The organism is Roseovarius sp. ZX-A-9 (assembly GCF_028369135.1).
Lineage (GTDB): Bacteria > Pseudomonadota > Alphaproteobacteria > Rhodobacterales > Rhodobacteraceae > Roseovarius.
In genome coordinates, this window is the sequence record NZ_JAPWHW010000024.1 from 1 (window position 1) to 51,295 (window position 51,295).

Consider the following 51,295-nt stretch of genomic DNA (forward strand, 5'->3'; position numbering starts at 1 on the left):
AGGCTCTTGCGACGGCGAAGTGCCATCGAGCCGATGATCGGGCACATGAAAAATGACGGTCGCCTGACGCGAAGCACTTTGAAAGGGACAGAAGGCGACGCGCTCTTCGCCGTGCTTTGCGGTTGCGGCCACAACATCCGCATGATCCTCCGGCACCTGAGGGTCTTTTTGCGCCAACTGATTTGGCTGGTCTGCCAAACTTGCATGACAGCTGACGCGGAAATGGCACGCGATCGAAGAGTTCAGGTCGATATGCTGACGACCTGACAGCGATGTTCAGGACGGACTACATGGTGTCGGCCTGAGCATCGGTGGTGAAGGCCCGCTGGATGCCAATCACCTGGCGCGGCTGAAAGAGTTATGCGACTGGCTGAACCCGGCCAGCTTTTCCGAGCATCTGGCATGGTCGACCCATGACAGCGATTATCTGAACGATCTGCTGCCACTGCCCTATACCGCCGCCACCGTCACACGCGTGGCCGACCACATTGACGAGGTACAGCAGGTTCTGGGGCGCCAGATGCTGCTGGAGAACCCGTCGAGCTACCTAGCCTTTGCCGAAAGCACGATGACCGAGACCGAGTTCCTGTCCGAGATTACCCGCCGCACCGGCTGTGGATTGCTGCTGGATGTGAACAACGTGTTTGTTTCGGCCACCAACCTGGGCACCAGTGCCGAGGCGTATCTGGATGCCTTTCCCCTGTCCCATGTGGGTGAAATCCACCTTGGCGGGCATCACGAGGATGCCGACGACCACGGTGATCCGCTGTTGATCGACAGCCACGACCATGACATCGCCGAGCCGGTCTGGACCTTGCTGGAGCGCACGTTGGCGCATACCGGCCCGCTGCCGGTGCTGATCGAGCGCGACGACGATATTCCCCCATGGCCCGAGTTGGAGCGTGAAGCCGCCCGCGCAGGGCGCGCTCTGAGCCAGTTGCACAAGGTTGCAGCCGAATGACCGTCAATCAGACCCAATTCCGTGAGGCGGTTTTCGACGCCTCCCTAGCAGCTCCCGGCGGCCTGACCGACGGGCGGGGCCGAGCGGCGGGCGCGCGCTTCGACGTTTACCGCAACAACGTGGCGGTCGGCCTGACCGAAGTGTTGCAGACCGGCTTTCCGGTGATCCGCAAGCTGCTGGGCGAAGAGAATTTTGCCGCCATAAGCGGGGTCTTCCTGCGCCGGCACCCGCCGGTTTCGCCCGTGCTGTTCCTCTACGGCGAAGCATTTCCCGCCTTCCTGCGGGATTTCGAACCGCTGGCGCATCTGGGCTACCTGCATGACGTGGCCGCACTGGAGATGGCGATCCGTCGCTCCTACCACGCCGCCGACGCCACGCCGATCGCTGCCGAGCGGCTGGCGGATATTCCGCCCGAACAGCTGGGCGAGCTGCGCCTGACTCTGGCACCGGCCCTGCGCCTGCTGCGGTCCCCTTGGCCGCTCTACGATATATGGGCGTACAACACCCATGAGGGTTACCCCAAACCTGCCGCCAAGGCGCAGGATGTGCTGGTGACACGACCCGAATTCGATCCCGAACCACAGGTGCTGCCCGTGGGTGGCGCAGAGTTCATTACCGCCTTGCAGGCCGGCCAAACGCTGGGTGCGGCGGTTGAAACAGCGCAGGTGCAGGCGCCGGAGTTCGACCTGTCGGCAGTGCTTGCCCTGCTGCTGTCGGGTCGCGCAATCATCTCGGCTGAACTTTAGGATATTCACATGACACAACTTCTCTCGCTTTATCATTCTCTTACCGCGAGGCTTGAACGTCTGGGCTGGCTGACTCCCACATTGGCGCGGCTGATCTTTGCCGGAGTGCTGTTCTACTACTTCTGGCAATCGGGTGTTTCGAAAATCGCCTTCGATCAGGGCCTGACCGGGCTGTTTACCCCCACCGACGGCGCATTTGCGCAGATTTTCCCCAAGGCTGCCGAGGCCGCGCTTTATGACGTGAGCCAGATGACAGCCCTGCAAAAGCTGATCGCCGTCGCCGGTGGCTGGGCCGAGATCGTGCTGCCGCTGCTGATCGTGCTGGGCCTGTTCACACGGCTGACGGCTCTTGGCATGATCGGGTTTGTCATCGTGCAGTCGCTGACCGATATCTTCGGCCACGGGGTCAAGCTGGGCCTGGCGGCGAATGACACCTGGTTCGACCGCTATTCCGACGGGCTGCTGCTGGATCAGCGCGCCTTCTGGGTGTTTGTGCTGGTCGTTCTGGTGATCCGGGGGGGCGGGCCGCTGGCGCTGGACCGTGTGCTGGAGCGCAAGAGCGGCATCGGCGGGCTGGCACCCCTGCCCAACTGAGGCCGCTGCAAAACAGGTTCAGCCCGCCAGCGCGGTCTGAACATCCTTGCCCCACCCAAGATAGAGCGTGTCGCCAGCGACGATCAGCGGCCGCTTCATCAGGGTGGGATGCCGGGCAAGCAACTCCAGCGGGTCAGAGGCGCGCTCATCGGCGTCCAGCCCGCGCCACGTTGTCGAGCGGGTATTGAGCAACGCATCGCCGAACCGGGCATGAGCCGCTTTCAACACATCTTCGGGCACGCCGTCGGCGCGAACATCTACGAATTCCACAGGCTCTATAGATTTCAATGCCTTGCGGCAGGTATCACACGTCTTCAGCCCGTAAAGTTTCATGTCGGCTCCGCTGGATTTTCCTCTTCCCTACCTTGGGTCAGGCGAAAGTTCACGCTGTTTTACTTGCATTTTACGAATCCCGTGCAATCATCAAAAGTGTAGCGGGGGCAGAATTGTCCGCGCGCACCGACTGCGCTCGAACCCCTTCTACATGGCCCGGCATTGTTTCCGGGACGAAGAGCAGAAGGAGAAGCGGAATGCCGACTGGCACCGTGAAATGGTTCAATACCACCAAAGGTTACGGGTTCATTGCACCCGATGATGGCGGCAAGGATGTGTTCGTGCATATCTCGGCCGTGGAACGATCTGGCCTGACTGGCCTGTCAGATGACCAGAAGGTCTCATTCGATCTTGAGGAAGGTCGTGACGGCCGGCAGATGGCGGCGAATATTTCACTGCTCTGACGTCAGCCCCCAAAACCTGATCCAAAGCGTTTCGCGTCTTTCGAATGCGAAACGCCCAACGCCCGTGAGGAATGCGGGTGTCAGGGGGTGAACGCGTGCCTCGGGCCTGTTCCGAAGCACCGTTACGAAACACCGTGATGGGATCGCTATATCCGGTTCCGTCCCCGGCGCGGCATGTGCGCCGGGCAAGACTGCATCAAGCTGACAGAACCCTCACCGAAGCCCCCAAGACCCAGAAGTCGACAACCCGAAGGCGCGACCACGAACAGCAAGGGGCGCGCCCGCAAGCACGCCCCTTGTGATCCACGTCATCCACGCCGATGTAGCTGCCGGGCGGGAGGACGGGCGGTAAAACGATGGGTTACGAACAGCCCTTGGTGCCCACCGGGCAATGGTTGACGCGTGCCGAATAATGCCGCTTTTTCGCGGGGCGGGGATGTTTCATCACCTGCTGGTAGGTCACGTTCGTGGTCGGCTGGCCGCAGCAGATCACGCCATTCAGTGCGATGGGCTGCAGGCCCGCCGGGCAGTAATTCTCTTTGGCCGCGTAAGGGTACAGGGTCGGCCCGTCAGCGGCCGCGGGCGACGCCGCGAGAAAAGCCAGGGCAAGGCCTGTGGAGAGTGTTGGCAGGAGGCGCATCGGATCCCTCATCATATTGTTAGCATGGCGCATGTATTCACTATGCATGGTATACGAGCCTGCCCGCCTGTCAATTTCTTTGCACGGCAGCAACGGGTTCGTCCGGGAGTTTCCCCCGGACACAACGGCCACGCGCGCAAGCTCACTTTCGCCGCGAAATCTTCCGGGCCACGAGCCATGTCGCCGGCACTGACAGCACGAATCCCGCTGCCGCCGCGGTCAGTACGCCCCGGAGCGTGTCATAGCCCAATACCAGCGCCACGATCACGCCGACCCCGGCCAGCGTGGCCCCGACCAAGAGATGAACGACAAATGTCAGCCAAGCCATTGGCGCCTCCTTTGATGTGTTCACGGGAGCCTAGCGTCAGGCGGGCGGTGCGGCCTTGATCTGGGTCAGAATGCCAGCAGCCTACCGCTTTTTCACGAACTCGGTCAGGATGATGATCTGCTGGCCTTCGACGCGGCCCTGGATCTGCCCCGCGTTGTCGGGCACCAGCGAGATGCGATGCACCGCCGTGCCGCGCTTGGCGGTGAAATTGGCACCCTTCACCGGCAGATCCTTGATCAGAACGACGGTATCGCCCTGCGCCAGAAGCACGCCGTTGCTGTCGCGGTGCTCGGTCTGTTCGGGCTGGTTGTCGACCCAGGCGCGGGTGTCATCGTCCAGCCAGAGCTGCGCCGTCAGGTCACGCGCCCAGTCGTGCTCGTCCAGCACGGCCAGCAGCCGCACCGCGAGAACCTGAGCCGCCTTATCCTCCGACCACATCGCGGTCGAGAGGCAGCGCCAATGGTCAGGGTTGGTGGTGTCGGCAATCTGGCTGGCGCAGGTTTCGCAGATCTGGGCGCTTGCGCCGTCCGGGCCACCGGGGACCGGGTGCTCCACAAGGGGTGTATCGGCGGAACAAAGGGCGCAAGTCATGTTGGTTCTCCGTAGGATAGGCGCGCAGCAGGGCGGCGGGGATTGGGTATATTCATCGCTTACTCCCAAGCGCGCGAGATGGAAAGCCGGTGAGCGCAAAGAGCATCGATCTGGCCTACACCGCCCGCCCCGGACGCCAGCGCCCGAACCGAGGGGTGGGCGAGAAGCGCCCGCCCCGTGGGGGCGGTTCGGGCGCTGCCAAATCGGAGATTTGGCAATGGAAAGCACAAACTGCCACGATGGCATAGCCCGACATGTTCCGGCGGCCGAAGCGCTCATAAAACCTTTATAATTGTGCATGAAACTGGGGATAACCCATTGACAGACACGACATGCTGGGTGTAGTAGTGGTATAAATAGCTAAATATTGTGCAATATCACGATATTTAGCGCCCTAAGCATTGACACCCATAGGTGTTTGCGCAAACATTCCCAAGACAACCGGACGAATCAATGACGCCGCCAAGGGTTGTGACCAAGGCGGCGTCGGCTGTCCGGCACTGCGTAGACCCGAAGGTCGCTGCAGTCGTTCGGATCGCAATTGGGACAATTTCAGCCCACGAACATTGAGTCAAGCGGCCTTCATTGAAGCTAACTAAGGAGCTCAAATGATGGCTTATCATTACGTGAATAAGAACGCTCAGCCAAACGGAGACCATGAGGTTCATAAAACTGGTTGCAATTGGATGCCGCAGCCGGAAAATCGAATTTTCCTCGGCGATTTCTCTACGTGTAGTCCTGCGGTAACCGCCGCAAAGATCCACTACAATCAGGTCAACGGATGCTACTACTGTTCACCCGCTTGCCACACACAATAGGGTGAAAAAAATGGCTACCAATCCTCCCACCGGTGACGGACGGCGTAATGGCATGGTCAAAGGAAGGTCTCAGACAAAGACGCCCTCTGGCAACTATGTAAAACGTGACACTTCGACTGGAAGATTCATGGACGTGAAGACGTCAAGCAAAACACCTTTCAAAGGCGTTCGTAAAGAAAAGTAGTAAAGGTGAGCGCCTGAGATGGCGCTCATCCACTCATCTTAGGCGAACCCGCTCACACACTCGCCGGGGTGCGGCCGCAATTGGCTGCGCCAATCGCTTACCCGCACTGCGCGCAAAAAATGGACAGCTTTAGCTGTCCATTTTTAGCGCGCTTATGAAAGCTTCCTGCGGAATATCCACCTTGCCGAACTGGCGCATCTTCTTCTTGCCGGCCTTCTGCTTTTCCAGCAGCTTCTTCTTCCGCGTGGCGTCGCCGCCATAGCATTTGGCGGTCACGTCCTTGCGCATGGCAGACAGGGTTTCGCGCGCGATCACCTTGCCGCCGATGGCGGCCTGGATCGGGATCTTGAACATGTGGCGGGGGATCAGGTCCTTGAGCTTTTCGACCATGGCGCGGCCGCGCGTCTCGGCCCGGTCGCGGTGGACCATCATCGACAGCGCATCGACGGGTTCGTCATTCACCAGGATCGACATTTTCACCAGGTTGTCTTCCCGGTAGCCGATCATCTGGTAATCGAAGGATGCATAGCCCTTGGTCACCGATTTCAGCCGGTCGTAGAAATCGAACACCACCTCGTTGAGCGGCAGGTCGTAGACCACCAGCGCGCGGGAGCCTGCATAGGTCAGGTCCATCTGGATGCCGCGCCGGTCCTGACAGAGTTTCAGCACATCGCCCAGGTAATCGTCCGGCACGAGGATCGTCGCCTTGATCCGCGGCTCTTCCAGGTGGTCGACGGTGCTCATGTCGGGCATGTCGGCGGGGTTGTGCAGCGGCTGCATCGTCCCGTCCTTCATGAAGATGTTGTAGATCACCGACGGCGCGGTGGTGATCAGGTCGATGTCATATTCCCGATCGATCCGGTCGCGGATCACTTCGAGGTGCAACAGCCCGAGGAAGCCGCAGCGAAAGCCGAAGCCAAGGGCGGCTGATGTTTCCATCTCGTAGCTGAAGCTGGCATCGTTCAGCGCCAGTTTCTCGATCGCGTCGCGCAGATCCTCGAATTCGTTGCTGTCCACCGGGAAGAGCCCACAGAACACCACCGGCACAGAGGGTTTGAACCCCGGCAGCGGCGTGGCGCAGGGCGCCTTGTCCAGCGTGATCGTGTCACCCACCTTGGTGTCGCGCACCTGCTTGATCGAAGCGGTGATGAACCCGATCTCGCCCGGTCCAAGCTCCTCGACCACAGTCATCGCCGGGCGGAACACGCCGATGCGGTCGACCTGGTGCACGCTGCCGTTCTGCATCATGCGCACCCGGTCGCCCTTTTTCAGGGTGCCGTCCATGATCCGCACCAGAACGATCACGCCCAGGTAGGAGTCATACCAGCTATCGACCAGCATCGCCTTGAGCGGCGCGTCCCTGTCGCCCTTGGGCGCGGGCAGGTGTTCGATGATCGCTTCGAGCGTCTCGGTGATGCCCTCGCCGGTCTTGGCGCTGACGCGGATGGCGCCGCTGGCGTCGATGCCGATGACATCCTCGATCTGTTCGGCGACGCGGTCACATTCGCTGGCCGGCAGGTCGATCTTGTTCAGGATCGGCACGATTTCATGATCCGCATCCAGCGCGTGATAGACATTGGCCAGTGTCTGCGCCTCGACCCCCTGGGTGCTGTCGACCACCAGCAGCGAGCCTTCGACCGCGCGCATCGAGCGGCTGACCTCGTAGGCAAAGTCGACATGGCCGGGTGTGTCGATCAGGTTCAACACATAATCTTCGCCGTTCTTGGCGGTATAGTTGATCCGCACCGTCTGGGCCTTGATCGTGATACCGCGTTCGCGCTCGATATCCATGCTGTCGAGCATCTGGGCCTTCATGTCCCGCTCCGCGACCGTGTTGGTCTGCTGGATCAGGCGATCAGCAAGCGTGGATTTCCCGTGGTCGATATGGGCCACGATCGAGAAATTTCGGATATGGGAAAGCGGTGTCATGACAGAGGGATATGGTGGGGTTTTGGCACTTGGTCAAGATGGCATGGAGGCCGCGCGGCAATCCGTGCGTACATGCGCCGCAATTGCCCATTTCCGCCCCGCGTTCTGGCAATCGCGCGGTGCGGTGCGAGGCAGTCTGACCGCACCCGGCCACCGAATTGCCATCCGGCCGATGTTGTTAATTGAAAAATCCGGCCGGTTCAGGCAAAGATCGTCGCGACGCGCACCAACACCGGGGGCCAGCCCCGGGGGCGAGCAGGCAAACGAGGCAAAGGCGATGAAAAACATCCTGATCATGGGATTGATATTGGCGTTGGCCGGATGCGGCGGCGTGCACAGATTCGAGTCCAAATCGAAGCGCGCGCCCAGTCGTGCCACACAACCCGCCCAAACGGTGCTGCCCACCCGCAAGCCGCGCGCCACAGGTCCGCTCAGCAAGGCCTGTCTGACATCCGACCGCAAGGCGCGTTCGCCGGAACTGTGCGGCTGCATTCAGGCAGTCGCCGACCAGACGCTTTCCGGCGCGCAGCAGCGCCGCGCCGTGACCTTCTACAGCGACCCGCAAAAGGCGCAGGACACCCGCATGTCCGACCGTGCCAGCAACGAAGTGTTCTGGGACGCCTATGTGGAATACAGCAAGCAGGCCCAGAGGATCTGCGGCTAAGCGCGCATGGCTCGGGCGCTCTTGAGCGCCCCGAACCGCTATTGTGCTGCGCTGTCGCCTTGGGCAAAGGCCGTGATCGCCCGCACCAGACAATCGAGCGTATCTGTCACCGGGCCGTGTTCGCCGAGCGCATCGGTCATCAGGGACAGTTCGGTGCAGGCCACCAGCAGATGATCGGCCCCCTGCGCCCGCAACGCTGCACCGCAGGCGGCCAGCCGGGGGCGCAGCGTATCCGCCCCCTCGCCCGCCTTGACCGCGCGAATGATCGCCAGCAGCGCCGCCTCGTCCTGCAGCCACACAGGTGTCAGCCTGTGCGCGGCGAATGGTGCATCGAAAACGCCCGTGAGGCGCGTCGCCGGTGAGGCAAGCATGCCGATGCGCGTGGCACCTGCCGCCTGCAACGTCTCTGCCGACAGCGCCAGCATATCCAGAAAGGGCAGCGTGCTGGCCGCCCGCACGGTGTCTGCGTAGTGATGCGCGGTGTTGCACGGCATCGCCAGCGCAGCGGCTCCTGCGGCCTGCAGATCGCGCGCCATCTGGGCCAGAGCCGGGCCGGGGTCTGCCCCCTGCCCCTCGATCAGTGCGGCGATGCGGCTGGGCACCTGCGGATTCTGATGCACGATGAGGGGGATGTGATCGGCGTCATCGCGCGCCTGCACCGCCCCCAGCACCTTTTGCATCAGCAGGATGGTGGCCTCTGGCCCCATCCCGCCCAAGATGCCGACCGGTCTCACTTTGGCACGTCAAAGCAGTGGGTGTAGCCGGTCAGCCCGATGGCGCCGCCGGTATGCACGAAGACGATGTTCTCGCCCTTCTTGAAATGCCCCTTGCGGATCAGGTCAATCAGGCCCGCGCCCCCCTTGGCAGAATAGACCGGGTCGAGCAGGATCGCCTCGGTGCGGGCGAATATGTCGATGGCCTCCAGCGTGTCATCGCCGGGCATGCCGTAGCCGGGGCCGACATAATCGGTATTGGCCACAACGTCCTCGCGCGCGACCACGCCGGGGCAACCCAGTTTCTCGGCGGTTTTGACGGCCAGATTATAGACGTTCTCTTCCTGCTTGGCCTTGGGCGCGCGCACGCCGATGCCCAGCAGCGGGATGTTGGCATTCATCGCTTTCAAACCTGTGATCAGCCCGGCCTGCGTGCCGGCACTGCCGGTGGCATGCACGATATGATCGACATTGAGGCCGGTGGTCACGAACTGGTTGAGCATTTCGAGCGCGCAGTTGACATAACCCAGTGCGCCCGTCGGGTTCGAGCCGCCACCGGGGATGGTATAGACCTTCTTGCCATCTGCCCGCATCTTGTCGGCTACGGCTTCCATCTCGGCGTTCATGTCCAGATCCGGGCCGCGATGCTCAATCGTGGCGCCGTGCAGATGGTCCAGCAGGACGTTGCCGTTATATTTGTAGTTCTCGTGGTTATAGCCGGTCCGATCCTCCAGCAGGATGTGACAGGCAAGACCCAGCTTGGCCGCCGCCGCCGCCGTCTGGCGGGCGTGATTGGATTGGGTCGCGCCTTGGGTCATGACCATTTCCGCGCCCTGTGCCAGCGCCTCGGCCATCAGCCACTCCAGCTTGCGGGTCTTGTTGCCGCCGGTGCTGAGCCCCGTGCAATCATCGCGTTTGATCCATATCTCAGGCCCGCCCAACGCGGCGCTGAGGCGCGGCATATGCTCCAGCGGTGTGGGCAAATGCGCAAGGGAAACACGGGGAAATTTGGCGAGGTTCATATGGTCATCCTTTCAAAGTCATTGTTCTTGGCACTTCCACACCCGCGCCGCGCCGCAGATCGGCAGAGCGGGCATGCCCCTCCATTCGTTCCGCGCGGCTGATACTGGCCGTGACCCGCGCCAGATCGTCCAGAACCGGGCCGGTGACGCGCTGCCAGGTGACCGTCTTGAGAAACTTGTGCACCGACAGGCCCCCCGTATAACGCGCCGCGCCGCTGGTGGGTAGAACGTGGTTTGGCCCGGCCGCCTTGTCACCGAATGCGACCGTAGTACCCGCGCCCAGAAAGAGCGACCCATAAGCCAGCAACCGCGCCCGCCACCAGTCAGGATCGGCGGCCTGCACATGCAGATGCTCGGGCGCGCGGCTGTCGGCATGGCGTGCCATCTCTTCGCGGTCGGAGCACAGAACCACCTCGCCCAGATCGGCCCAAGCCTGACGGGCGGCACTTCGGTTCGGCTCCGGCAGATCGGCGATCACGCCGGGAATGCGCTCCAGCACAGCTTCGGCCAGCGGGCGGTGGGTGGTGGCCAGCCAGACCGGGCTGTTGCCGCCATGCTCGGCCTGCCCGACAAGGTCCATCGCAACGAGGTCCGCATCGGCGGTCTCGTCAGCCAGTATCAGGCTGTCGGTCGGCCCGGCGAACATGTCGATCCCGATCGGGCCGAACAGCTGCCGCTTGGCCTCGGCCACATAGGCATTGCCCGGCCCCACGAGGATATCCGCGGCGGGCGCACCAAACAGGCCGAACGCCATCGCCGCCACGCCCTGCACCCCGCCAATGGTCAGGATGCGTGTGGCACCGGCCAGATCCATTGCGTACAGCATCGCGTCGGGAATCCCCTCTGCGCCGTTGGGCGGCGAACAGGCGGTGATATCCGGCACGCCGGCCTCGCGGGCGGTGGCGATGCTCATCAAGGCGCTGGCGATATGGGTATAGCGCCCACCCGGTACATAGCAGCCCGCCGCCTGCAGCGGGATCTGCTTTTGCCCCGCGATCAGGCCGGGGCGCAGCTCGATCTCCATGTCCTGCGCGGTGGCCCGCTGTGCGGCGGCAAAGCGGCTGATATTGTCATGCGCCCAGGCGATATCGTCTTTCAGCGCCTGCGGCACCCGCGCGGTGGCGGCGGCGATCTCGGCGCGCGTCACCATGATCTCGCCCTGCCAGCCGTCGAGGCTGCGGGCATATTCAAGCGCCACCTGCGCACCGCCGGTGCGCAGCCGCGCAAGCATGATCGAAACGGTATCGCCGATCTCTGCCGCCGTGCGGGGCGGTTCGCCGGGGGCGGCTTTGAGCACTGTAATCGTCATGGGCGGGCCTCCTTGTCCTTCAGTCCTGCGCCGGACTCCGCCGTCGCGCAAGGCTCGCACGCCTTCCGGCTTCGGCTTTTTCAAACGTCGAAAACATCAGTTCGGAATTCCCGAAATGTCTGTGGGTGCAAAGGTCTTGAAATATGCGACGCGGCGACGGCGGCCTGCGCACTGATCGCTGTCAGAGCGCGGCGCGTAGCCCCTTGATGCAGGTTTCGATCAGATCAAGCGCCGCGTCGAAATCGCGGGTGAAATAGGGATCGGGCACGTGATCCGCGCCGGTGTCGGGCGCGAATCCGGTCAGCAGCCGGACCGGGGCGCCGCCCTGTCCGGGCCGCAGCGCTTCGAGCGCCGCGTGATTGTCCGCATCCATCGCCACGATCAGATCGAACTGCGCGAAATCCGCGCCGGTGACCTGACGTGCGCGCAGCCCGCTCAGGTCATAGCCGCGCGCCCGCGCCGCCGCCTGCATCGGCGCATAGGGCGGCTCGCCCACATGCCAGTTGCCGGTGCCGGCGCTGTCCACCGTGACCCCGGGCAGCAGCGCCCGGGCCACAGCCTCGGCGGTGGGGGACCGGCAGATATTGCCGAGACAGACAAATAGGATACGGTTGGCCATGTCCCGAAGTGTAGAGCATGCCATGGCCCCCGAAAAGATCGTGATTCTCACTGGCGCAGGCATTTCCGCCGAAAGCGGGCTCAGCACCTTTCGCGACGCAGACGGGCTGTGGGCCCAGCACCGGATCGAGGATGTCGCGACGCCGGAGGCATTTCAGCGCGATCCCGCCCGCGTGCACGCCTTCTACAATGCCCGCCGCGCAAAGGCCGCGGAGGTCATGCCGAATGCCGCACATCACGCGCTGGTGCGGCTGGAGGCCGAGCACCCGGGCGCGGTGCTGATCATCACCCAGAATGTCGATGACCTGCATGCGCGCGCGGGCAGCCGCAATCTGGTGCACATGCATGGCCGCCTCATGGGCGCGCTCTGCCACGCCTGTGGCCACCGCTGGCCGGCACCGCCGGAAATGCACGCCACCGATCCCTGCCCGGCCTGCAGCGCGGCGCAGACCCGGCCCGATATCGTCTGGTTCGGTGAAACGCCCTATGGTGCCGAGGTGATCGACCCTGCGCTGGCAGCCGCCGATATCTTTGCCGCCATCGGCACGTCGGGCAACGTATATCCCGCAGCCGCCTATGCGCAGCACGCCGCGCGACTGGGCGCGCGGACGGTGCAGATCAACCTGGAGCCCGCCAGCAACGCCCGCGATTTCGACGAAAGCCATATCGGCCCCGCAACGGAGCTGGTGCCAAAGTGGGTCGAGAGCATTTTGAATCGGTGACCTGCGCAAACGGAAACAGCCCCGCCGGTTTCCGGCAGGGCTGTAAAAATCTTGTCCGTATGGATCGAATCAGGCGTCGAGAGCTGCCGCGGCATTCTTGCCGATCTTGGCGATCTCTTTTTTCACCTTCAGCGCGGAGGGCGACAGTTCAACGTCTTTCGCCTTGGCCAAAAACGCGTCCAACCCTCCACGGTGGTCGACACTGCGCAAAGCTGCGGCACTGATGCGCAGTTTGATACCGCGGCCAAGGGCCTCGGATTGCAGCGTGACGTCGTTCAGGTTCGGCAGGTACCGACGCTTGGTTTTGTTGTTGGCGTGGCTAGAGTTATTGCCAACCATCGGGCCTTTTCCAGTCAGTTCGCAGCGGCGCGACATGGGATCATCCTCATCTTTTCATGAGGGCCTTGGCGGCCCGTCTCAAAACAAACGAACGCCGCCCCAGGCAGCGTTCCGAATTCCGTTGGCGGTGGATAGGCGGAATCAGTGGGGGCGTCAAGGGGCGCGGCGCGGAAATGGCAAGGCTTCTCACTCTGGCACCGCATCCCCCAGGAAACCACCCGACTGGCGCGCCCAGAGCGCGGCATAGGTGCCACCGCGCGCCAGAAGCTCGTCATGAGTGCCATCCTCGATGATGGATCCGGCCTCCATCACCACGATTCGGTCCATCTGCGCGATGGTGCTCAGGCGGTGGGCAATGGCGATGACGGTCTTGCCCTGCATCAGGTCAAAGAGCGTGTCCTGTATCGCCGCCTCCACCTCGCTGTCCAGCGCCGATGTCGCCTCGTCCAGCACCAGGATCGGCGCATCCTTGAGGATCACCCGCGCGATCGAGACACGCTGGCGCTGGCCGCCGCTGAGTTTCACGCCGCGCTCGCCCACCTGCGCGTCATAGCCGGTGCGCCCCTCGGAATCGCGCAAGTCCATGATGAAATCATGCGCCTCGGCCTGTTTGGCGGCCGCAACCATTGCCGCCTCATCCGCATGTGCCGCGCCATAGAGGATATTGGCGCGAATCGAACGGTGCAGCAGCGCGCTGTCCTGGCTGACCATGCCGATCGCCTGACGCAGCGAGGTCTGGCGGACGCGGGCGACGTCCTGCCCGTCGATCAGGATCTGCCCTGCTTCGGCGTCGCGCATCCGCAGCAGCAGGTTCACGAGGCTCGACTTGCCCGCGCCGGACCGCCCGACGAGGCCCACTTTCTGCCCCGGTGCGATCACCAGATCGACCCCGTTCAGCCCGCCATGGCCGCGCCCGTAGTGGTGGGTCACGCCGCGAAGCTCGATCCGTGCCTCGCGCACCTGCAGATTTGGCGCGTCCGGCACGTCCACCACGTCATGCGGCACCGCAACAGAGCGCAGCCCTTCGCGGATCACGCCCGCATGTTCAAACAACCGAATGACAACCCACATGATCCAGCCTGACATGCCGTTCAGCCGGATGGTCAGCGCGGTGGCGGCGGCCACCTCGCCCACGCTGACCTCGCCTTTTGACCAGAGCCAGATCGCCGGTGTCAGCATCCCGACGATGAGCAATCCGTTGATGATGTTCAGGCCAAGGCTGAGTTCGGTCATCAGCCGCAGGAAGCGCTGGAAACGCAGCCGCAATCGGCGCATCGCCGAGAGCACGTAGCGTTCTTCGGTGTCGTCGTCGGCGAAAAGCTTGATCGTTTCGATATTGGCATAGGCATCCACCACCCGCGCCGTCACGGTCGAGCGGGCATCGGACCATTTTTCTGACGCCACCGCGACGCGACGCGCGATGTAGCGGACATAAAGCGCGAAGATCAGCGCCCAGAGCAGCAGCGGCACCGACAGGATCGGATCGACCCCGGCCAGAATGACAGCAGCGCCCAGCACGTAGGTCAGCGAATACCACACGCCCTCGAACGCCATGTAAGTGCCGTCCTCGACTGCCTCGCCCAGTTGCATCACCCGGTTGCTCAGCCGCCCGGCAAACTCGTTCTGGAAAAACCCAGAGCTTTGCCCCAGCAGATGTTTGTGCGCGCGCCATCGGACCTGTTCTTGCATGTTGGAGGCCAGCATCTGCTCCAGCAGCAGATGGTTGAAGGCGATCATCACCGGCCGCAGCGTCAGGATGAACACCGCCGCCACGATCAGCTCGCCCCCGTGCCGCGCCATCAGCCCGCCCGGCTCGGTCGCGCCCAGCAGGTCGATCACACGGCCCGAGTAGAAGATCAGCCCGGTCTCGACCAAGGCCACGACAATGCCGCTGATGGCCAGCACCAGCATCCATTTGCGGAACGGTCGATAGTGGGATTTCAGATAGGCCCAGAGCGTTGCGGGCGGGGTTGCATCGTCAAAGGATGCAAACGGATCGACAAGGTTTTCGAATTTCCTGAACATGACGGACGCCTGAAATTAGCGTTGAAAATAGACACTCTACGTGCGTGGGGCGGTGCCGGGGCAGCCGCCGCAAAAGGACTGGCTGCCTCAGATGGCGCGGTTCCAGATCCCTTTGTACATAGAGCATCCTCCGTCGGTTCGTGCGCACAAACGGCGCAATGCTGCCCAAGTCGTAGCGTAGGCGGCCGGTTCTGTCACGCCTGCCCGCCGCCGATCTGCGCCAGAAGTTGCGCGGCGGCCACAGACGGCGTGAGGCGCCCTTCGGCCACCTGCCCGCCCAGCGACTGCAGGGCGGCGCGGGCGTCATCCGTGCGCAGTTGCGCCAGCAGGCCCTGGCGTACTTCCTCTTCGAACCAGTAGCGCGCCTGGGCGGCGCGGCGTGCGGTCCAATGGCCATTGGCGCGCCGCCATTCGGTCAATGCCTGCATCTCGTCCCACAGCTTGCGAAATCCGGTCTCCTCCAGCGCCGACACCATCAGCGCCTTGGGAAAACCTTCGGGGTCTTGCGGCCGTTTGCGCAGCAGACGCAGCGCGCCGGAATAGTCCGAGCAGGTGCGCGTGGCGGCAGATTTCAGATCGCCGTCGGCCTTGTTGATCACGATCAGGTCGGCAATCTCCATGATGCCGCGTTTCACGCCCTGCAATTCATCGCCGCCCGCAGGTGCCAGCAGCAGCAAGAACAGGTCCGACATCTCGGCCACCACGGTTTCGGACTGGCCGACGCCGACCGTCTCAATCAACACCACGTCGAATCCTGCCGCCTCGCAGAGCGCCACCGCCTCGCGGCTGCGACGGGCGACGCCGCCCAGATGTGTCTGGCTGGGCGACGGGCGGATGAAGGCGTTGGGATCACGGCTCAGCCGTTCCATCCGCGTCTTGTCGCCGAGGATCGAGCCGCCCGAGCGTGCCGAACTGGGATCGACAGCCAGCACCGCGACCCGCAGGCCATCCCCGGTCAGCATTCCGCCGAACCCTTCGATAAAGGTGGATTTGCCCACCCCCGGCGTGCCCGACAAGCCGATGCGCAGCGCCTCGCGCCCGCCCGTACGCAACCGTTCCAGCAAGGCGGCGGCCTGATCGCGGTGATCGGCGCGGCTGCTTTCGACCAGCGTGATGGCACGGGCCAATGCGCGCCGGTCACCTTTTGCTATCCTGTCTGCGAGTTCCGAGATATCCATGCCTGTCCGCCGGTTGGTCCTGAGCCATCTTTGGCTTACATGCCTTCTGAGGCGGGGCTTTGTCCAGACCGTCCCGCCCCGGACACCAGCCAAGAGGTAGGCAATGCGCATCATCACGGGATTGATCGGACTGGCCGCACTCTGCGTCGCCGGGTTGGCGGCCGCCGGTTCGCCTGCGGATGGCACCACCGCCGCGCGCTTTGATGTGCGCCTGATCGGCGTGAAGCTGGGCGAGATGACGCTGGCCGGGCGGATTGATGGTGGCGACTACATGGTGCAGTCCACCTTTTCCACTCGCGGTATCGTCGGCGCGGTGGCGCGTGCGGGGTTTGACCTGACGGCGCGCGGGCGGGTGACAGCCACCGGTTTCATCCCCGAACACTACAACGAGAGCATCGACACCGGCCGGCGCGCGTCATCGGCCCGGCTGCGCTATCGCGGCGGCGTGCCGCGCATCATCGGCGGCACATTGGCGACGGCGGTGCCCGATCCGGGCGAAGTGCCGCTTGATCCCGCGCGCGAGGGCGGCACGCTTGATCCGCTCACGGCGGTCTTTGCGGTGCTGCACGACCAGCCTGCCGCGACCCTGTGCCAGACGGATGTCACGATCTTTGACGGCGCGCGGCGCTCGCGCATCACGATGACGGGGCGCGCCGAGGCGGGGGACGAGGTGATCTGCAGCGGCAGCTATCGCCGTCTTGCCGGGTTCTCGGCCAGCGAGCTGAAGCGCCAGACCGTCTATCCCTTCAGCGTGCGCTACAGCCCCGGTGGCGGCCGGATGCAGGCCCGGCAGGTCACGGTGCGCACCACCTATGGAAAAGCCGAGCTTTTGCGCCGATAACGCTGGCATGACCGCCCAATTGCCAATTCACGATGCCCTGCCCGCGCTGATGGCCGCGATACGCGACCACGGGCGCGCCGTGTTGCAGGCACCGCCGGGGGCGGGCAAGACGACGGTGGTGCCACTGGCACTGCTGGAGGCAGGGCTGGTGCAGGGCCGTATCCTGATGCTGGAGCCGCGCCGCCTGGCCGCGCGCGCCGCTGCCGAGCGGATGGCGCAGACGCTGGGCGAGCCGGTGGGCCGCACGGTGGGCTACCGGATACGCGGCGAGGCCAAGGTATCGGACGCAACGCGCATCGAGGTCGTGACCGAAGGTATCCTGACCCGCCGCCTGCAATCGCAACCCGACCTGCCCGGCATAGGCGCCGTGATCTTTGACGAATTTCACGAACGCTCGCTGAATGCCGATCTGGGCTTGGCACTCTGCCTCGAAGTGGCGGGGGCGTTACGCGACGATCTGATTCTGATCGCCATGTCGGCCACGCTGGACGCCGAACCGGTGGCAGCGCTGATGAATGATGCGCCGATGATCACCTCGCAGGGCCGCAGCTATCCCGTGGAGACCCGCTGGCTTGATCGTCCGCTGCCCCGGAAAACCCGGCTTGAGCCTGCGATGGCCGATCTGATCTGCACTGCGCTGGCGGAAAGCGACGGCGGGCTGCTCGCCTTTCTGCCCGGCGAGGGGGAAATCCGGCGCACCGCCTCGCTGCTCGCTTCGCGCGTGCCCGCCGATTGCCATATCCGCCCGCTTTTTGGAGCCATGCCCTTTGCCGAGCAACGCGCCGCCATCGCGCCCGCCGAGACGGGGCGCAAGATCGTGCTGGCGACTTCCATCGCCGAAACATCGCTGACCATCGAGGATATCCGCATCGTGGTCGATGGCGGCAAGTCGCGCCGGGCGCGGTTTGATCCCGGATCGGGCATGGCGCGGCTGGTGACAGAGCCGGTCAGCCGCGCCGAGGCGACCCAGCGCGCGGGCCGTGCAGGTAGGGTGGCGCCGGGCACTGCCTGGCGGCTCTGGACACGCGGCGAAGAGGGCGCGCTGCCCGCTTTCGCACCCGCCGAGATCGAAGCGGCGGACCTCGCGCCGCTGGCGCTGGAACTGGCGATGTGGGGGGCCACGCCGGACCAGTTGCCGCTGCTGACCCCGCCCAATCCCGGCAGCTATGCCGAGGCGCAGGCGCTGCTGCGGATGCTGGGTGCTTTGGACAATGCCGGGCTGATCACCGATCATGGCCGCACGATTGCCGCGCTGCCCCTGCATCCACGCCTTGCGCATATGCTGGAGCGCGCCGGACCGGACGCCGCGCCGCTGGCGGCCCTGCTGGCCGAGCGCGATCCGCTGCCGCGCGCCGCGCCCTGCGATCTGGCGCTGCGCCTGACGGCGATCCGCAGCCCCTCGGCGCGCCTGCCCTTCGAGCCGAACCGCGCTACGCTTGCCCGCATACGGCAAGAGGCCAAGCGCCTTGCCCGCACCACGAAAAGCGCCCGCAAGCGGGCGATGAATGACGCCGAAATGGCCGCCCTTGCCTATCCTGACCGCATCGGCCTGCGACGCCCCGGCGATGCCCCGCGCTATATCCTGTCGGGCGGCAAAGGCGCCGTTCTGGCCGATGATGACACGCTTGCAGGCACCCGCCTGATTGTCGCCACCGATCTAGACGGCGACCCGCGCGAGGCGCGTATCCGGCAGGCCATCGCCATCAGCGAGGCCGAGTTGCGCGGCCTCTACGCCGATCAGATCGCCTGGGCCGATATCTGCCACTGGTCGCGCCGCGAGCGCCGTGTCATCGCGCGCAAACAGGAAAATTTCGGCGCGCTCACCCTTGATGATCGCATCTGGAAGGACGCGCCCGAGGATGCCATCGCCCGCGGGATGCTGAACGGGGTGCGCGATCTTGGGCTCAACTGGAGCGATGCGGCCCGCCGCTTTACCGCGCGTGTCGCACTGGTGCGCGACACCCAGCCCGATCTGCCCGACATGTCCGAGGCTGCGCTGATGGAGCGGCTCGACGACTGGCTGTTGCCGCATCTGGCAGGCGTGCGCAGCGCGCAGGACTGGCGAAGGTTCGACATGCTCGAGGCACTGCGCGCGCAACTGGACTGGCACCAGATACAGGCGCTGGACCGCGCGGCGCCACCGCATTTCACCACGCCGTTGGGCCGCCGTATCCCGATCGACTATGCCAGCGACCCGCCCGAGATCAGCCTGCGCCTGCAGGAAATGTTCGGCCAGACCGAACATCCGACCGTCGGGCGCACGCCGCTCAAGGTCACGCTGTTGTCACCCGCGCAGCGCCCGGTGCAGACCACCACCGACATCCCCGGCTTCTGGGCCAGTTCCTACACCGATGTGCGCCGCGACATGCGCGGGCGCTACCCCCGGCACCCCTGGCCCGAAGACCCCACGCAGGCCGATCCAACGTTGCGGGCAAAGCGCCGACACTGAGCCGCTCAGCCGCGCCGCCCCCGCCGGTCCTTGAGACGCGCATGCGCCTCGGGCGTCCCATCATGGAACGAGCCGAACCACTTGTCCCAGGGCATTTCCAGGTTGCCGTAATTCACCTCGAAATAGCGATGATGCATCTGGTGATGGAACGTGCCCAGCGCCAGACGCTTTTCGTCGCCCGCCAGCAGGCTCTCGTACCCGGTATGCGAACTGGCCGCGGTCAGCGCCTGATGCTGCATGTGAAACAGGATATGCAGCGGGCTGGCGGCCACGAGGAAATGCACAAGGATCGAGCTGAAGAACAGCACATGTTCCACCGGGTGCATCGACAGGCCCGACCACGGCCCGACATTGACGTTGCGGTGATGCAGGCCGTGCGCCAGCCGGTAGAGCGGCCCCCAATGCAGTGCCCGGTGAATCCAGTAGAAATGAAACGAGATCCACACCGGTGTCAGCAGGAAGAGCGCAACGAACCAAACCGGGTTATCCGCCCATGTCAGCACCGGCGCCCAGCCATTGGCCATGGCCCAGAACATCAGCACCTCGAAACCGGTCCAGACCGCGACGCCGCTGCCGAGGCTCCAGAACATGTTGTCGCGCAACTGCCCGCCAAAGGTGAACTGCCGCCCTCGGGTCATCAACTCTCGCGGATCGAACTTCAGCCGCGAGCCCTGACGTTTGGCTCCGTGAAAGTACCAGTGCAGCCCGCCCGCCACTACGCTCAGCAGCACCATGTTGCGCAACCAGATCGCCGCGATCCAATCCCATGACAGGGTCCGGGTGGTGTCCAGCGACGGCTGGAAGAACGCCCATGTGATCAACGCGATCGCCACCAGAATGGTGTTCTCGGCGATCCCCAGCCAGCGCGCGGCGAGCCACCGGCCCATCGCTGCGGGATCAGGCGGCCAGCTAAAGAACGGCGACACGGCGATGGGCACATCCGGCACATGGTTCCAGCCGGGCAGTTTCTGCGCATCTGGGGCGTGATCGGGCATGTCGTGGCTCCTTGCAACTGGGACAGTCACAATCTGGCACATGGTCTTTCAATGGAAAAAGAGATTTAAATGTGCTTTGATCTCGAAAAATCAGAGGAATAAACTTGCCACGCACCCCGAACCTCTCGCTCAAGGCCATGCGCGCCTTTGCCCGTGTGGTCGAGCACGGCTCGATCAGCGGTGCGGCGGCAGAGCTGAATACCGCCGCGTCGGCCGTGGCGGCAGCCGTGGATCAGGTCGAGGCCGAGATGGGGGCGACGCTGCTAATTCGCACCCGCGCCCGCGGCATCGCCCCCACGCCCGAGGCGGTGACTCTCGCGGCGCGGTTTCGCGCCCTGCTGGACGATTACCGCGCCGTGATGGAAGACGGGCGCGCGGTTAGCAGCGGGCTGCAGGGGACGTTGCGCATCGGCTATTACGCCCCTGTGGCCCCCGCGTTCCTGCCGCGCATTCTGGCGCCGATGATGCGCGCCCATCCCGATCTGCAACTGGTGCTGAGCGCGGAAAACAACGACAGCGCGCAAGAGCGCCTGCTGGCGGGCAAGCTCGATATCATTCTCTTCGCCGGGCAGGATCTGCGGCACAACATCCAGACGCAATTGCTGCTGGACCTGCCGCCATACGTACTGGCCCCCGCAGGGCACGCCATCACGGCGACCTCGCCGGTGCTGCTGAAAGATGTGGCACGCCACCCGATCATCCAGCTTGATCTGCCGCTGGCACGGCCATTTCTGGAAGGGCTGTTTGCCGGGCGCGGCCTGACCCCGAACATCGTCGCGCGCGCCGACAGCACCGAGATGGTGCGCGGCCTTGTGGGTGCGGGTGTCGGGCTGACGATCCTGGCGATGCGCCCTTTCACCGATATCAGCTATGGTGGCGATACGCTCTGCGCGCTGCCGCTGGAGCCGGGTTTGCCGGGGTTTCAGTTGCTGTCGGGTTGGGTGGCCGATCGGCCCCGCAGGCTGGTCACGGCGTTTCAGGAGGCGCTGCACGACTGGATGCGCGAGCCAGAGGCGCGGCGGCTGACCATCGCCGGAGCCTGAACAGGGTCAGTCCCACCAAGGGCCGTGGTGGCGGCCCTCCTGCCCCAGCCGTTCGAACCCGTGATAGCCGAAGAAATCGCGCTGCGCCTGAATGATGTTGGCGGTGCCATAACCCTGCCGCATGGTATCGAAAAACGCCAGTGCCGCGCCCAGCGCGGGCACCGCGTGCCCGCCCGCGACCGCCGCCGCAACCACCTGCCGCAGCGCTGGCAGGCACTTCTCCAGAATCTGCGTCATCTTCGGCGCGAGGATCAGTTGCCCTTCGGCCAGATCGCCACCACGGAATGCCTCGGAAATATCGTCAAGCAGCGCCGAGCGGATGATGCAGCCCGCGCGCCAGACCTCGGCGATGCGCGCGAAATCGAGGGTCCAGTCATATTCCTGCGACGCCGATGCGAGGATGCGGAACCCCTGCGCATAGCCCAGAATGCGCGCCGCCAGAAACGCCTCTGCCAGCGTGTCATCGCTCAGCTCCAAAGCGCCGCGAGTGCCGCCCAGAATCCGCTCTGCCGCCATGCGCACGGTTTTTTCCGACGACCAACTGCGCGCGCCCACCGCCGCCTCGATCATGTTGGCCGATTGGCCAAGGCGCACGGCCTCGACCACGGTCCAGCGCCCGGTGCCCTTCTGGCCTGCCGCGTCCTTGATCACGTCAACCATCGGGTGCCCGGATTCGGGATCGGCATAGGTCAGGACCTTGGCGGTGATTTCGATCAGGTAGGATTTCAGACGCCCCTGATCCCAGCGCGCGAACATCGCGCCGATTTCCGAAGGCGTGCGCGCCGCGCCATAGCGCAACAGGCCGTAAACCTCTGCAATCATTTGCATATCGGCGTATTCAATGCCGTTATGCACCGTCTTGACGAAATGCCCGGCCCCGTCCGGCCCCAGATGATCGACACAAGGATCGCCCTCGAACCGCGCGGCGATGGCGCGCAGGATCGGTTTGAGTTGCTGCCAGCTGTGATCGCTGCCACCGACCATCATAGACGGCCCGTGGCGCGCGCCCTTTTCCCCGCCCGAGACGCCCATGCCAACGAAATGCAGATCACGTTCGGCCAATTCAGCCGCGCGGCGACGGGTGGCGTGGAAATCGGCATTGCCGCCGTCAATGATCGTATCGCCCGGCTCCAGCAGCGGCGCAATGGTGCCGATCATCGCATCCATCGGCGCGCCCGACGGGATCATGAAGAGAATGATGCGCGGTGTTTTCAGACTGGCCACGAAGGCGTCCAGCTCTTCCTTGGGGTGCAGCCTTTCGGCCAGCGGCCCGGCCTCCTTGACGAAGGCGGTGATCCACTCCCGCTCGCGATTTGTCACGGCCACGTCAAAGCCGTGCTCGGCCATGTTCAGCGCCAGCGCGCTGCCCATCGTCCCCAACCCGTATACACCAATCTGTGCTTCGGACATGAAGCTACCCCGCTCTTGTCGATGTCAGGCTAGGCCGTGTGCGGGGAAATGCAAGCACCGAGCACAGCCGCGGGCATGATAGATGTTTCGCGAAAAATGTTTTCACCCGATCGCTGGGCATCAAAGCCCCAGGCACCAGCGCACCACCGCCTTTTGCGCATGCAGGCGGTTTTCGGCCTCGTCAAAAACAACCGAATGCGGCCCGTCCATCACGGCGCTTGTCGCCTCTTCCTCGCGATGTGCGGGCAGGCAATGCATGAAGAGCGCATCGGGCTTGGCAAGGGCCATCAGCGCATCGTTCACCTGGTAGGGGCGCAGCATGTTGTGGCGGCGTTCCTTGGCGGACTGGGTGTCATGCATGCTGACCCATGTGTCGGTGACTACCAGATCGGCCCCCTCCACCGCCTTTCGCGGATCACGCTCGATCTCGATCTTGCTGCCTGCGCGGCGGGCCATCCCGATGAATTCGGCCTCGGGGTCCAGTTGTGCGGGGCCCGTGAACGTCAGGTCGAACCCGAACTGCGCCGCGGCATGCAGGAAGGACGCGCAGACATTGTTGCCGTCACCGGACCAGACGACTTTCTTGCCCTTGATGGGGCCGCGATGTTCTTCGTAGGTCAGGATATCGGCCATGATCTGGCACGGGTGAGTGCGGTCGGTCAGCCCGTTGATGACCGGCACATCGGCATATTCCGCCATTTCGATCAGCACCGATTCGTCAAAGGTGCGGATCATGATCAGATCCACGTAGCGGCTGAGCACGCGCGCGGTGTCGGCAATCGTCTCGCCGTGGCCCAGTTGCATCTCGGAGCCTGTCAGCAGCATCGTCTGGCCGCCCATCTGGCGCACACCCACGTCGAAGCTGACGCGCGTGCGGGTCGATGGCTTCTCGAAAATCAGCGCGACCATGTGGCCCGAGAGGGGCTGTTCATCATCGGCCATCCCGCGCGGGCGGCCCTTGCGGGCGGCTTTCATCGCAGCGGCATTGTCGATGATGCCGCGCAGGGCGGCAGGGTCGGTTTTGTGGATATCGAGGAAATGATTCATGCAATAGGTCCGTTTATTTTTTTCGAGAGCGCCGGGGGTTCCCCCCGGAGTCCCGGAGGATATTTTCAGCCAGCAGATGCCAGGGTGTCGGCGGCGGCGTTGAGGCGGTTGAACGCCTCTGCGATCTCCTCCTCGGTGATGTTGAGCGGCGGCAGCAGCCGTACCACGTTATCCGCTGCGGGCACGGTGCACAGCAGTTGGGTGTAGGCCGCATTCACCACATCCATGTTGGGCACCTTGCATTTGAGGCCCAGCATCAGCCCGCTACCGCGCACGGCTTCGAACACATCCGGATGGGCGGCGACGAGACCCTCGAGCTTTTGCCGGAAGAGACCGGCGCGGGCGCGCACGCCCTCAAGGAACGCAGGCTCTGCCACGATCTGCATCACCGCATTGCCCACCGCGCAGGCCAGTGGGTTGCCGCCATAGGTCGACCCGTGGGTGCCGGCTACCATCGCGCTGGCGGCATCTTCGCGCGCCAGCACCGCCCCGAGGGGGAAACCGCCGCCGATGCCCTTGGCCACCATCATGATATCGGGTTCGACCCCGGCCCATTCATGGGCAAAGAGCCGCCCGGTGCGGCCCATGCCGCATTGCACCTCGTCAAGGATCAGCAGGATGCCGTGCTCGTCGCACAGATCGCGCAGACCCTTGAGGCATTGATCCGGCAGCGGGCGGATACCGCCTTCGCCCTGCACCGGCTCGATCAGGATCGCCGCGGTTTTATCGGTGATGGCGGCGGTCAGCGCGTCATGGTCGCCCCATGGCAGATGGGTGAAGCCGGGCAGCAAGGGGCCAAAGCCCTTGGTCATTTTCTCGGACCCGGCGGCGGCAATGCCTGCGGCGGAGCGGCCGTGAAACGAGCCTTCGAAGGCGATGATCTCGGTGCGGTCGGGCTGGCCTGCGTCGTGGAAATGGCGGCGCGCCATCTTGACCGCCAGTTCGCACGCCTCGGTGCCTGAATTGGTGAAGAACACCGTGTCGGCAAATGTTGCCTCCACCAGCCGGTCTGCCAGTTCCTGCTGTTGCGGGATCTGGTAGAGGTTCGATGTATGCCACAGCTGCCCCGCCTGCGCGGTCAGTGCCGCCACCAGCACCGGGTGCGCATGGCCCAGCGCATTGACCGCGATGCCCGCCGCCAGATCAAGAAAACGTCGGCCATCCGCCTCGATCAGCCAGCTGCCCTCGCCTTTGACAAAGCTGAGCGGCGCACGGTTATAGGTCGGCAGGACGGAGGTGATCATGAAAGCGATCCTTTGAAGAGAGCAAGACGCAGACCCGGTGTCAGGCGACCTGCGGCAAGGTCAATGAAATCAGATGGGACACGGGGGTGCAAGACGGGGGGACAAGACGCGGGCGAGACCGATGGTCAGCTGCGTCGACGTCGGGCCCACGAGGGGCTGCATAGGGCAAATTCTGTACACATGGCGGTTGGAATAGACCGTTTGTCGCTGTCCGCAAAGCAAAATCTGCCACCGGGCGTGAATTGATGCTTGCTCCGGCGGGGCGCTCATTGCACATGCTGCGCGCCATGATGATCCCACGCGCACAGAACCCCGGCCTCGCGGCCCTGCTGACATTGCTGGCCGCAGCGCTGGCGGCGGGCACGACCTTGCTGGCCAAGGCGCTGGGGACCGGCACGCTGGGCGCGCAGGTTCTGGGGCCGCCGATGCATGCGCTGCAGATCAGCCACGGGCGGTTTGCCTTCGCGCTTCTGAGCCTCGCGCTGGCGGCTGCAGTCCTGCGCCCGCAATTCGTGCGCCCGGCGCTGGGGCTGCATGTGACGCGTTCTGCGCTCGGCTTTGGCGGGGTCACGCTGATGTTCGCGGCCGCCGCGTTCATTCCGCTGTCGGATGCCACCGCGATCAGCTTTCTCAACCCGGTCTTCGGCATGATGCTGGCGATCCCGCTGCTGGGCGAACGGGTCGGTCCGGTGCGCTGGGCGGCGGCGGTGATCGCGCTGATCGGCGCGGCGGTCCTGACTCGGCCCGGCACGGAAAGCCTGCAAACCGGGGCGCTGCTGGCGCTGGGTGCGGCGGCGCTGCTGGGTGCGGAACTGATCGCAACCAAGAAACTCGCGGGGCGCGAGGCGCCGATGCAGGTGCTGCTGGTCAACAACGTGATCGGCGCCATGATCGCGACGCTGGCCGTGATCCCGGTCTGGCAGACGCCCACCGCGCCGCAATGGGCTGCGCTGGCGGGGATCGGCGTGCTGATGGCCGGCGCGCAGGCCTGCTTCATCAACGCGATGGCGCGCGCCGATGCCAGCTATGTCGCGCCGTTCTTTTACGCCGCGCTGGTGTTTGCCGCGCTTTATGATTTCGCGTTCTTCGGTGTGCAGCCCGATCTGATCTCGATCTCGGGCGGGGCGATCATCCTGAGCGGCGCGGGCCTTCTGGCGTGGCGGCAAGCACGGTTGCGCGCGCCCAAATCGGTGTGAAGTGGGGCACGCCTGCCCGCCCCCTTACGCCTTGAGCCGGTAGCCCCGGTGGAACATCGCCCAGGCCAACAGACAGATCGCCAGCGTGGCCGCGCCTGCCACCAACGCCCCCAGCGCGGGCGAGCTGTCCGACACGCCCAGAACGCTGTAGCGCAACCCGTCGATCAGGTAGAAGATCGGGTTGAAATGGGTGATCGTGCGCAGGACCGGCGGCAGCGCATCGACCGAGTAGAACGTCCCCGACAGGAAGGCGAGCGGTGTCACGATGAAATTGGTGATGGCCGCCATCTGGTCGAACTTGTTGGCATAGATGCCCGCCACCATTCCCAGAGCCCCCATCAGCGCCGAGCCCAGCACGACATATCCCAGCGCCATCAGCGGATGCTGCGGCACGATCCCCAGAAACAGCGCGACACCGATCAGGATCGCCACCGCCACCAGCAACCCGCGCCCGATGGCACCTGCCAGATAGCCCAGCACCAGTTCTGCCCCGCTGAGCGGCGGCATCAGCGTGTCGACGATATTGCCCTGCACCTTGCCGATCACGATCGACGACGACGTGTTGGCAAATGCGTTCTGGATCACTGTCATCATCGCGATTCCGGGCACGATGAAGGTGGTGAAATCGACCCCCATCACATCGCCCCGGCGCGGCCCGATCGCGATGGAAAAGATCAGCACGAACAGCCCCGCCGTCACCAGCGGCGCAAGAAGCGTCTGGGTCCAGACCGACCAGAAGCGCATGACTTCGCGCACCGCCAGCGTCCAAAGACCGAGCCAGTTGACGCGACCAAAGCGGCGCGTGCCCATCGTGGTGTGTTGCATCATCTGCGACCTTCCTGTTCCAGGCGATTCGGTACCTTGTAACTCAGGCTCCAGTGATTAGAATAGGAAGCAAGAGAGTTACAGGGCGGCACGCATCCGACGTGACCGCCTTTTTGGGCCGTCTTTATGGATAAGGAACGCAAATGTCCTGGAGCGATGATCGCGTAGAACTGCTGAAAAAGATGTGGGGAGAGGGCCAGTCGGCCAGCCAGATCGCCAAGGAACTGGGTGGAGTGACCCGCAACGCGGTGATCGGCAAGGTGCATCGTCTGGGCCTGTCGAACCGCAATGGCGGCGGCGGCACCGCCCCTGCGGCAGAGGCCAAGGCCAAGCCGGCAGCCAAGCCCGCGGCGAAACCCGCAGCCAAGGCCAAACCCGCCACCAAACCCGAGCCGCAGCCCGAGCCGGAGCCTGAAAAGCCCGCCGCACCGCCGGTGACCCGGATCAAGCCGATCATTCCCGCGGGGCAGCCACTGCCGCCGCAGCCTTCGACCAACGAGATCGACCCCAAGGCACTGGCCAAGGTCAACGAGATCGAGAAGAAGGCCAAGCGGCTGGACCTGATGGAATTGACATCGCGCACCTGCAAATGGCCGGTAGGTGATCCGGCCACTGACGATTTCTGGTTCTGCGGCCTGCCGGTGCAGGCAGGCAAGCCCTATTGCGAGGCGCATGTGGGCGTCGCGTTCCAGCCCATGAGCAGCCGCCGCGACCGTCGGCGCTGAGCTGCACTGCCGCATCCGCCCTTGCGGGCGTCTTCTGCGTAGCCGTCCGCGGCTGCGGGGATTTTCTGCAAGGGGCCTCGGGCGTGCGGCCGAATTAAATCTCGGCCAGTTGATGGACGACATGCAAATCCGCAGGGCGATCGGGCGGGCGGGCATCTCTTACACGACAAATGTGCAAAGCCGCGCCGCGCAGCCGACCGCCGGTTGATAGCCCTCACCGACCCGGATGGCCCGGCGTGCCTGCACGCTGCGGGCTCGGGTAGAGACAAGAGATCGAAGCCGGATCGCTTCAGTCAAAGAGCTTGAACAGCTCTTTCATCACCTCTTTTTCCACTTCCTTCTTGATCGTGTCTTCGACCGATTCGCCCTCTTCGACGGTCACGCCCAGTTCTTTCTCGATAAACTTGTTGACCTCTTTCTTGACCTCCTGCTTGACCTCTTTCTCAAGCTTTTCCTTTTCTTCCTTGAAATTGAGGTCAATCGCATCCTCGATATCGGGCCAGATCTTGGGGTTGGCCCAGGGGCCGCGGATCTTGACCGGAATGGCAAAGCCCTTGTTGCCGCCGCCTTCCAGCAGGACAGGCGTAAAGACATAGTCGATGTCCTGCGCGCCCAGGCCGATGCGCCCGCGCCCGGTGGCTGTTGCAAGGGGCATCGACATCTTCAGGTCATCGCCCTGCATGTTGCCATCCTTGATGGCAAAGCTGGCGCTCATTTCATCGAACACCGTGGTGCCGCCGGTGCCATTGCCAGAGCGCATCAGCTTGTCCAGATCGAAGCCGCTGATCACGCCGCGCCCGGTGGCCAGGCTGAGCGAGCCGCTGAGGCTGCGCATGATCGCGTCGATCGACCCGCCCACGCCGAGAAACTTGAGGCTCGCGCGCCCATTGGTGGCAAAGCGCGTGATCCCCGCCGCATCGGTCAGCAGACGTTCCATGTCGATGCCTGCCGCGCTCAGGTCGCCGCCCACCGACAGGCCGGACCGGTTGTTGACGACGAATTGCCCGGTGACGTTGCCGCCATAACCCTGCAACTCCTTGAACTGGAAGACCGCGCGCGACCGGTCCACCGTCGTCAGAATGCGCGTCGGGCCAAACTTCAGCGTGCCCAGGTCAAGGCTGCTGGCGCTCAGCGAAATTTCGCCATCCACCAGCCCCACGGCGCTGGCATCGATCGGCGCCTTGGACCAGCCATCACTGACGGCCGTGCCGCTTGTGCCGCCGCCATCGCCGCCGCCGCTCTCAAGTGCGCTGAAGTCCAGCGCGCCCGCTGCCAATTGCGCGGTTACGCGCGGCTTGGCACCGTCCAGGTAGATATCTGCCGCACCGCTCAGCCGGTTCTGATCCAGCGAAACCCCCAGATCGCGCAGCGAGATGCGCATGTCCTCGGTCACGGTCAGCCGTGTCGTGCCCTTGATCGCGCGACCGAAGCCTGCGGGAATGTCCGCGGCGCCAAGGCCCAGAGACGCCAGGAACTGGCTGGTACTCGTGAGGTCAAAGGTCAGGCTGCCATCGACCTGCGGCGCAGTACTGCCGCGCCCGTCGAAACTGGCAGTGCCGCCGCGCGTCGAGACGGTGGCGCGCAGGGCCGAGATCCCGCCCCCGATCAGCGTGCCGACCTTGTCCACGCGGCCCGAGATCTCGACCGGTTCGGGGCCGGGACGCAGCACCGCGTCAAAGGTCGCCTCCCCCTCGTAATCGGGCCAGCGCAGATCCAGCGCCATGCCGGCCATCGTGCTGCGCGTGCCCGCGCCGTGGTCGATGAAGGTCACGGAGGCATCGCGAATCAACGCCCGGTCCAGCGTCAGCGCCAGGCGGCGCGACGTGGCATTGCCGCCGCCAGCCGATTGCCCCGAAGGGGCCACGCCCTCGACCCCCAGCTCCCAGTTGACGCGGCCATCGCGGGCGCGTTCCAGTATGATGGTGGGTCCGACCGCCTCGAGCCCGGTGATGCGGATATCGCCGCCGAGCAGCGCCATCGGGTCAACGCCGACCTTGAAACTGTCGGCGCGCAGCATCGGCCCGGCATCCGACCAATCGGCGTTGGCGATGGTCGTGGCGCCCGTGCTGATGCCCAGAACCGGGTAAAAGCTGATGGTGGTATCGCCGGTCATCTCGACTCGGCGTCCCGTCATGGCGCTGATCTGATCTGCCGCGATCCGCGCGATCTTGTCGCCCGGCAGGAAAAACAGCGCCCCGACGGCGATCAGCACCGCAACGACGAGGATACCGACCACCTTGATTAGGAAATTCATACGCGCGCCTCACCTGTACTGCTCTCGCAGGTAATGTAGAACGCCGAGGAGGCATCAACAAGCATTGCCCCTTTCCGGAACGCGCCTGTCGCGTTATAGCGCGTCGATGAGCACAAATCCTCCCGATCTGCGCCCCGACCTGGCGCGCATGACGCTGACCGGCACCGGGCCGCGCCGCAGTAACCAACCCACCATCGGCATGGTCAGCCTCGGCTGCCCCAAGGCGCTGGTGGACAGCGAACGCATCCTGACCCGGCTGCGCGCCGAAGGCTATGCGATCTCTCCCGACTATACCGGCGCGGATGCGGTGATCGTGAACACCTGCGGGTTTCTCGATAGCGCCAAGGCCGAGAGCCTGGAAGCGATCGGTGAGGCACTGGATGAAAATGGCCGGGTGATCGTCACCGGCTGCCTTGGGGCCGAGCCCGAATACATCACCGGCGCGCATCCCCGGGTTCTGGCCGTGACCGGCCCGCACCAGTATGAACAGGTGCTTGATGCGGTCCATGCCGCCGTGCCGCCCGATCCCGATCCGTTTGTCGATCTGCTGCCGGCCAGCGGTGTGAGCCTGACACCGCGTCACTATTCTTATCTAAAGATTTCCGAAGGTTGCAACCACAAGTGCAAGTTCTGCATCATCCCGGACATGCGCGGCAAACTGGCCAGCCGCCCGGCCCATGCGGTGCTGCGCGAGGCGGAAAAGCTGGTCGAGAACGGCGTGCGCGAACTCTTGGTGATCAGCCAGGATACCTCGGCCTACGGCGTTGACATCAAGCACGCAGAGGCCAAGGGACACCGCGCGCATATCACCGATCTGGCGCGCGATCTGGGCAGCCTCGGCGCCTGGGTGCGGTTGCATTACGTCTATCCCTATCCGCATGTGCGCCAGTTGATCCCGCTGATGGCCGAGGGGCTGGTGCTGCCCTATCTCGATATCCCGTTCCAACACGCCCATCCGGATGTCCTGCGCCGCATGGCGCGGCCTGCCGCAGCCGCCAAGACGCTTGAAGAGATCGCCGCATGGCGTTCGATTTGCCCGGAAATTACCCTGCGCAGCACTTTCATCGTTGGCTATCCCGGCGAGACCGAGGCAGAGTTCCAGACCCTGCTGGACTGGCTGGACGAGGCACAACTCGACCGGGTCGGGTGCTTTCAATACGAAAACGTCGCGGGCGCGCGATCGAATGCGTTGCCGGACCATGTGCCGGACGATGTGAAGCAAGACCGCTGGGAACGATTCATGGAAAAAGCCCAAGGCATTTCTGTGGAAAAACTGGCGGCCAAGGTTGGCTCTGTGCAAGAGGTGATCATCGACGAAATCGACGCCGACGGCATCGCGACCTGCCGCACCCGCGCCGACGCCCCCGAGATCGACGGCAACCTCTTTATCGATGAAGGCACCGAGGGCCTGACCGTTGGTGACATCGTGCAGGTCGAAGTGGACGAGGCCGGAGAATATGATCTGTGGGGGGCGGTGCGCCCCTGAGATTGCCCCCTGCGGAACCAGAGATGCCAAAAAGTCCGCATTGTTCATCAAATGGACACGATGAAGCCCGACAGTTGCCATTCCGCCATGCCTAGGTGAAGGTGAGGAGGCATGAGCAGAATGTCCTATCCACCGTATTCAAAGGCAGAACGCATCGCCGATGCGGCGATTCACGTGCTGGGCGTGAGCGCGGCCATGGTGGGAATCGCGATATTGTTCATCTCGACACATGACCGGATGGAATGGAGCGTCTTGACCGCCACGGCCGTCTACTCGGCTGCGTTGCTGGTAATGCTGAGCGCGTCGGCGGCCTATCACATCCTTGCGGACACGGCCGCACGCCCATTGCTGCGCCGGCTGGATCATGCGGCGATCTACCTCAAGATCGCGGGCACCTTCACGCCGCTGGCGGTCTTTCTGGGAACAGCCTTTGGCTACTTCCTGCTGCTGCTGGTCTGGGGGCTGGCGCTCTTGGGCGCACGCACCAAGCTGCGGATGGAGCGTGGTAAGATGACCACCGGCTGGATGCCCTACCTGGCGCTCGGCTGGCTGGGGGTCATGCTGTTCGTGCCGCTGGCCACTTCGCTGCCGGGCCTGAGCCTGTACCTGATCCTGCTGGGCGGATTGCTCTACACCGTCGGCATCATATTCTATTCTTGGGAAAAACTGCGCTATGCCAACGCCATCTGGCACGGCTTCGTGTTGGTGGCGTCGGGCTGTTTCTTTGTCGGGATCGGCCACGCCGTCGCGTCACCGATGTAGCCTGCGGTCAGCGCGTGGTCAGACCCGCTTGCCTGCCTTGAGCGCTTCGAATATCTCGGTGTTCCGGCAATATTCCGGCGGCGCGTCGGCCTCGCCCTCCTGCGCCGCCAGCCAGTGATTGCAGCCATCGGCATTGCTGCAACCTGTGCACCGCAGCACCGCATCGCCCAGCGTGTCAATCTGCATCTGCCCACGCATCAATTCTTCTTCCAGATCCAGCCCGACCACCCGTGACATGCGGTCGACAAGTTCCGCGTGCCGTCTCAGTGTTTTGGGATTCGTCATGGGGTCTCTCCTCCGCACGGCGCAGGGATGCCGCGCCTTGAAGACCACCGTAGAGCCCGCCGGATAGGCAAACTTTGACATACATCAAAGCGCCAGGTCATCCAGATAGGCGCGCACGCAGTCCTGCACATGCCGGAAACGGTCGCCGCCAAGATGCTTGCCGCCATACCAGCGGGTGACGATCACGACGTGATCGTGCAGCGCCTCGCGCTCCAACATGCGCAGGATCACCATGCCGGCACCGGACTCGCCATCATCGGATTTCAGCGGCGTACCATCCGCTAGCAGCAGCCCCCAGCTGTTATGGGTCGCCTTGGCGAATTTCTTGGCGCGTTTCAGTTCCTTGAGAACCGCATCGACCTCATCGGGGGTGCTGGCGGGCGCCCCCGATACCGCGTATTTCGAACCCCGATCGCTGATCACGCCGGTCAGTTGCCGGATCACCGGGCTGCTGCGGGCCGCCGGGCTCACAGGCTGTCATTCACCCGCCGCACCGTCTCGATCCGCTTGGCGTTGGGCGGGTGGGTGCCCAGAAACCGGTCGCCCGGATCGGCAATCTGGGTAAAGAACTCGGCACCGCGCACAGGATTGTAGCCCGCGCGTTTGGTGATGACCGTGCCCAGTGCATCGGCTTCCAGCTCGAAATCCTTGGAATAGCTGCGCGCGCCGACCGTGGCGCCCAGATCCGACGCGCTCTGAACCGCGCCCTGGCTGGCACCGGTGATTGCCGCCAGCCCGCCCAGAATGATCGCGCCGGCCATCGCATTGCTCTGCTGGCGCGCGAGATGGCCTGCGATGTGGTGCGCTGCCTCGTGCCCCATGACAAAAGCGAGCTCGTCACGATTGCGCACGCTGCCGATCAGCGCAAGGTTGAAGGCGAGGATCGGCCGGCCGGACTTGTCCACCGTCTGAAATGCGTTGGGCGGCTGATTCGGGCGGTCATCGACAACGATACGGAAATCGCAGTTCAGCCCCTTGGTGCGGGCGATACATTCGCGCTCGGCCACCGGCTCGACATCGGCGACGACGGATTTGAACTGCGCCACGGCGGCACTTGACGGCATGATGTTCGCGCTCGGCGCGGCGGTTTTGCCGGGTTGCTGGGATGGGCTGGACGTGGTGGTGACGTCGCCGCAGGCGGACAATGCCATCAGGCACAAAAGGGCAATCTTGCGCATGCTCTACCTCGTGATCCTCTCCACTATGCCGCGTCCGACCTGAGCCGCTCAGATCATGCAGGACGCGCGCACGGCTCTTGTTGCTTCGATGTGTTTTGCGAAACCCACCGTGTTTGGCACCATTCTACCCAGCCATGACAAAGAGGGCCAGTGCGTTCAGCGATGCAGAACCGCATCTTGCAAACACCCGCCACTGCGCTAGGGTTCCCACATGTTTTCCATCGAACACGAATTCGACGCAACCGTGATCACCCTTGTTGACGAGGGGGCCGCGCCGCTGGCCGAGGACGTGGTGATAAACGCGTTCGAGGAATGTATCACGGTCGAGCAATACGATCCCCGCACCGACCAGACCCTGCGCGTAACGCTGACGATCAGCCAGATGCGCGATCTGGCGGCGGCGCTGAACCTGCCCGAGGGGGTCTATAACCTGCAACCAGCACCACCAAAGCGCTGAACCTGCTGCGCGGACAGGCAGCGCGTGTCACGGCTCGATGCGAAACACCTTGTCGCGCGCGGTGTCGCCCCGCAGCAAGGTCAGGCGCGATTTGGGCACGCCCAGCGCCTTGGATAGCAGCCGGGTGATGGCGGCGTTGGCTTTTCCCCCTTCGGGGACCACGGTGACATAGACCCGCAGCACCTGACCATCGACGACGATCCGGTTGCGCGCCGCCTTCGTGGTCGCGCGAATGGTCAACTGCGTACCGGGGGCGGCGAGGTGTGACAGATCGGGGATATCCATCCCGCTTCCTTAGCGTATCCCGGCAAGCCCGAAAAGCCATGCCCCTTGACCCCGCACGCCCACGCGCTGACATAGGAGCAAAGCCAAAGAAAACGAAAGTCATTACCATGCCTGCCGTCAATCAACCTGTCCTTGATTTCCTGCTCAGCCGTCGGTCGCGTCCGGCCAAGACTCTGGGCCTTCCGGTGCCGGACAGGGAGGCACTGATGCCGATTCTGACCGCCGCCGCGCGCAGCCCCGATCATGGCAAGCTGGAGCCGTGGCGCTTTATCGTGCTGGAACGTGGCGCGCTGCTGCGGCTGGCCGCGCTGGTGCCGGAAGTTGGCGCTCGGCTGGGCCGGGATGCGGCAGATATCGAAAAGGCGCAGGGGCATTTCGCGCATGCGCATCTGGTCGTCGCGGTGATCGAATCGCAAAAACCGCCACAGAAGATCCCCGCAATCGAACAGAGCTATTCGGCAGGCGCGGTCTGTCTGGCCTTGCTGAACGCAGCACTCGCCTCGGGCTGGGGCGCGAACTGGCTCAGCGGCTGGCCCAGCCATGACCGCGAATTCTGCGCGACCGGACTGGGGCTGGCGGAAAATGAGCGGATCGCGGGGCTGATCCATATCGGCACCGCTTCGTCGCAGCCGCCAGAGCGTCCGCGCCCGGATATCAACGCCATTACCACATGGGTTTCGGAATGATCTTTTCCAGCTTTTACAAGGCGCTGGGTCAATTGAACGACCCGCGTTTCCGGCGCGTGATGATGTTTGGGATTGTCCTGACCATCGCGCTACTGGTGGCGGTCTACGCGGCTTTTCTGGCGCTGATCGCATGGCTGGTGGGCGATGCCAGCACGCTGCCGCTGATTGGCGAGGTCCGCTGGCTGAACGATCTGCTGGGTTGGAGCAGCCTGTTGCTGATGATCCTGCTGTCGGTGTTCCTGATGGTGCCTGTTGCCTCGGCGATCACCTCGATGTTCCTGGAGGAAGTGGCACAGGCCGTCGAGGACCGGCATTATCCAGCTTTGCCCCCCGCGAAACCGGTGCCCTTCTGGGATGCGGTGCGCGATACGGTCAATTTCCTCGGGGTGCTGGTGGGCGCGAACGTGCTGGCGCTCTTTGCCTATGCCTTTCTGCCCTTCGCCGCGATTTTCATCTTCTGGGCGCTCAATGGATATCTGCTGGGGCGGGAATATTTTCAGCTGGCCGCAATGCGCCGGATCGGGCGCGTCGAGGCCAAGAAGCTGAGGCGCCGCCACCGGCTACGCATATGGGCGGCGGGCACTCTGATGGCGATGCCGCTGTCGCTGCCGCTGGTGAACCTCGTCATCCCGATTCTGGGTGCCGCGACCTTCACGCATCTGTTCCACGCGATCACTCGGCAGGATTGAACTCTCCCGGCCCGAAACGCTCGAAAAGGTCGATATCGGCCAGCGTGATCTGCCCGGTGATGATGATCCATGCAGCGATTGCCCAGATGACAGCAGCGACCAGCGTCGTGATCAGCGCCTTTTTCTTCAGGTGGTGCTTTTGCGGCGAGCCTGTATGGGTGCCCGGCACCACTTCGCCCGCCTCGCCCTGAGTCTGAAGCCGGATCGGAATCGCGACCAGAAAGGTCATCGACCAGATGACCACGAAAAGCACGATGCCAGAGACCGGCCCCATCAGACCTGCTCCAGCTCGACAAGGCAGCCGTTGAAATCCTTGGGATGCAGGAACAGCACCGGCTTGCCATGCGCGCCGATCTTCGGCTCGCCCGTGCCCAGGACCCGCGCGCCGGTGGATTGCAGATGGTCGCGGGCGGCCAGAATATCGTCTACCTCATAGCAGATATGGTGAATGCCCCCGGATGGGTTCTTGTCCAGAAACCCTTGGATCGGGCTGTTCTCGCCCAGCGGATAGAGCAGCTCGATCTTGGTGTTCGGCAGCTCGATAAAAATGACCGTGACGCCGTGATCTGGCTCGTCCTGCGGTGCGCCGACAGTGGCGCCCAGCGCATCGCGATACTGCGCCGCGGCGGCTTCCAAATCCGGCACGGCGATGGCGACGTGGTTCAATCGGCCGATCATGGCGGCTCTCCTTTTCGGGGTCTTGTTCGGTCTGGCCGCCGTTATGGGGCGCTTGCAGGTCCAAGACAAGGCGTCAGCACGCCGCGCCTGCCTGCGCCGTTTCCGCTCCCGCCCATTAACCGCGCGTTAGCCATGCTTGCGCAATGCTGCCTGCATATTGCAACGCAACCACCCGACAGGAGCCCTGCCATGGACGATCTGCCCGCCCTGACCATCGACACTCCGCCCCCTTCTGCCACGCGCCCTCTGCTGGGCATGACGATTCTGGTGGTCGAAGACAGTCTGTATGCCAGCGATGCTATGCGCCTGATGTGCCTGCACAGCGGCGCGCGCATCCGGCGGGCCGATTGCCTGCGCTCGGCGCGGCGGCACCTGTCGGTCTACCGGCCCTCGGCGGTGATCATCGACCTTGGCCTGCCGGACGGATCGGGGCTGGAGCTGATCCGGGAACTGGACGATGCGCAGCCGCGCGTCGGCTCGATCATTGGCGCCAGCGCCACCGACGGGGCCGAGGCCAGCGCGCTGAATGCCGGCGCTGACGGGTTCCTGGCCAAACCGCTGGTCGATCTGGGCTCGTTCCAGCAGGTCATTCTGAACACCCTGCCGCGCGATCGCCAGCCGGGCGGCCCGCGCGTCCTGCGCTCTGATCCCGTGCGGCCCGACCCGATGGCGTTTCGCGATGACATGATGCACGCGTCCAACCTGCTGGATCTGCACGACGAGGGGCCGGTGATCGACTACGTGGCGCAGTTTCTGGGCGGGGTGGCACGGGCCGCCGACGATACACCGCTGCTGAACGCCGCCACCGCGCTGTCAGAACCTCGCCGCGATGGCGTGGCACGCGGCGCGCGGCTGGCGCAACTGGCCGGGCTGGTGCAGGCGCGCCTGAGCAACCGCGCGGCGATGTAGCAAGACCACCTTGATGACGCCGGTGGATTCCGCCCCGTCGCACCCTATATTGCGGTTACGCATTTGATGCGCGCAGGGAGGATGCCGGAGTGCCATTTGATCCGCGACTGGCCGAGATACGCTTTGGCTGCGGGCTGTCCCCGCGCCTGGCGCCACCGGGTTCCGCGGCAGAGATGCTGGCCCGGCTCACCGGCCCGGATGACGCCGCCGCAGCCTATCCCATCGCGCGATTCAGCACGATCCAGCCACAGCTGCACGCGCTGCAACGCGCCCGGCGTGCCCGGCGCAAGGCCAAGACCGATGCCGCGCGGCGCGCCGCCGAGGACCACTACAAGGATCTGCGTCGCACCCTGCGTACCGATGCTGCGCGCTGGACGGGCCATACTTTCCTGCGGCGCGCACTGACGCGCGACGCGTTGCGCGAACGGCTCACGGCCTTTTGGGCAGATCACTTTACGGCGCGCGGTGTGGGGCAAATCTGGAGCTTTGCCCACCTGCCCTATATCGAAGAGGCAATTCGCCCGCATGTCGCGGGCCGCTTTGCCGACATGCTGCGCGCGGCGGTGGCCCAGCCTCTGATGCTCAGCTATCTTGACCAATACCGCTCCTTTGGCCCCAACAGCCCCGCCGCGCGCGGCAAGCGCGGGCTGAACGAAAACCTCGCCCGCGAGATGCTGGAACTGCACACGCTGGGCGCGAACGGCCCCTACACCCAAGCGGACGTACGCCAGATGGCCGAATTGCTGACCGGCCTCACCTTCGACATGAAAAGCGGCTTTGCCTTTCGCCCGGACATGGCCGAACCCGGGGCCGAGACGGTGCTGGGCATTCACTATGGTGGTGCTGATGCGCGGCTGGCCGACATCCACGCAGCACTGGATGATCTAGCCGCCCACCCTGCCACTGCCGCCCATGTCGCGCGCAAACTGGCAGTGCATTTCGTATCGGACAATCCGCCGCCGTCGCTGATCCGCGCATTGACCCTGCGTTATACCGAGACCGCCGGCGATCTGGCCGCAGTCACCGACGCGCTGCTGACCCATCCCGATGCGTGGTCCACCGAGCTGCGCAACGTCAAGCAGCCGGTCGATTTTGTGGGCTCCGCGCTGCGCGCGCTCGATCTGGTGCCGCGTCACCTGCCCTTGAGCAACCTGCGCCGCATGCAGAACCTGCTGCTGACCCCGATGGCGCTGATGGGTCAACCAATGGGGGCGCCCCCCGGCCCGGATGGCTGGCCCGAGGATGATCCTGACTGGATCACGCCGCAGCGCCTTGCGGCACGGCTGCAATGGGTGATGAGCGCGCCGTTTCAACTGCGCCGCGCCCTGCCCCGGCCCGAGGCGTTTCTGATCGCCGCCCTAGGCGACAGCGCGCCCGAGCCGGTCAAGTTTGCCGCCCGCGCCGCCGAGAGCCGCGCCGAAGGCATCGGCATCATCCTGGCCTCCCCGGCCTTCCAGCGGTTCTGAAAGAGAGGCACAGCCCATGACCCTCACCCGCCGCCAGATGCTGCGCCGCAGTGCCGCCCTGGGCTGCTGCCTGGCTGCAAATCCGCTGGTCACGCCCGTGACACTGGCCAGCGCGCCGTCCGACAACCGCCTGGTGGTGATCATCCTGCGCGGCGGGCTGGACGGGTTGGGTCTGGTGCAGCCACGCGGCGATGCAGGTTTTGCCGCGCTGCGCCCGGACAGCGGCGCGGCGTTGGACCTTGACGGGTTCTTTGCGCTGCATGACGGCCTCGCGAGCCTGCATCCGCTATGGCAGGCAGGGCAGTTGGGCTTCGTGCATGCGGTGTCGACCCCCTATCGCGACCGGCGCAGCCATTTCGACGGGCAGGACATGCTGGAGGCCGGCACCGGCATGGACGCCTTGGGCCGCAATCGCAGTGGCTGGCTCAATCGCGCGCTGGCGCATCTGCCGGGGGCCGCTTCCCGCACCGCCTATGCCATTGGGCGCGCCGATATGTTGCTGACGCGCGGTGCGGCGCCGGTGGCCAACTGGGCACCCGATGCCGCGCTGACCCTCAGCAGTCAGGCCGAACTGCTGCTGGAACGGGTGATGCATGACGACCCGTTGTTTCGCGATGCCACGCTGGAGGCGATCGCGCTGTCAGCGACCGACCTTGGCGGCGCAATGACCGCGACGGACACCACGACCAGCGGCGACATGATGAACGCGATGAGCGAGAGCGTGCGCGCCGCGCGGACCGGCACACAGCCCGAAACCATCGCACGATTCGCCGCAACCCAGCTGCGCGCCGAGACGCGCATCGCCGCGTTTTCGCTGGGCGGGTTCGATACCCATTCACGCCAGGAGCGCAACCTGCCCCGCGCGCTTGGCCCGCTCTCCACCGCGATCCTGACCTTGCAGGCCGAGCTTGGCCCCCTTTGGGCGCGCACAACGATTGTCGCCGTTACCGAGTTTGGCCGCACCGCGCGGCTCAACGGCTCGGGCGGGACCGATCATGGCACTGCCGGCGCAATGCTGCTGGCGGGCGGTGCGGTGCGCGGCGGGCGCGTCGTGGCCGATTGGCCCGGTCTGGCCGAGGCCGATCTCTATCAACGCCGCGACCTGCGCCCGACCCGCGATCTGCGCGCGCATCTGGCCTGGCTGCTCGCCGGGCTTTACGGGCTGGACCGGACCACGCTGGAGGCCGAGGTTTTCCCCGGTCTCGACATGGGCACCGATCCACGGTTGATCCTCTGACGGGTTTTGCTTTCATGCCCCGCGCCTGCAGGACTATGATCACGCAACCAACCGCAAGAAAGGCCGCCTATGCCCGAACTTGACCTTCGCCCCCGCGGCCCGCGTGTCGAAGGATGGACGCCGCCGCCCATCCCCGGTGCCATGCAACTGGACGGGCGCTATGCGATGCTGACGCCGCTCGATCCAGAGGCGCACGCGGCGCTGCTTTTTCGCGCCTTCGACGGGCATGACTGGGTCTGGGACTATATGCCCGTAGGCCCGTTCGCCTCTTCCGCGCAGTTCCACCGCTGGATGCGCGATGCGGTCGCAACACCGGGCATCGTATTCTACGCGATCAAGGACAAAGTCAGCGGCCGCTTTGGCGGATTTGCCTCTTACCTGCGGATCAAGCCGGAAGCCGGGTCGATCGAACTGGGCTTCATCGCCATGGCCCCGCAGATGCAACACACGCGGGCCGCGACCGAAGCGATGTATATGATGATGAAATGGGCGTTTCAGGCCGGGTATCGCCGGTTCGAGTGGAAATGCGATGCGCTCAACCATCCCTCGCGCCGCGCCGCGCAGCGCCTCGGGCTGAGCTACGAGGGCGTCTTTCGTCAGGCCACCGTGGTCAAGGGCCGCAACCGCGACACCGCATGGTTTGCCGCCATCGACAGCGAATGGCCCGCGCTGGACGAGGCATTTCGCCTCTGGCTCGACCCGTCGAATTTCGGTGCGGACGGGCGGCAGCGCGAGGCGCTGAGCGATTTGACTCGGCTGGTGCGCGCGACGGATGATCCCACGCTCTGACCGCGCAAGGAACCGCGGACAGACATTCGGCGTTAGGCTGTCAAACCAAGGAGACAGCCATGCCTGATATCTACACCGCCATCCGCAACGACCATGACGAACATCGCGCCTTGCTGGCGCAGATCGCCGACACCACCGGCGACAGCGAGGACCGCCGCCGCGCGTGGCGAAAATTCTACCGCGACGTCAAGAGCCACGCCGCAGCAGAAGAAGAGACGTTCTATTCCAAGCTGATTTCCAAGACCTGGGGGCAGGATTCGGCTCGCCATTCGGTGCATGAGCATCAGCAGCTTGATGACATCATGGAAGAATTGAACGAGATGGACATGTCGTCCAGTGGCTGGCTGACCCGGTTCAAGACCCTGCGCCACGACTATGAGCACCACGTCGACGAAGAAGAGGACGAGGTGTTCACCCGCGCCAAAGAGGTCATCAGCAAAGACGATATCGAAGGCTACGGCGAACGGTTTCTGAACCGCAAGGCCGAGGAGCGCTCGCTGATTGATGCCAAGCGCGAGGACAGTCTGGAGGATTGACCCGCCCATGAATGCAAAATGGCCGCGAGGCATCCCGCCCGCGGCCATTTTCGTGTCTTACCCCCGCGCTCAAAGCAGCGCGGCGGTTAGTCCTCGCGCGGCAGAACCCGCAGGCCCAGCTCCATCAACTGATCGCTGGTGGGGTCGCTGGGGGCGTTCATCATCAGGTCTTCGGCACGCTGGTTCATCGGGAACATGATGACTTCGCGGATGTTGGCCTCGTCCGCCAGCAGCATCACGATCCGGTCGATCCCGGCCGCACAGCCGCCGTGGGGCGGTGCGCCGTATTGGAAGGCGTTGACCATCCCGCCAAAGCGCTTGCGCACCTCGGCCTCGTCATAGCCGGCCAGCTCGAACGCCTTGATCATTACGTCCAGTCGGTGGTTCCGGATCGCGCCCGAGACCAACTCGTAGCCGTTGCAGGTCAGATCGTACTGATAGCCCAGCACTTCCAGAGGATCGCCATTCAGCGCCTCCAGCCCGCCCTGCGGCATCGAGAACGGGTTGTGGCTGAAATCGATCCTGCCGGTTTCCTCGTCGGCCTCGTACATCGGAAAATCGACGATCCAAGCAAAGGCAAAGCGATCCTCGTCGATCAGCTTCAACTCGCGCCCGATCTCGTTGCGCGCACGACCCGCGACAGCCTCGAACGCGGACGGCTTGCCTCCGAGGAAGAACGCCGCATCCCCGACCTCAAGGCCCAGTTGCTGGCGGATCGCTTCGGTGCGCTCGGGGCCGATGTTCTTGGCCAGCGGGCCGGCGGCTTCCATCCCCTCGCCCTGATCGCGCCAGAAGATGTAACCCATCCCGGGCAACCCTTCCTTCTGAGCGAAGGCGTTCATCCGGTCGCAGAACTTGCGTGATCCGCCGCCCGGCGCGGGGATGGCGCGGATTTCGGTGCCGTCCTGCTCCAGCAGCTTGGCAAAGATCGCGAAACCGGAGCCTGCGAAATGCTCGCTGACGCGCTGCATCTTGATCGGGTTGCGCAGGTCGGGCTTGTCAGTGCCGTACCACAGCGCGGAATCCTTGAAGCTGATCTGCTCCCAGGTCTGGTCGACCTTGCGGCCACCGCCGAACTCTTCGAACACGCCCGCGATCACCGGCTGGATCGTGTCGAACACGTCCTGCTGCTCGACAAAGCTCATCTCCATGTCGAGTTGATAGAAATCGGTAGGCGAGCGATCAGCACGCGGGTCTTCGTCCCGGAAACAGGGCGCGATCTGGAAATACTTGTCGAATCCGCTGACCATGATCAGCTGCTTGAACTGCTGCGGCGCTTGCGGCAACGCGTAGAACTTGCCGGGGTGCAGACGCGACGGAACCAGGAAATCGCGCGCGCCTTCGGGGCTGGACGCGGTGATGATCGGCGTTTGGTATTCGCGGAACCCGTTGCCCCACATCCGTTCACGGATGCTGCGCACCACGTCCGAACGCAGTGTCATGTTGGCCTGCATCGCATCGCGGCGCAGGTCGAGATAGCGATACCGCAGGCGCGTTTCCTCGGGGTATTCCTGATCGCCGAACACGATCAGCGGCAGCTCTTTGGCAGCGCCCAGAACCTCGATATCGCGCACATAAACCTCGATCTCGCCGGTGGGCAGCTTGGGGTTCACCAGGCTGTCATCGCGCGCCTTGACCGTGCCGTCGATGCGCACGCACCATTCGCTGCGCAGCTTCTCGACCTCGGCAAAGACCGGGCTGTCGGGATCGCACAGGACCTGGGTAATGCCGTAATGATCGCGCAGATCGACGAACAGCACGCCGCCATGATCTCGGATCCGGTGAACCCAGCCGCTGAGGCGAACGGCGTCGCCCACGTTTGATTTGGTCAGCTCGGCGCAGGTATGGCTGCGAAATGGGTGCATGTCGGTCCTCATGGTCCCCGGCCTGCGGGGCGCTGGAAATCGGCGTCAGGTTGGTGTTTGTTGGCTTCTGTCGGTTCGCGCCGATACACCTTGCCCGGACGGCAAAGTCAAGGGGCAGCCCCATGCCGGAAATAGCCCGGTGGAACCAATCTAGTGGTAAAACCGTTTACATATCGGCTCTTTTGCGCAAAACTCCGGCAGTTGCGCGATGTAAGCGCAGCCATTGCATCTACCAGAAGGGGGCGTCCGCATAGGCGCATTTGAATGGGGGTGAGACATGTGGAGCAATATACTACACCGTTTCCTGACACATCTGATCCGTCGGGGCGAACTGAGCGTAACCTACCCGGACGGCACGCAACGTATTTACGGCGATGCCACCGGCGGCCAGCGGGCCGCCGTCAGCCTACACGATCCGTCCTTGCCCCGGCGCATCGTGCTCTCGCCCGACATGGCCGTCGGCGAAGCCTATATGGACGGCAAGCTGCGTATCGAGAATGACGATCTATACGGCTTTCTCGGGGTCGCGATCGGCAATCTCGCGGAACAGGGCCAGCCTTGGTTCCGCCGCCCGCTGGAGATGGTCCAGCACCTGGGCCGCTGGGCCGCACAGTTCAACCCCGCCCCGCGCGCCCGCGCCAACGTCGCGCATCACTATGACCTGTCCGGCAAGCTCTACGATCTTTTCCTTGACGCGGACCGGCAATATTCCTGCGCGTATTTCGCCGATCCGGGCATGAGCCTGGAAGACGCGCAAACCGCCAAGAAACACCACATTGCGGCCAAGCTGTTGCTCAAGCCGGGGATGCGGGTGCTTGATATCGGTTGTGGCTGGGGCGGCATGGGCCTGACACTGGCGCGCGATTACGGCGCGCAGGTGCTGGGGGTCACGCTGTCACGCGAACAGCATCGCGTCGCCAATGAGCGCGCCCGCGCCGCCGGGCTGGCAGATCGCGCCCGCTTTGAGCTGATGGATTACCGCGCCGTCGAAGGGCAGTTCGACCGGATCGTGTCGATCGGCATGTTCGAGCATGTCGGTGTGCCGCATTACCGCGTCTATTTCGACAAAGTCAGGGAAAGGCTCGCTCCGAACGGCGTCGCGCTGATCCATTCGATCGGGCGTGCCGGCCCGCCGGGCGCAACCAGCCCCTGGATCGCCAAGTACATCTTTCCCGGCGGCTATGTTCCCGCACTGTCGGAAATGACCCGCGCAGTGGAAAACTCCGGGCTGATCGCCACGGATGTCGAGGTATGGCGCCTGCACTACGCTGAAACCCTGCGCCACTGGCACGACAGGTTCATGGCGAATGTGGACGCCGCCCGCGAACTCTATGACGAAAGGTTCTGCCGGATGTGGCGCTACTACCTTGTCGCGTCAGAACTGACATTCCGGCTGAACCGGCAGGTGGTGTTCCAGATGCAGCTGTCACCGGTGCAGGACGCGGTGCCGTTGACCCGCGATTACCTCTTTGATAGCGGCCAAGCTAGGCGGCAGGCGGCAGAATAGGCCGGGCTTGGGCGCGGGGCTTGCTCCGCGCACGGGCGGTCAATCTGGCAAATCGACCAATTCCGCCCGGATCACCCCCCGCAGCGAGTTGCCGACATGGATCTCGGCCGCGCCGCGCAGGTCATCAAGGCCGAGCCTTTGCGGCTTGGCGCGCCGCGCGGCGATCAGAACCTCGCGGCCGATCCCCGGCAGGCAGCCGCAGGCGCGCGGCGGGGTCAGCAACATGCCATCCCAGGCAACATAAACGTTGGTGATCGTGCCTTCGCAGACCGCCCCGCCGGTGTTGAGGAAAATCCACTCGTCCACATCCTCGGGCAGTGCGGCGCGGGCGCGGTCATAGAGGGCGCGCCGTGTCGTTTTCACGCCCAGCCACGGATCGCTTGCGCTGACCCGCTCGGGGTGCACTGCCACGCGCCAGCGGGTACCGGGTGCCAGCGGCGCAAACGGTGCCTGCTCGACTTCTGCCGCACCATGCGAATCCACCGTCAAGCGCACCCGCTGCGGGCCGTCCCCGCGCACTGCCGCCAGCGCCGCCTCCACCCCGCGGGGCACAATCGCGAAACGTCGCGCCGTGCGCGCCAGACGCCGCAGATGCCGCGCCCGGTGCTGCACACCGTCCTGCGGTGTCCAGAGCATTGTTTCGATCAGGCGAAAGCCGGGATCAGCGGGCGGACAAAGCGTGTTTTCCACAGCGCCTCCTCATACTCGGATTTGGCAGTGCTATCATAGACCACGCCGCCGCCGACGTTCAGTGTCGCAGCACCTTCCTCCAGCAAAAGCGTGCGGATCGCCACGTTGAACTCGGCCCGCCCGTCCGGCGCGGCCCAGCCGATCGAGCCGCAATAAATGTCGCGCGCTGCGGGTTCCAGCGCCGCAAGTATCTGCATCGCCCGCAGCTTGGGCGCGCCGGTGATCGACCCGCAGGGGAAAAGCGCGCTCAGGATCGCCGCCAGCCCGGTCCCCGCCGCCATCTGGCCGGTGATATGCGACGTCATCTGGTGCACGGTCTCGTAGCTTTCGACCGTGAACAGCTCTGGCACGCGCACCGTGCCGGGCATGCAGATACGCGACAGGTCATTGCGCAGCAGATCGACGATCATCAGGTTCTCGGCGCGGTTCTTCTCGTCGGTTTGCAGGAAATAGCGCCGCCGCGCATCTTCGGTGGCATCACTGCTGCGCGGCTGGGTACCCTTCATTGGGCGCGTCTCGATCAGCCCGCCCGCGCCGGTGCGAAAGAACAATTCGGGGGACCGCGACAGGATCGCGCGGCCCTCTTCCTCGATCAGCGCGCCGTAGCGCACCGGCTGCGCCTCGCGCAAGGCGCGGTAGAGCGCAGGCGCGGTGCCGGTGGCACGCAACGCAACAGGAAAGGTCAGGTTGGCCTGATAGATATCGCCCGCGCAGATATAGTCATGCACCCGGTCAAAGGCCCGGGCGTAGCGCGCCGCATCCCAATCTGGGGTGAACCCCTCCAGCCGCGCCGGCCCGCCGGGCAGCGGCGTTGCCGGCGTCGGTTCATCATAGACCCCGAAAGAGATCAGCGGCAGCCGCCGCGCGCGCGGCATCAGCGGCGCCAGGCGCGGCTCCAGCGCATAGCCCAACTCGTAGCTGGCATAGCCTGCCAGCCACTTGCCCTGGGCCCGCGCCGAATCCAATGCATCCAGCGCACCGGGCACGTCATCAGGCGTGTCGGCCACGATCCTGCGCCGTGGCTGGGCAAACTGGCACGCGATGCCGTCCGGCCCGTGATCAAAGCGAATCTGCAATTGCGCCCCCGAGATAGCCCTTGCACGCGCTACCTAATCGGACCGCTGCCCAAAAAACAGGTGCAAAAGCGACCTCGCGGCGTCCATTCCGCCTTACCCCTTGCGCCGGGATGCCCCATAGCTATAACGCGGACAATTTGCCAAAGCACCGTTCTGCCACCCGCGCCCTGCGGCACCGATCCGCTGACCAGAGGACACACCATGCCCAAAAGAGACGACATCTCATCCATCATGATCATTGGCGCCGGGCCGATCATCATCGGGCAGGCCTGCGAGTTCGACTATTCCGGCGCACAAGCCTGCAAGGCGCTGCGCGAAGAGGGCTACCGCGTCATTCTGGTCAATTCGAACCCGGCCACGATCATGACCGACCCCGAACTGGCCGACGCCACCTATATCGAACCGATCACGCCCGAAGTGGTGGCGAAGATCATCGAAAAGGAACGCCCCGACGCATTGCTGCCCACGATGGGCGGGCAGACCGGGCTGAATACCGCGCTGGCGGTGGCCGACATGGGCGTGCTGGAAAAATACGGCGTCGAGCTGATCGGCGCCAACCGCGCCGCCATCGAGATGGCCGAGGATCGCAAGCTGTTCCGCGAGGCGATGGACCGGCTGGGCATCGAAAACCCCAAGGCGGTTATCGCCAACGACATTGATGAATGCATGGCCGCGCTGGAGCATGTCGGCCTGCCAGCCATCATCCGCCCGGCCTATACCCTTGGCGGAACTGGCGGGGGCGTCGCCTATAATCGTGACGACTACGTGCATTACTGCAAGACGGGCCTCGATGCGTCGCCGGTCAGCCAGATCCTGATCGACGAATCTCTGCTGGGCTGGAAGGAATTCGAGATGGAGGTCGTGCGCGACCGCGCCGACAATGCCATCATCGTCTGCGCCATCGAGAACGTTGACCCGATGGGCGTGCATACCGGCGATTCCATCACGGTGGCCCCGGCCCTGACGCTGACCGACAAGGAATACCAGATCATGCGCAACGGCTCGATTGCCGTGCTGCGCGAGATCGGCGTCGAGACCGGCGGATCGAACGTGCAATGGGCGATCAACCCCGAAGATGGCCGCATGGTGGTGATCGAGATGAACCCGCGTGTCAGCCGCTCTTCGGCGCTGGCTTCCAAGGCGACCGGTTTCCCGATTGCCAAGATCGCGGCCAAGCTGGCGGTAGGCTATACGCTTGACGAGCTGGACAACGACATCACCCAGGTGACGCCGGCCAGCTTCGAGCCGACCATCGATTATGTCGTGACCAAGATTCCGCGCTTTGCGTTCGAGAAATTCCCCGGCTCCAAACCGAACCTGACCACCGCGATGAAATCCGTGGGTGAGGCGATGGCCATCGGCCGCACCATCCACGAGAGCCTGCAAAAGGCGCTCGCGTCGATGGAAACCGGGCTGACCGGCTTTGACGAAATCGCGATCGAAGGCGCCCCCGACCCCGCCGCCGTCACCCGCGCGCTCAGCCAGCAGACACCGGACCGTATCCGGGTGATCGCCCAGGCGATGCGCCACGGGTTGAGCGATGATGCGATCCGTGCGGTGACCATGTACGATCCGTGGTTCCTGGCCCGGATCCGCGAAATCATCGAGATCGAGGAAGAGGTCAGAGCCGCCGGTCTGCCGACGGACGAGGCCGGGCTGCGCCGGCTCAAGATGTTCGGCTTCACCGATGCGAGGCTGGCCAAACTGACCGGCAAGACCGAAATCGAAGTTCGCAAGGCCCGCCATGCCGCCGGTGTCACGGCCGTTTTCAAACGCATCGACACCTGCGCCGCCGAATTCGAGGCCCAGACCCCCTATATGTATTCCACCTACGAGACCTCGATGATGGGAGAGGTGGAATGCGAGGCGCGCCCCACCGACCGCAAGAAAGTGGTCATCCTTGGCGGCGGCCCGAACCGGATCGGCCAGGGGATCGAGTTCGACTATTGCTGCTGTCATGCCTGCTATGCCCTGACGGATGCAGGCTATGAAACGATCATGATCAACTGCAACCCCGAGACGGTCAGCACGGATTACGACACCTCCGACCGGCTCTATTTCGAGCCGCTGACCTTCGAGCATGTGATGGAAATCCTGCGGGTAGAGCAGCAGAACGGCACGCTGCATGGCGTGATCGTGCAATTCGGCGGGCAGACACCGCTGAAAATTGCCGGTGCGCTCGAAGCCGAGGGCATCCCGATCCTGGGCACCTCGCCCGACGCCATCGATCTGGCCGAGGACCGCGAGCGGTTCCAGCAACTGGTGCAGAAACTGGAGCTGAAACAGCCGCGCAACGGCATTGCCTCCACCGATGCGCAGGCGCTGGCCATTGCCGACGATATCGGCTTTCCGCTGGTGATCCGCCCGTCATACGTGCTGGGTGGCCGCGCGATGGAAATCGTGCGCGACATGGCCCATCTGGAACGCTACATCTCTGAGGCCGTCGTGGTGTCTGGCGACAGCCCCGTGTTGCTGGACAGCTACCTCTCGGGTGCGATCGAATGCGACGTGGACGCGCTCTGCGACGGGACCGACGTGCACGTGACCGGTATCATGCAGCATATCGAAGAGGCCGGCGTGCATTCCGGCGACAGCGCCTGCTCGATCCCGCCCTTTTCGCTGTCCCTGCCGATCCTTGAAGAAATCGAACGCCAGACCAAGGCGCTGGCACGTGCGCTGCATGTTGTCGGCCTGATGAACGTGCAATTCGCGGTCAAGGGCGACGATATCTACCTCATCGAGGTCAACCCGCGCGCCTCGCGCACCGTGCCTTTCGTCGCCAAGGCCACCGATAGCGCCATCGCCTCCATCGCCGCCCGGCTGATGGCCGGAGAGCCCCTCAGCGCCTTTGCCCATCGCGGCGCCTACCCCGCCGATACCAAGCCCGGCACATTGCCGATGGCCGACCAGATGACGCTGGCCGATTACCGGATGCCTTGGTTCTCGGTCAAAGAGGCGGTGCTGCCCTTCGCCCGCTTCCCCGGCGTCGATACCATCCTCGGCCCCGAAATGCGCTCGACCGGCGAAGTCATGGGCTGGGACGTCTCGTTCCCGCGTGCCTTCCTCAAGGCGCAGATGGGGGCCGGCGTCGATCTGCCAACCGAGGGCAGCGTCTTCCTGTCCATCAAGGATGAAGACAAAACGCCGCAACTGGTGGAAACCGCGCGTATCATGGTCGATCTGGGCTTCTCGCTGGTTGCCACGCGGGGCACCGGCGCTTTCCTGGCGCAGCACGATCTGACCTGTCAGCTTGTCAACAAGGTCTACGAGGGGCGCCCCAACGTGGTGGACATGCTGAAGGACGGGCAAATCGCACTGGTGATGAACACCACCGAAAACGCGATGGCGGTCGAGGACAGCCGCGAGATCCGATCGGTCGCGCTCTATGACCGCATCCCCTACTTCACTACCGCCGCCGCCGCCCACGCGGTCGCCCTGGCGATGCAGGCGCGCCAGGAGGGCGATCTGCAGGTGATGCCATTGCAGGGCGTGAGGGACTGACCAGCCCCCACTGCCGGGCAAACAGCCCGGCACGTCAAGATCACAGCACCATAGGCCGGGCTTTTAGCAGCCCGGCACGAATCAGCGTGCCTTTGCTTGGGCATCTGTGGGTCAGGCAGGCCGGTGGCCGTCATCCTATGGCTGCAAAGCTGTTGCGAAAAATCCACTCGAAGCGTGCGTTGCCCTGCCCAGAACCGCGTCAGCCTGCCATATGAGAAAAGTTCACGTGCGGGTCACAAATTTGCCATGAAGATTTTCTGATACTCTTCATGGACTTAACACCCAAATAGCCAGCCATGCAGTTTTCAATCACTTGGCATGCGTAAATTGCATAATTGAATCAGATTTTGAGATTGCAAAAGAAACAAAACTGGCTAGATGGGTGATCAGGATGCACGCAGCATCCCAAATGTTGGCTATCGAATAAGGAGGCACCCATGACTCGGGACGAACTGAACCGCGAACTTCGCATGCATAGTGCCACCTTTCCGGCGGTGCTGGTTGTGTACGGCATCCTGGTCGGGACTTTGGTCCTGTCAGCCATGGCGATTACCGCCTGAGCTGACCCAGCTTGTGGGGTCCAGGCCCCCTTTACTGACACCCAGATAAACACTGCGGCGGATGGACCAGCTTCCATGCGCCGTTTTCCTATTCATTCAAGCGGGGCACCTCCCCTCTTCCTTCGCCCAAGGAGTCCTACCATGACGCGTGAACAACTGAACCGCGAGCTGCGTGCGCATACCGCTTCTTTCCCTGCCATGCTGATCGTTTACGCGATCCTCGTGGCGACGATGGTGTTCTCCGCGATGGCGATTATCTGATCCCATCTGGCTGATCCAGGAATTGGAAAGCGGCGAAGAGGATCCCCTCTCCGCCGCTTTTTCGTTTCTGCAATCCCCGGCACGCCGGGGGCTATCGCGCGTCAGTGCACGATTTTCGCATCTTTTGGATCGATCTTGGCTGCGGCTGCATCGCCGACATTGTCGATCCCGCGCTCTTCGAGAAGCGTGGTCAGCCAGTTGGGGTCCATCTCGGGCACCGAGCTGAGCAGCAGGTCCGTGTAGGG

General features: G+C 64.2%; 50 protein-coding genes and 2 pseudogenes. 25 read left to right on the plus strand and 27 right to left on the minus strand.

Annotation, left to right across the window (positions count from 1 at the left end):
- From O3306_RS18885 to O3306_RS18900, 4 genes and pseudogenes are all read left to right on the plus strand, one after another.
- Positions 1–267, plus strand: a pseudogene (locus O3306_RS18885) (hypothetical protein); the annotation flags it as partial.
- Positions 268–286: 19 nt separating this feature from the next.
- Positions 287–961 (plus strand): annotated as a pseudogene (locus O3306_RS18890) (DUF692 domain-containing protein); the annotation flags it as partial.
- Positions 958–1,707, plus strand: coding sequence for an HvfC/BufC N-terminal domain-containing protein (locus O3306_RS18895; protein ID WP_272010214.1), 750 nt, complete (start codon positions 958–960; stop codon positions 1,705–1,707). The pseudogene O3306_RS18890 and the gene O3306_RS18895, both read left to right, overlap by 4 nt.
- Positions 1,708–1,716: 9 nt before the next feature.
- On the plus strand, positions 1,717–2,301 hold the full coding sequence (locus tag O3306_RS18900) for a DoxX family protein (protein ID WP_272010216.1): 585 nt from the start codon (positions 1,717–1,719) through the stop codon (positions 2,299–2,301).
- An 18-nt stretch (positions 2,302–2,319) separates the two neighbouring features.
- On the opposite strand, the gene O3306_RS18905 is transcribed toward O3306_RS18900, so the two are convergent.
- A complete protein-coding gene (locus O3306_RS18905; protein WP_272010218.1) occupies positions 2,320–2,634 on the minus strand; it encodes an arsenate reductase family protein in 315 nt (104 codons plus the stop codon).
- Positions 2,635–2,831: 197 nt separating this feature from the next.
- Between O3306_RS18905 and O3306_RS18910 the strand changes: the two genes are divergently transcribed.
- Positions 2,832–3,038 (plus strand): cold-shock protein, encoded by a 207-nt coding sequence (locus tag O3306_RS18910; protein ID WP_272010220.1) that lies wholly within the window; start codon positions 2,832–2,834, stop codon positions 3,036–3,038.
- Positions 3,039–3,399: 361 nt separating this feature from the next.
- On the opposite strand, the gene O3306_RS18915 is transcribed toward O3306_RS18910, so the two are convergent.
- From O3306_RS18915 to lepA, 4 genes are all read right to left on the minus strand, one after another.
- Positions 3,400–3,726, minus strand: coding sequence for a hypothetical protein (locus tag O3306_RS18915; protein WP_272010222.1), 327 nt, complete (start codon positions 3,724–3,726; stop codon positions 3,400–3,402).
- Positions 3,727–3,820: 94 nt separating this feature from the next.
- The gene (locus O3306_RS18920; RefSeq protein ID WP_272010224.1) at positions 3,821–4,006 is read right to left on the minus strand and encodes a CTP synthetase; all 186 of its coding nucleotides are present in this window, start codon (positions 4,004–4,006) and stop codon (positions 3,821–3,823) included.
- Between the two features lie 81 nt (positions 4,007–4,087).
- Positions 4,088–4,597 (minus strand): PhnA domain-containing protein, encoded by a 510-nt coding sequence (locus O3306_RS18925; RefSeq protein WP_272010225.1) that lies wholly within the window; start codon positions 4,595–4,597, stop codon positions 4,088–4,090.
- Positions 4,598–5,728: 1,131 nt separating this feature from the next.
- Entirely contained in the window at positions 5,729–7,528 is a 1,800-nt protein-coding gene (gene lepA, locus O3306_RS18930; protein WP_272010228.1) for a translation elongation factor 4, read from the minus strand.
- A gap of 277 nt (positions 7,529–7,805) precedes the next feature.
- On the opposite strand from lepA, the gene O3306_RS18935 reads away from it, so the two are divergent.
- Positions 7,806–8,192, plus strand: coding sequence for a hypothetical protein (locus tag O3306_RS18935; protein ID WP_272010230.1), 387 nt, complete (start codon positions 7,806–7,808; stop codon positions 8,190–8,192).
- A gap of 38 nt (positions 8,193–8,230) precedes the next feature.
- On the opposite strand, the gene O3306_RS18940 is transcribed toward O3306_RS18935, so the two are convergent.
- From O3306_RS18940 to O3306_RS18955, 4 genes are all read right to left on the minus strand, one after another.
- Complete coding sequence (locus tag O3306_RS18940; protein ID WP_272010232.1) at positions 8,231–8,926, minus strand: aspartate/glutamate racemase family protein; 696 nt, start codon at positions 8,924–8,926, stop codon at positions 8,231–8,233.
- A complete protein-coding gene (locus O3306_RS18945) occupies positions 8,923–9,927 on the minus strand; it encodes a D-cysteine desulfhydrase (RefSeq protein WP_272010234.1) in 1,005 nt (334 codons plus the stop codon). The genes O3306_RS18940 and O3306_RS18945 overlap by 4 nt, the downstream gene beginning before the upstream one ends.
- Before the next feature lie 4 nt (positions 9,928–9,931).
- A complete protein-coding gene (hisD, locus tag O3306_RS18950) occupies positions 9,932–11,236 on the minus strand; it encodes a histidinol dehydrogenase (RefSeq protein WP_272010236.1) in 1,305 nt (434 codons plus the stop codon).
- A 181-nt stretch (positions 11,237–11,417) separates the two neighbouring features.
- Positions 11,418–11,855 carry a low molecular weight protein-tyrosine-phosphatase gene (locus O3306_RS18955; protein WP_272010238.1) on the minus strand — a complete coding sequence of 146 codons (438 nt, stop codon included), beginning with the start codon at positions 11,853–11,855 and terminating at the stop codon, positions 11,418–11,420.
- Here O3306_RS18955 and O3306_RS18960 point away from each other — a divergent pair.
- Positions 11,854–12,576, plus strand: a complete 723-nt coding sequence (locus O3306_RS18960; protein WP_272010240.1) for an NAD-dependent deacylase — start codon at positions 11,854–11,856, stop codon at positions 12,574–12,576. The genes O3306_RS18955 and O3306_RS18960 overlap by 2 nt on opposite strands.
- Positions 12,577–12,645: 69 nt before the next feature.
- On the opposite strand, the gene rpmB is transcribed toward O3306_RS18960, so the two are convergent.
- From rpmB to meaB, 3 genes are all read right to left on the minus strand, one after another.
- Complete coding sequence (rpmB, locus tag O3306_RS18965; RefSeq protein ID WP_272010242.1) at positions 12,646–12,951, minus strand: 50S ribosomal protein L28; 306 nt, start codon at positions 12,949–12,951, stop codon at positions 12,646–12,648.
- Between the two features lie 150 nt (positions 12,952–13,101).
- Positions 13,102–14,940, minus strand: coding sequence for an ABC transporter ATP-binding protein (locus tag O3306_RS18970; protein WP_272010244.1), 1,839 nt, complete (start codon positions 14,938–14,940; stop codon positions 13,102–13,104).
- Positions 14,941–15,134: 194 nt separating this feature from the next.
- Positions 15,135–16,118, minus strand: coding sequence for a methylmalonyl Co-A mutase-associated GTPase MeaB (gene meaB, locus O3306_RS18975; protein ID WP_272010246.1), 984 nt, complete (start codon positions 16,116–16,118; stop codon positions 15,135–15,137).
- Between the two features lie 103 nt (positions 16,119–16,221).
- Here meaB and O3306_RS18980 point away from each other — a divergent pair, with 103 nt between their 5' ends.
- Complete coding sequence (locus O3306_RS18980) at positions 16,222–16,959, plus strand: DUF3108 domain-containing protein (RefSeq protein ID WP_272010248.1); 738 nt, start codon at positions 16,222–16,224, stop codon at positions 16,957–16,959.
- 7 nt (positions 16,960–16,966) lie between these two features.
- Entirely contained in the window at positions 16,967–19,408 is a 2,442-nt protein-coding gene (gene hrpB, locus O3306_RS18985) for an ATP-dependent helicase HrpB (protein ID WP_272010250.1), read from the plus strand.
- A gap of 5 nt (positions 19,409–19,413) precedes the next feature.
- Here hrpB and O3306_RS18990 read toward each other — a convergent pair whose 3' ends face one another.
- Entirely contained in the window at positions 19,414–20,403 is a 990-nt protein-coding gene (locus O3306_RS18990) for a sterol desaturase family protein (RefSeq protein WP_272010251.1), read from the minus strand.
- Between the two features lie 104 nt (positions 20,404–20,507).
- On the opposite strand from O3306_RS18990, the gene O3306_RS18995 reads away from it, so the two are divergent.
- Complete coding sequence (locus O3306_RS18995) at positions 20,508–21,446, plus strand: LysR substrate-binding domain-containing protein (protein WP_272010253.1); 939 nt, start codon at positions 20,508–20,510, stop codon at positions 21,444–21,446.
- Between the two features lie 6 nt (positions 21,447–21,452).
- Here O3306_RS18995 and gndA read toward each other — a convergent pair whose 3' ends face one another.
- From gndA to O3306_RS19010, 3 genes are all read right to left on the minus strand, one after another.
- Positions 21,453–22,856: an NADP-dependent phosphogluconate dehydrogenase gene (gene gndA, locus O3306_RS19000; protein ID WP_272010255.1), complete on the minus strand. Its 1,404-nt coding sequence runs from the start codon at positions 22,854–22,856 to the stop codon at positions 21,453–21,455.
- 120 nt (positions 22,857–22,976) lie between these two features.
- Positions 22,977–23,903 (minus strand): ornithine carbamoyltransferase, encoded by a 927-nt coding sequence (gene argF / locus O3306_RS19005; RefSeq protein ID WP_272010257.1) that lies wholly within the window; start codon positions 23,901–23,903, stop codon positions 22,977–22,979.
- A gap of 65 nt (positions 23,904–23,968) precedes the next feature.
- The gene (locus O3306_RS19010) at positions 23,969–25,147 is read right to left on the minus strand and encodes an aspartate aminotransferase family protein (RefSeq protein ID WP_272010259.1); all 1,179 of its coding nucleotides are present in this window, start codon (positions 25,145–25,147) and stop codon (positions 23,969–23,971) included.
- A 287-nt stretch (positions 25,148–25,434) separates the two neighbouring features.
- Here O3306_RS19010 and O3306_RS19015 point away from each other — a divergent pair, with 287 nt between their 5' ends.
- Entirely contained in the window at positions 25,435–26,343 is a 909-nt protein-coding gene (locus O3306_RS19015) for a DMT family transporter (protein ID WP_272010261.1), read from the plus strand.
- 24 nt (positions 26,344–26,367) lie between these two features.
- Here the strand turns inward: O3306_RS19015 and O3306_RS19020 are convergent, their stop codons facing one another.
- On the minus strand, positions 26,368–27,171 hold the full coding sequence (locus O3306_RS19020; protein WP_272010263.1) for an ABC transporter permease: 804 nt from the start codon (positions 27,169–27,171) through the stop codon (positions 26,368–26,370).
- Between the two features lie 140 nt (positions 27,172–27,311).
- On the opposite strand from O3306_RS19020, the gene O3306_RS19025 reads away from it, so the two are divergent.
- A complete protein-coding gene (locus O3306_RS19025) occupies positions 27,312–27,893 on the plus strand; it encodes a GcrA family cell cycle regulator (protein ID WP_272010264.1) in 582 nt (193 codons plus the stop codon).
- Positions 27,894–28,182: 289 nt separating this feature from the next.
- Here O3306_RS19025 and O3306_RS19030 read toward each other — a convergent pair whose 3' ends face one another.
- Positions 28,183–30,147: an AsmA family protein gene (locus O3306_RS19030; protein WP_272010266.1), complete on the minus strand. Its 1,965-nt coding sequence runs from the start codon at positions 30,145–30,147 to the stop codon at positions 28,183–28,185.
- A gap of 106 nt (positions 30,148–30,253) precedes the next feature.
- Between O3306_RS19030 and rimO the strand changes: the two genes are divergently transcribed.
- Both rimO and trhA read left to right on the plus strand, forming a co-directional pair.
- Positions 30,254–31,633, plus strand: coding sequence for a 30S ribosomal protein S12 methylthiotransferase RimO (rimO, locus tag O3306_RS19035; RefSeq protein WP_272010269.1), 1,380 nt, complete (start codon positions 30,254–30,256; stop codon positions 31,631–31,633).
- A 120-nt stretch (positions 31,634–31,753) separates the two neighbouring features.
- Entirely contained in the window at positions 31,754–32,395 is a 642-nt protein-coding gene (trhA, locus tag O3306_RS19040; protein ID WP_272010271.1) for a PAQR family membrane homeostasis protein TrhA, read from the plus strand.
- 18 nt (positions 32,396–32,413) lie between these two features.
- On the opposite strand, the gene O3306_RS19045 is transcribed toward trhA, so the two are convergent.
- The 3 genes from O3306_RS19045 to O3306_RS19055 all read right to left on the minus strand — a co-directional run bounded on the left by O3306_RS19045 (position 32,414) and on the right by O3306_RS19055 (position 33,858).
- Positions 32,414–32,680 (minus strand): DUF6455 family protein, encoded by a 267-nt coding sequence (locus tag O3306_RS19045; RefSeq protein WP_272010273.1) that lies wholly within the window; start codon positions 32,678–32,680, stop codon positions 32,414–32,416.
- Positions 32,681–32,764: 84 nt separating this feature from the next.
- Positions 32,765–33,121 carry a YigZ family protein gene (locus tag O3306_RS19050; protein ID WP_272010308.1) on the minus strand — a complete coding sequence of 119 codons (357 nt, stop codon included), beginning with the start codon at positions 33,119–33,121 and terminating at the stop codon, positions 32,765–32,767.
- Positions 33,122–33,147: 26 nt separating this feature from the next.
- Positions 33,148–33,858, minus strand: a complete 711-nt coding sequence (locus tag O3306_RS19055) for a M48 family metallopeptidase (protein WP_272010275.1) — start codon at positions 33,856–33,858, stop codon at positions 33,148–33,150.
- Positions 33,859–34,069: 211 nt separating this feature from the next.
- Between O3306_RS19055 and O3306_RS19060 the strand changes: the two genes are divergently transcribed.
- Complete coding sequence (locus O3306_RS19060) at positions 34,070–34,315, plus strand: hypothetical protein (RefSeq protein ID WP_272010277.1); 246 nt, start codon at positions 34,070–34,072, stop codon at positions 34,313–34,315.
- A 27-nt stretch (positions 34,316–34,342) separates the two neighbouring features.
- Here the strand turns inward: O3306_RS19060 and O3306_RS19065 are convergent, their stop codons facing one another.
- The gene (locus O3306_RS19065) at positions 34,343–34,600 is read right to left on the minus strand and encodes a DUF167 domain-containing protein (RefSeq protein ID WP_272010279.1); all 258 of its coding nucleotides are present in this window, start codon (positions 34,598–34,600) and stop codon (positions 34,343–34,345) included.
- A gap of 107 nt (positions 34,601–34,707) precedes the next feature.
- On the opposite strand from O3306_RS19065, the gene O3306_RS19070 reads away from it, so the two are divergent.
- Together O3306_RS19070 and O3306_RS19075 are read left to right on the plus strand one after the other, a co-directional pair.
- Positions 34,708–35,286 (plus strand): nitroreductase family protein, encoded by a 579-nt coding sequence (locus O3306_RS19070; protein ID WP_272010281.1) that lies wholly within the window; start codon positions 34,708–34,710, stop codon positions 35,284–35,286.
- Positions 35,283–35,975: an EI24 domain-containing protein gene (locus O3306_RS19075; protein WP_272010283.1), complete on the plus strand. Its 693-nt coding sequence runs from the start codon at positions 35,283–35,285 to the stop codon at positions 35,973–35,975. The genes O3306_RS19070 and O3306_RS19075 overlap by 4 nt, the downstream gene beginning before the upstream one ends.
- Here the strand turns inward: O3306_RS19075 and O3306_RS19080 are convergent.
- Both O3306_RS19080 and mce read right to left on the minus strand, forming a co-directional pair.
- The gene (locus O3306_RS19080; protein ID WP_272010285.1) at positions 35,959–36,249 is read right to left on the minus strand and encodes a DUF1467 family protein; all 291 of its coding nucleotides are present in this window, start codon (positions 36,247–36,249) and stop codon (positions 35,959–35,961) included. The two genes, O3306_RS19075 and O3306_RS19080, sit on opposite strands and share 17 nt — an antisense overlap.
- Positions 36,249–36,653, minus strand: a complete 405-nt coding sequence (gene mce / locus O3306_RS19085; protein WP_272010287.1) for a methylmalonyl-CoA epimerase — start codon at positions 36,651–36,653, stop codon at positions 36,249–36,251. The genes O3306_RS19080 and mce overlap by 1 nt, the downstream gene beginning before the upstream one ends.
- A 189-nt stretch (positions 36,654–36,842) precedes the next feature.
- On the opposite strand from mce, the gene O3306_RS19090 reads away from it, so the two are divergent.
- From O3306_RS19090 to O3306_RS19110, 5 genes are all read left to right on the plus strand, one after another.
- A complete protein-coding gene (locus O3306_RS19090) occupies positions 36,843–37,562 on the plus strand; it encodes a response regulator (protein ID WP_272010289.1) in 720 nt (239 codons plus the stop codon).
- Between the two features lie 89 nt (positions 37,563–37,651).
- Positions 37,652–39,028, plus strand: coding sequence for a DUF1800 domain-containing protein (locus O3306_RS19095; protein ID WP_272010291.1), 1,377 nt, complete (start codon positions 37,652–37,654; stop codon positions 39,026–39,028).
- A 16-nt stretch (positions 39,029–39,044) separates the two neighbouring features.
- Positions 39,045–40,265, plus strand: coding sequence for a DUF1501 domain-containing protein (locus O3306_RS19100; protein ID WP_272010293.1), 1,221 nt, complete (start codon positions 39,045–39,047; stop codon positions 40,263–40,265).
- Positions 40,266–40,334: 69 nt separating this feature from the next.
- The gene (locus O3306_RS19105; protein ID WP_272010295.1) at positions 40,335–41,054 is read left to right on the plus strand and encodes a GNAT family N-acetyltransferase; all 720 of its coding nucleotides are present in this window, start codon (positions 40,335–40,337) and stop codon (positions 41,052–41,054) included.
- A gap of 59 nt (positions 41,055–41,113) precedes the next feature.
- The gene (locus O3306_RS19110) at positions 41,114–41,590 is read left to right on the plus strand and encodes a hemerythrin domain-containing protein (protein WP_272010297.1); all 477 of its coding nucleotides are present in this window, start codon (positions 41,114–41,116) and stop codon (positions 41,588–41,590) included.
- An 86-nt stretch (positions 41,591–41,676) separates the two neighbouring features.
- Here the strand turns inward: O3306_RS19110 and aspS are convergent, their stop codons facing one another.
- On the minus strand, positions 41,677–43,455 hold the full coding sequence (gene aspS, locus O3306_RS19115; RefSeq protein ID WP_272010309.1) for an aspartate--tRNA ligase: 1,779 nt from the start codon (positions 43,453–43,455) through the stop codon (positions 41,677–41,679).
- Between the two features lie 277 nt (positions 43,456–43,732).
- On the opposite strand from aspS, the gene O3306_RS19120 reads away from it, so the two are divergent.
- The gene (locus O3306_RS19120) at positions 43,733–44,962 is read left to right on the plus strand and encodes an SAM-dependent methyltransferase (protein ID WP_272010299.1); all 1,230 of its coding nucleotides are present in this window, start codon (positions 43,733–43,735) and stop codon (positions 44,960–44,962) included.
- A gap of 39 nt (positions 44,963–45,001) precedes the next feature.
- Here O3306_RS19120 and O3306_RS19125 read toward each other — a convergent pair whose 3' ends face one another.
- Positions 45,002–45,652 (minus strand): aminotransferase class IV family protein, encoded by a 651-nt coding sequence (locus O3306_RS19125; protein WP_272010301.1) that lies wholly within the window; start codon positions 45,650–45,652, stop codon positions 45,002–45,004.
- Positions 45,607–46,728, minus strand: a complete 1,122-nt coding sequence (locus tag O3306_RS19130; RefSeq protein ID WP_272010303.1) for an aminodeoxychorismate synthase component I — start codon at positions 46,726–46,728, stop codon at positions 45,607–45,609. The genes O3306_RS19125 and O3306_RS19130 overlap by 46 nt, the downstream gene beginning before the upstream one ends.
- A 201-nt stretch (positions 46,729–46,929) precedes the next feature.
- Here O3306_RS19130 and carB point away from each other — a divergent pair, with 201 nt between their 5' ends.
- Positions 46,930–50,229, plus strand: a complete 3,300-nt coding sequence (carB, locus tag O3306_RS19135) for a carbamoyl-phosphate synthase large subunit (protein WP_272010305.1) — start codon at positions 46,930–46,932, stop codon at positions 50,227–50,229.
- Between the two features lie 437 nt (positions 50,230–50,666).
- Entirely contained in the window at positions 50,667–50,789 is a 123-nt protein-coding gene (locus O3306_RS19140; protein ID WP_272010307.1) for a hypothetical protein, read from the plus strand.
- Positions 50,790–51,295: the final 506 nt, after the last annotated feature.

Coding starts and splice junctions, on each gene's coding strand:
- O3306_RS18895 (WP_272010214.1), top strand. CDS start 958: ATGACCGTCAATCAGACCCAATTCCGTGAGGCGGTTTTCGACGCCTCC.
- O3306_RS18900 (WP_272010216.1), top strand. CDS start 1,717: ATGACACAACTTCTCTCGCTTTATCATTCTCTTACCGCGAGGCTTGAA.
- O3306_RS18905 (WP_272010218.1), bottom strand. CDS start 2,634: ATGAAACTTTACGGGCTGAAGACGTGTGATACCTGCCGCAAGGCATTG.
- O3306_RS18910 (WP_272010220.1), top strand. CDS start 2,832: ATGCCGACTGGCACCGTGAAATGGTTCAATACCACCAAAGGTTACGGG.
- O3306_RS18915 (WP_272010222.1), bottom strand. CDS start 3,726: ATGCATAGTGAATACATGCGCCATGCTAACAATATGATGAGGGATCCG.
- O3306_RS18920 (WP_272010224.1), bottom strand. CDS start 4,006: ATGGCTTGGCTGACATTTGTCGTTCATCTCTTGGTCGGGGCCACGCTG.
- O3306_RS18925 (WP_272010225.1), bottom strand. CDS start 4,597: ATGACTTGCGCCCTTTGTTCCGCCGATACACCCCTTGTGGAGCACCCG.
- lepA (WP_272010228.1), bottom strand. CDS start 7,528: ATGACACCGCTTTCCCATATCCGAAATTTCTCGATCGTGGCCCATATC.
- O3306_RS18935 (WP_272010230.1), top strand. CDS start 7,806: ATGAAAAACATCCTGATCATGGGATTGATATTGGCGTTGGCCGGATGC.
- O3306_RS18945 (WP_272010234.1), bottom strand. CDS start 9,927: ATGAACCTCGCCAAATTTCCCCGTGTTTCCCTTGCGCATTTGCCCACA.
- hisD (WP_272010236.1), bottom strand. CDS start 11,236: ATGACGATTACAGTGCTCAAAGCCGCCCCCGGCGAACCGCCCCGCACG.
- O3306_RS18960 (WP_272010240.1), top strand. CDS start 11,854: ATGTCCCGAAGTGTAGAGCATGCCATGGCCCCCGAAAAGATCGTGATT.
- O3306_RS18955 (WP_272010238.1), bottom strand. CDS start 11,855: ATGGCCAACCGTATCCTATTTGTCTGTCTCGGCAATATCTGCCGGTCC.
- rpmB (WP_272010242.1), bottom strand. CDS start 12,951: ATGTCGCGCCGCTGCGAACTGACTGGAAAAGGCCCGATGGTTGGCAAT.
- O3306_RS18970 (WP_272010244.1), bottom strand. CDS start 14,940: ATGTTCAGGAAATTCGAAAACCTTGTCGATCCGTTTGCATCCTTTGAC.
- meaB (WP_272010246.1), bottom strand. CDS start 16,118: ATGGATATCTCGGAACTCGCAGACAGGATAGCAAAAGGTGACCGGCGC.
- O3306_RS18980 (WP_272010248.1), top strand. CDS start 16,222: ATGCGCATCATCACGGGATTGATCGGACTGGCCGCACTCTGCGTCGCC.
- hrpB (WP_272010250.1), top strand. CDS start 16,967: ATGACCGCCCAATTGCCAATTCACGATGCCCTGCCCGCGCTGATGGCC.
- O3306_RS18990 (WP_272010251.1), bottom strand. CDS start 20,403: ATGCCCGATCACGCCCCAGATGCGCAGAAACTGCCCGGCTGGAACCAT.
- gndA (WP_272010255.1), bottom strand. CDS start 22,856: ATGTCCGAAGCACAGATTGGTGTATACGGGTTGGGGACGATGGGCAGC.
- argF (WP_272010257.1), bottom strand. CDS start 23,903: ATGAATCATTTCCTCGATATCCACAAAACCGACCCTGCCGCCCTGCGC.
- O3306_RS19010 (WP_272010259.1), bottom strand. CDS start 25,147: ATGATCACCTCCGTCCTGCCGACCTATAACCGTGCGCCGCTCAGCTTT.
- O3306_RS19015 (WP_272010261.1), top strand. CDS start 25,435: ATGATGATCCCACGCGCACAGAACCCCGGCCTCGCGGCCCTGCTGACA.
- O3306_RS19020 (WP_272010263.1), bottom strand. CDS start 27,171: ATGATGCAACACACCACGATGGGCACGCGCCGCTTTGGTCGCGTCAAC.
- O3306_RS19025 (WP_272010264.1), top strand. CDS start 27,312: ATGTCCTGGAGCGATGATCGCGTAGAACTGCTGAAAAAGATGTGGGGA.
- O3306_RS19030 (WP_272010266.1), bottom strand. CDS start 30,147: ATGAATTTCCTAATCAAGGTGGTCGGTATCCTCGTCGTTGCGGTGCTG.
- rimO (WP_272010269.1), top strand. CDS start 30,254: ATGAGCACAAATCCTCCCGATCTGCGCCCCGACCTGGCGCGCATGACG.
- trhA (WP_272010271.1), top strand. CDS start 31,754: ATGTCCTATCCACCGTATTCAAAGGCAGAACGCATCGCCGATGCGGCG.
- O3306_RS19045 (WP_272010273.1), bottom strand. CDS start 32,680: ATGACGAATCCCAAAACACTGAGACGGCACGCGGAACTTGTCGACCGC.
- O3306_RS19055 (WP_272010275.1), bottom strand. CDS start 33,858: ATGCGCAAGATTGCCCTTTTGTGCCTGATGGCATTGTCCGCCTGCGGC.
- O3306_RS19060 (WP_272010277.1), top strand. CDS start 34,070: ATGTTTTCCATCGAACACGAATTCGACGCAACCGTGATCACCCTTGTT.
- O3306_RS19065 (WP_272010279.1), bottom strand. CDS start 34,600: ATGGATATCCCCGATCTGTCACACCTCGCCGCCCCCGGTACGCAGTTG.
- O3306_RS19070 (WP_272010281.1), top strand. CDS start 34,708: ATGCCTGCCGTCAATCAACCTGTCCTTGATTTCCTGCTCAGCCGTCGG.
- O3306_RS19075 (WP_272010283.1), top strand. CDS start 35,283: ATGATCTTTTCCAGCTTTTACAAGGCGCTGGGTCAATTGAACGACCCG.
- O3306_RS19080 (WP_272010285.1), bottom strand. CDS start 36,249: ATGGGGCCGGTCTCTGGCATCGTGCTTTTCGTGGTCATCTGGTCGATG.
- mce (WP_272010287.1), bottom strand. CDS start 36,653: ATGATCGGCCGATTGAACCACGTCGCCATCGCCGTGCCGGATTTGGAA.
- O3306_RS19090 (WP_272010289.1), top strand. CDS start 36,843: ATGGACGATCTGCCCGCCCTGACCATCGACACTCCGCCCCCTTCTGCC.
- O3306_RS19100 (WP_272010293.1), top strand. CDS start 39,045: ATGACCCTCACCCGCCGCCAGATGCTGCGCCGCAGTGCCGCCCTGGGC.
- O3306_RS19105 (WP_272010295.1), top strand. CDS start 40,335: ATGCCCGAACTTGACCTTCGCCCCCGCGGCCCGCGTGTCGAAGGATGG.
- O3306_RS19110 (WP_272010297.1), top strand. CDS start 41,114: ATGCCTGATATCTACACCGCCATCCGCAACGACCATGACGAACATCGC.
- aspS (WP_272010309.1), bottom strand. CDS start 43,455: ATGCACCCATTTCGCAGCCATACCTGCGCCGAGCTGACCAAATCAAAC.
- O3306_RS19120 (WP_272010299.1), top strand. CDS start 43,733: ATGTGGAGCAATATACTACACCGTTTCCTGACACATCTGATCCGTCGG.
- carB (WP_272010305.1), top strand. CDS start 46,930: ATGCCCAAAAGAGACGACATCTCATCCATCATGATCATTGGCGCCGGG.
- O3306_RS19140 (WP_272010307.1), top strand. CDS start 50,667: ATGACTCGGGACGAACTGAACCGCGAACTTCGCATGCATAGTGCCACC.